The organism is Polaribacter filamentus (genome assembly GCF_002943715.1).
Classification (GTDB): Bacteria; Bacteroidota; Bacteroidia; order Flavobacteriales; family Flavobacteriaceae; genus Polaribacter; species Polaribacter filamentus.
Genome location: NZ_MQUA01000014.1, coordinates 57,672 through 115,342 on the forward strand (window position 1 = coordinate 57,672; position 57,671 = coordinate 115,342).

Here is a 57,671-nt window from a genome sequence, read left to right on the forward strand (position 1 = left end):
CCCATCCGCTTGAATAAAAGGTTTGGTAGTTTTCGGAATTACAGTTATCTTTTTTGTTTTATACGTTTCAATTTTTTTATGATGTACTATATTTCCGTCATATAATTTTTTAATGTTGTAGATTAAATCAAATAAATTAAGATTTTTAGCAATGGTAATATCAAAAAAACCATCCGAAGGATTTATATCTTTTGTAAATTGCATACCACCTCCAGAGAATTTACAAATTCCAAAAAGTGTCATTAAACAATTAGTTTCTATTGTTTTATCATCAAAAATAATTGTAAAAACAGACTTTTTATAAAATAATAAACCAGAAATTCCGGCTAATAAATAAGCAACAGCACCAAAGCGTTTTAAGGAATTTAGTTTGTGAACAATATAACCGTCGTAGCCTATACCAGCTATATTATTAAAGTAAGAAATGGTTTTAGTATCCGTTTCTAAAGCCCCAATATCTTGTAAAATTGTTTTATTTCTGTAGATGATTTCTATTGCTTTTTCTGCATTATTTGGTATGTTATAAGTCTTTATCCAATCATTTCCAGTTCCTAAAGGAATCACTGCAATAGTTATATCAGAAGTTTTTACATACCTTTGCAATATTATTCCGTTTACTACATGATGTAGTGTTCCATCTCCACCAATCGAAATAATATTTCTAAAGCCTTCTTGGATTGCAGTAGTTACCAATTCAATTTCGTGTTTAGAAAACTGTGTAAAAGCAACAGAAAAGTCTATTTTTTTGTTGGTTAATAATTGTTGAATTTCCTTCCATTGTTTAGAAAAATTCCGATTTCCAGAAGTAGGATTTGCAATTATAAACCAAGAGCCAGCCTTGTGCTTGACGAAATGAGACATAAATAATAATTTAAAAGGCCAAAATACAATAATAGTTTTGATAACTATTTTTTAATAGTCAATCACAGTAAAAAATTGTAATTTAGTATCATATAATAAGAAGTAAGAATTAAATGACAAAAAAGAAGAAAGGTATATTTAAAAAGAAAGGGAATGTTGTAAAAGACTTAACCAAAAATATATTTAAAGTTTTGAACGAAGACAGTGAAAAGTTTTATAATTATAAACAAATTGCTGCAAAATTAAAGATTTCCGATACAGATGGTAAAACCCAGTTGTTAAAGAAATTAGCAGAATTAACAGCTACAAAAAAAGTAAATGAAATAGACCGAGGTAAGTTTCAAATTAATAAAGATAGAAAATATTCTGTGGGTACCTTAGATATTACATCCAACGGAAATGGGTATTTTATTACCGATGATTATGAAGACGATATTTTTATACCAAATATAAATCTTGGTAAAGGTTTACATCAAGATACTGTAAAAGCGTATGTTTATGCAAAACGAAGCGGAAAGAAATTAGAAGCAGATGTTGTTGAAATTTTAGAACGTGCAAAAACGGAGTTTGTTGGTGTTTTACAAATGAATAAAAATTTTGGTTTTGTAGTGCCTGATAGTAATAAAATGTATGCTGATATCTTTGTATCGCAAAACAATATTAATGGTGCAAAAGATGGCGATAAAGTTCAAGCTACTATTGTAGATTGGCCAGAAAATTCTAAAAATCCGTTTGGTAAGATTACTACAGTTTTAGGTAGACCAGGAGATCATAATACAGAAATGCATTCTATTTTATTAGAATATGATTTGCCTTATGAATTTGAACCAGAAGTAGAGAAAGAAGCAGAAAGTTTATCCATAGAAATTACGAAAGCAGAAATTGCAAAACGTAGAGATATGCGTAAAGATTTAACTTTTACAATAGATCCAAAAGATGCAAAAGATTTTGATGATGCATTATCATTTACAAAATTAAAAAATGGAAATTACGAAATAGGAATTCATATTGCAGATGTTTCTCATTATTTAGAACCAAAAACTATTTTAGATGATGAAGCTTATAAACGTGCAACATCAGTTTATTTAGTGGATAGAGTAGTACCAATGTTGCCAGAAATGTTAAGTAATGGTGTTTGTTCTTTAAGACCAAATGAAGAAAAATTAACCTTTTCTGCAGTGTTTGAAATCAATAAAAAAGCACAAATTATTGGTGAGTGGTTCGGTAGAACGGTAACGTATTCTGATCAACGTTTTGCTTATGAAGAAGCACAATCTATTATAGAAAATTGTAAATTATCGGATGACATTCAGCCCTATACAATGCCTGTTGATATTTCTATTATTGATAAAGAATATACAGTAACTCCAGAAATTGTAGAAGCAACTTTAAAAATGGATGAATTGGCTAAAATTCTTCGTAAAAAAAGAATGAAAGAAGGCGCTATTTCATTTGATAGAGTAGAGGTAAAGTTTAATTTAGATGAGAACGCAAACCCAATTGGCGTTTACTTTAAAGAATCTCAAGATGCTAATAAATTAATTGAAGAATTTATGTTGTTAGCAAATAGAAAAGTTGCTGAGTTTATAGGTTTTTCTAAAGGAAAAGCAACAAATAAAACCTTTATTTATAGAGTTCATGATGAACCAGATATCGAAAAATTAACTTCTTTACAAAACATCATAAGTAAATTTGGATATAAAATAAATACAGAAACAAAAGAATCAACATCAGACTCTTTAAACAAGTTGTTAAGTGATGTTCATGGTAAAGCAGAATCTAACATGATCGAAACTTTAACTATCAGAACAATGTCTAAAGCGGTATATACAACCCAGAATATTGGTCACTACGGATTGGCTTTTGGTTATTATAGCCATTTTACGTCACCAATTAGACGTTATCCAGATGTAATAACACATAGATTGCTTCAGCATTATTTAGATGGCGGAGATTCTCCAAAAGTAGATAAGTATGAAGAAAAGTGCAAACACTCCTCTAAAAGAGAAGAATTGGCTTCTAAAGCAGAAAGAGATTCTATTAAGTACATGCAAGTAAAATACATGCAAGATCATAAAGATGAAATATTTGAGGGTGTTATTACTGGTGTTACAGAATGGGGAATTTACGTAGAAATTTCATCTAATAAATGTGAAGGAATGGTTAGAATTAGAGATATAAAAAGCGATTATTATATTTTTGATGAAAAACAATATGCTATTGTTGGGCAATCTACTAAACATATTTATCAATTAGGAAATGAAGTAAAAATTAAAGTAAAAAACACGGATTTAGAACGTAAGCATTTAGATTTTAACTTGATAGAAGATTAAAAAGAACGAGAAACAAATACATAATTTAAAAATGCACCAATTGGTGCATTTTTTTGTTTTCGATAAGATTAATTTATTCATCTTTGCTATAATAAAAGATGAATTAACTCTTTATACTAGTATATTTATTGATTTAAGTATGATAATTAAATTTTAAAATGATGAAAAAAACAATCTTTATATGTGCTTTATTAGTTAGTTTTAATTTTTTAGCACAAACTATGGTAACCAATAATTTAGGAGATTTTACAACCTTAAAAGTTTATAATGGTATAGAATTAGAGTTGATTAAATCTAACGAACAAAGGTTAGAAATTACAGGTGAAAAATCTGAAATGGTAAAAATTAAAAATGTAGATAATACTTTAAAATTATCTTTACCTTTTTCTTTAAAACCAGAAAATAATGCTGCAAACGGTCAAGTTATAATAAAACTTTATTATAATTCAATAATTGCTGTTATTGATGCTAATGAAGGTGCAACAATTACTGGAAAAGAAATAAAGCAAGACAAATTAGAGGTAAACGTTCAAGAAAGAGCGTTTATTAATTTAGTGGTAAACATAAAACATTTAAATGTTAGAGCTTCTTCTGGCGGAATTATAAAATTAACTGGAACAACAAAAAATCAAGATGTAGACGTAGATTTATATGGAATCTACAATGGGTTTACTTTAGAAGCTTCAGCAAATTCAACAGTTTATGCTGGTACGGGAGCTAAGGCAGAAGTTTTAACAGGCGAAACTTTAAATGCAAAAGTAAGTTTTGGTGGCTCTATTTTTTACAAAGGAAATCCTGAAGTTTTAAAAGATAAAAAAATAATAGGAGGTATTATTCAAAAAAGAAATTAATAAAAACCTTTTTGTATCTTTGTATTATCAAAATAATATAACACATGTATACTTTAAATATTTTTTTAGGAATTGTAGGACCTTGGCAAATAGCAATTATTGTTGTTTTAGTTTTATTAATGTTTGGTGGCAAAAAGATACCAGAATTAATGAAAGGTTTAGGTGGTGGACTTAAAGAGTTCAAAAACGCTGCTAAAGAAAGTAAAGAAGATTCTGAAGAAAATAAGTAATCTAAATTTATTTTAATAAAATAAAAAAGCTCAATTTGTTTTAAACAAATTGAGCTTTTTTAGTAACAATAATTAAAATTAATTTAAGCTTTCTTTTTAGGTTTTTGGTTTTTCATTGCCTCACCAATTTGATTACTTGCAGTAAAACTTGCAACCATATCATTTAACATCGTGCTTCCTGCTTGTGGTGTATTTGGTAGTAAAATTAAATTACTATTTGTATGTTGTCCAATAGATTGTAAAGTATCGTAATGCTGTGTTACCACAATTAAGGCAGATGCTTCTTGAGAGTTGATACCAACTTTATTTAAAACTTCTACAGATTCTTCTAAACCACGCGCAATTTCACGTCTTTGATCCGCAATACCTTGTCCTTGTAAACGTTTGCTTTCTGCTTCTGCTTTTGCACGTTCTACAATTAAAATACGTTGCGCATCACCTTCAAATTGAGCAGCAATTTTTTCACGTTCAGAAGCGTTAATTCTGTTCATTGCTATTTTTACTTGAGGGTCTGGATCAATATCGGTTACTAAGGTTCTAATAATATCAAAACCATAATCTTCCATGGCATCATTTAATTCTGTTTTTACAGCAATGGCAATGTCATTTTTTTTCACAAAAACATCATCTAATTTCATTTTAGGTACTTCTGCTCTTACAACATCAAAAACATACGAAGTAATTTGATCGTGAGGATAATCTAACTTATAAAAAGCATCATATACTTTTTCAGAAATAACTTTGTATTGCACAGAAACTTTTAACTTTACAAAAACATCATCCAACGTTTTAGTTTCAATAATTACATCTAATTGTTGAATTTTTAAACTCAATCTCCCTGCTACTTTGTCTATGATAGGAATTTTTAAACGTAAACCAGATGGACTAATAGTGTTAAATTTTCCAAAACGTTCTAAAATAGCTGCAGTTTGTTGTTTTACAGTATAGAAAGAAGCAAATAGAAAAAGGCCGATAAGAACTATAATGATTATTGCAATTGGTGACATAGTAAATTTTTTAAAAGTTAATAATAAATCTATGTAAAGATACTGAATTTTAATAGTTATCTATATGACGTATTTTGTTAAAAATGTTACATTCTTACTAAAGAAAACCCTGTATAAAGATTTTTATACAGGGTTTTCTTTATTTTTTTTGATTTAATTATTTTTCTTCTGGTTTTGTAAAATTTTTATTTAATTTTTATTATACTTAATCCACTTTCTATATTGTTTTTCAGAAATAATACTCTTCATATTTGCATCTAATTTTTTATCTTCTTCTTTAAGAGTATTACTAATTGGCTCCAAGTTATCGTTCATTTTTTTGACAACCTCTGGTTGCTGAGAAAAGTCACCACTTTTCATAGAAATTTTTTGAAAATTTTCTACCATTTCTTTGGTACTTCTTAGTAAAAAACTATTTATTCTGGTAATACCTTTAACATCTTTATTATATGCAGTTAAAGTTTTAGAAAATAATTGTCCTGCGTCGGATGTTAATTTTATACTTGATTTTTTAGCAGCTTTTTCAATATCGTACACTACAATTCCCAAGTATTTTTCAACTTCAAAATTTGGTTCTGGTGCTTTTTGTTGTGTCTGTGATATATCTCCTTGACGCTGCCCTTGCCCATTTCTTTGTCCGTTTCTAAATTGTGCTTCAGCTGCAAATGCACAACACAAAACAATAAGTAAAATAAGTTTTTTCATGATTACATGTTTTTTATTGCGTTTTCTATTCTTTTAATACTCTCTTCTTTGCCAATCATTTCTATAATATCAAACAAATGCGGTCCTTTTAAAGCGCCTACTAAACTTAAACGCAAAGGTTGCATTACTTGACCAAAACCAATTTCCTTGGTGGTAATCCATTCTTTAATTTCCTTTTCAGTATTTGCAGATGAAAAGTCTTCAATTTTAGAAATAACAGCAATTAATTGATGCATAATTTCTGATGTATTTTCTTTCCAGTTTTTCTTTGACGCTTTCTCATCAAATGTTGTTGGTGCTTCAAAAAAGAAGCTGGATAATTCCCAAAAATCAGCAACAAAAATAGCTCTTTCTTTTATGGATGCAACTACTTTTTGAACGTATAATTCGTCATAACGAGCAGTTTTCAAAGAAGTTATTTTATCATTAGAAACACTTTTCTTTGTTTCACTCTCAATGAAAAATCCTTTTTCTGATAAAATTGGTAGGTATAAATCAGTTAATTCTGCATCATTTTTTTGCTGCATATATTGTTGATTAAACCACTTTGTTTTATCTGGATTAAATTTGGCGCCAGACTTACTAACTCGTTTTAAATCGAAAGATTTTACTAATTCATCCAAAGAAAAAATTTCTTGCTCTGTTCCAGGATTCCATCCCAAGAAAGCCAACATATTTATAAACGAATCTGCAAAATATCCTTCTTCTTTATATCCTTTAGAAATTTCGTCTGTTTCTTTATTTGTATAGGATAAAGGAAACACAGGGAACCCTAATTTATCCCCATCTCTTTTACTTAATTTTCCTTTACCAACCGGTTTTAGAATCAATGGTAAATGTACAAATTTAGGAGTATTCCAGCCAAAAGCTCTGTATAACAAAACATGTAAAGGCATCGAAGGTAACCATTCTTCACCTCTAATTACATGGCTAATTTCCATTAAATGATCATCAACAATATTTGCTAAATGGTAGGTTGGCATTCCATCACTTTTAAATAAAATTTTATCATCTAAAGTATTGGTATCGATCGTAATTTTTCCACGGATTTCATCTTCCATTTCCAAAACTTCATCTTGCGGAGATTTAAAACGGATTACATAATTTTCTCCAGCATTTATTTTCGCTTTTACTTCATCAGCCGTTAAAACTAATGAATTTATAAGTTTACCTTTTGCCCGATTATGCCAATTATAAATAAAAGTTTTACCGTTTTCTTCATGGTCTTTTCTTAGAAAATCTAGGTCTTCGGATGTATCAAAAGCGTAGTATGCCCAGCTAGAATTTATTAAAATAGCTGCATATTGTTTGTATAAATCTTTGCGTTCAGATTGTTTGTAGGGACCAAATTTTTCGTTTTTATTTGGACCTTCATCAAAAGGAATATTGCACCAGTTTAATGAATCTATAATATATTTTTCTGCATTTGGTACATAACGCGTTTGATCTGTGTCTTCTATTCTTAAAATAAAAGTTCCGTTATTTTTTTTAGCAAATAAGTAATTGTATAAAGCTGTTCTTACACCACCAATGTGCAAAGGTCCTGTAGGACTTGGTGCAAAACGAACACGAACATTAGATTCCATTTTCTTTGTTTTTTTCAAGTTACAAAGATAGTTTTTCTATGAAAAATAGCCATGAATTCACAGATTAATGTGTTATACAGTCTTCGAGAAGCTCAGACAGAGATATGCTAGTTAAATTTATATAAATAATAGCTTATTAAATTTAAGGATGACGATAAAGATTTCGGTAATTTTGACAACCTTTGAGATCTAAATAATTTAGTATTAAATATTTTTTTCTCGATTAAGTTCTGCAACATCTTTTTTACTACAATAGGGACATAGTCCAAATAGAAATTGGAGATAAGCCTGAAATTAATGTAAAAGAAATTGGATTCTATATTAAGCTAAAACTTTTTATAAATTCCAAAAGATAAAGCGACTTGTTTTGCAACATTATTACCAAAAAATGCAGCTGGTAAACTAGCTGTAACTCCAAAATTATCAGAAAATTCTCCAATAGCTTTTATACCTAAAACGCCATATTCTTGATCATTTACATACAAACCCGATGCTAAATTTGAAGTAGGTAAAACTATATTGCCATTTTTAAAAGATTTTTCGATGTCTAGAAATCCAGTAAGCCAAATACTTTTAGAGATTTTACCGCCATATTCACCTCCAATTTTAAAGTTAGAACTGTAGTTATTTGTTCTCAACTTTGTGCCTATATAGGTTTGTAAATAAGATTTTCCAAAACTTTTTCCCACTAAGAAAAGCGGTGAAAAAGTAAGCGCGTCATAACCAGTTCTTATACCTGAATTTTCATCAAAAGAGGCTGTGTTTGTTTCCATAGAAAATTGACCAGAAAGGATCCAAGTTTTTTTGTAAAAATTATGTTTTAATCCTATTTCGATATTTCCTAATGAATTCTCTTTATTTGAATATTCAGGACAAGGTGCAACTAAACAGGGATTTACTAATTCTTTGTGATGAATAAGTTTATACGGGATATTTACTATTAAAGTAGAATTGTCTGATAAACCATATTCACCATAAAGTTGCATCGTATTATCAGTTATTTTTCCAGAAATTGTATAATCTGGATCTCCAAATAATTCATTATAACTTGGAATTGTTGTAAAAGAAAGTTGCGTGTAAAATTTTCCTTTTTCTTGTGTCCACGGACTTTGAGAGAATGCAGAAAAACCAATCAATAAAAAGAATAATTTGGTTATAGGTTTCATAGAGTATCATTATAATTTCGAACAAAGTCGAGCGGTTATAAACACTTAGTTGTTTCGTTTTTAAAATACTTACAAATCGTTTTAACAAATATTTTATTGCAAATCGATGCAGAAACTGTACTTTTATTGGTTAATTATGAACGGATACAAAAACATAACCCAAAAGCTACATCAATTTATACACAAATATTATACAAATGAATTGATAAAAGGAATTATTTTATTTTTTTCTTTGGGATTCTTGTATCTTTTTTTACGTTATTTTTAGAATATTTTTTATGGTTAAAACCAACTGCAAGAACTATTTTATTTTGGCTTTTTATTTTGGTTGAGGTTTTTTGTTAATTCAGTTTATTGTAATTCCTGTTTTTAAATTAATAGGTTTACGAAAGGGAATTTCTTTGCAGGATTCTTCAAAAATAATTGGAAATCATTTTCCGGAGGTCCAAGACAAGTTGTTAAATATTTTACAGTTGAAGGAAAGTTTAAATGATTCTGATTTAATTTTGGCAAGTATCAATCAAAAATCAGAAGAGTTAGCTCCAATTCCGTTTTTAAAAGCGATTGATTTTAAGCAAAATAAAAAGTATTTAAAATATGCAATTGTTCCTATTTTAATTTGGGCGATTAGTTTTTTTACAGGAACAAATAGTGGACTTAATCAAAGTCTAGAGCGCGTTGTAAATTATAAAACTTCTTATAACCCCCCAGCTCCGTTTTTATTTTCTGTATTGAATTCTGATTTGAAGGTTATCCAAGGAAAGTCAATAACAGTTTCGGTAAAAACTATTGGAACGGTTGTTCCGAGTGAAGTGAAGATTATTTTTAACAATCAAGAATATTTTCTCCGAAATAAGGGCAACTCCACATTTTCGTATACTTTTTCTGACGTACAAGAATCCATCAGTTTCTATATAGAAGCAAATAGAATTCAATCTCAGGATTACCAGATTAATGTTATTGGCACACCAACAATTGAAAATATTTCTTTGGATTTGAACTATCCTTCTTATTTGGGCAGGAGGAATGAAACTATCCAGAATTCTGTAAATTTAACAGTTCCCGAAGGAACGAATATTACTTGGAAAGTAGCAACGTCAAAAACAGATGCTGTGGCTTTTATCAGCAATCAAAAAAGAGAACTTTTTGAAAACTTGGTAAATGATAATTTTGAATACTCAAAAAGGATTCAAAATTCTTTGAGTTATCAAATTTCATCATCCAATAAAAATTTAAAAGATTTTGAGAATTTGCAATTTTCTGTTGATGTTGTAAAAGATGAGAACCCTTTGATTTCGGTGACATCAAATATTGATAGTATTTCTAGAGGAGTTTCACAATTTGCAGGTCAGATTTCTGATGATTACGGATTACGCAAATTACAATTGATGTATTATGATGAAGATAATCAGAATAAAATACAAAGTTTTGAAATTCAGATAACTAAAGAAAATATTCAAACTTTTTTTTATCAATTCCCTGATGGATTCAGTTTACAAAAAGGAGTTAATTACGAACTCTATTTTCAAGTATTTGATAATGATGCGGTTAATGGAAGTAAAAGCACAAAAAGTAAGATATTTAAGTACAGACAAAAATCCGGACAAGAAGTAGAAGAGGAGTTGCTGCAAGAACAAAAAGCAACAATTAATAATTTAGAAAATTCGCTTGAAAAACAAAAAAAGCAACAAGAACAATTAGAAACGATTCAGCAAGATTTACAAAATAAAAAAGATATAAACTGGAATGACAAAAAGAAGGTTGATAATTTTATAAAACGTCAAGAGCAATACAAGCAAATGATGGATCGTCAAACGGATAAGTTGCAAGATAATTTGGACGAAAAGCAGGAACCAAATAAAAGTTTACAAGAAAAAAAAGAAGACCTAAAACAGCGAATTGAGGAATTAAAAAAAATGGATAAACAACAGAAATTGTTGGATGAAATTAAGAAGGTTGCTGATAAATTAAACAAAGAGGATTTAGTAGAAAAGACGAAAGAATTAGCGCAGCAAAACAAACAACAACAACGTAGTTTAGAAAAAATGTTGGAGTTGGTAAAACGTTTTTATGTAGAACAGAAAACAATGCAGATTGCGAGTAAGATCGAAGAATTGTCTGAAAAGCAAGAGGAGCTAGAAAAGAAATCGGATGCCAATTTAGAAGCCCAAGAAGAAATTAAAAAGGAATTTGAGCAAATTAAAAAAGAATTAGAAGAACTTAATAAAGACAATGATAAGTTAAAAAAGCCGATGGAGTTACCAGACGTTGAAGGTGAAAAAGATGAGGTAGATAAAGAATTAAAAAAATCAGAAGAAAATTTAAAAGATAATAAACAGGAAGAAGCAAAGAAAAATCAGAAGCAATCATCTAAAAAAATGAAAGAGATGAGCGCTAAAATGCAAAAGATTATGACGGAAATGGAAGGAGAGTCTATGGAAGAAAACATGGAGGACCTTCGTAAAATTTTAGAAAACTTGGTTATTTTTTCTTATAAGCAAGAACAGCTAATGAATAAATTTAGCGAGACTTCAACTACACATCCTGATTTTGGAAAAGACTTAAAAAGGCAAAATGAAATTAAAAAATATTTTGAACATGTTGATGATAGTTTGTATGTGTTGGCAATGCGTGTTCCAAAAATATCAACTAAAATTCAGGATGATTTAGCCGCCGTTCATTATAATTTAGAACAATCTCTAGATAATTTTTCTGAGAATTTGTTTCCGCAAGGAATCTCAAATCAACGTTATGTAATGACGTCAACAAATAATTTGGCAGATTATTTAAGTAATATTTTAAGTAGTATGAAAAATAATTTGTCCATGAAAATGGGCAAAGGAAAGAAAGGTGGAGAAGGTTTTAGTTTGCCAGATTTGATTAAGAAACAAGAAGGTTTGTCTGAAAAGATGAAAGATGGAATGAAGAAAGGTGAGAAAAAGGGTGATGGAAAAGAAGGAGAAAAACCTGATGAAAATGGAAAACTTGGGGACAAAGAGGGTAAAGGGGAGAAAGGAAAAGATGGTAAATCTGGAAAAAACGGTCAAATAAAAGGTGGGGGTGAGGGAGGTTCTAATGATGATTTAGATGGTGAGCTTTATGAAATTTACAAACAACAATCTCAGTTAAGACAAGAATTAAAAGATGCAATTAAAGAAGGTGAAAATGGAGAAGCTGGTGGAAATGCAGAAGCAAAGAAAGTTTTAAAAACTATGGAGCAGCTAGAAAACGAAATACTTCAAAGAGGTTTTAATGCTGGGACACTTCGAAAAATGCAAAACCTAAATTACGAATTATTAAAATTGGACAAAGCGTCTTTAGAACAAGGAAAGGAGAAACAACGAAAATCGGCATCGAATCAAAGGGATGTTCAAAAGAATAATTTAAAACAATTGGAGTTTAAAAAGGAGTTTTATAATCAAACCGAAATATTAAATAGACAATCATTACCTTTGCAGCAAATTTATAAAAGTAAAGTTAGATACTATTTTTCTGACATCAAGAAAGAGTAATATGATAGAGTTTAATTACGAAACAACTTTTCAAGTAGAAGACGAGAATCGTCTAGAAAAATGGATTGAAAATGTAGCTTCAGAAAACGGTTTTGAGGTTGGGGAAATCAATTATATTTTTTGTGATGATGAATACCTTTTAAAGTTGAATGTGGAATTTTTGAAACACGATACTTTAACGGATGTGATCAGTTTTGATAACACCTTAGGAAAATTAATAAATGGAGATATTTTTATTTCGGTTGAAAGAGTAGTGGAAAATGCGAAAGAATATAACGATTCTTTTGAAGATGAACTTCACAGAGTCATGGTTCATGGTGTTTTGCATTACATGGGTTTTAAGGATAAGACTGATGATGAAATTAAGCAGATGAGAACTGCGGAAAATAGTTCTTTATTGCTATTAAACAATTGATATTCAAATTAATAAAAAATAAGTTTCACGTGGAACTATAAGATAATGAGTTTATTTTCAACAACATATGACGTAATTGTAATTGGCGGAGGACATGCAGGCAGTGAAGCTGCAGCAGCTTCTGCAAACATGGGTGCACACACTTTATTAATTACAATGAACTTACAAAATATTGCACAAATGAGTTGTAATCCAGCAATGGGTGGAATTGCAAAAGGGCAAATAGTAAGAGAGATTGATGCTTTAGGTGGGTATAGCGGAATTGTTACTGACAAAACGGCGATACAATTTAAAATGCTTAACAAATCTAAAGGACCTGCAATGTGGAGTCCAAGGGCGCAATCAGATAGGATGATGTTTGCAGAGTGTTGGAGAACGATGCTAGAGCAAACCGAAAATTTAGATTTTTACCAAGATTCTGTGAATGGTTTATTGTTTGACGGCGATAAAATTATTGGTGTAAAAACGGCTTTAGGTTTAGAGATTAAATCAAAAACTGTGATTATTACAGCAGGGACTTTTTTAAATGGTCTGATTCATATTGGAGACAAAACATTTGGAGGAGGAAGAGCCGGAGAAAGTGCGTCCACGGGAATTACAGAAGATTTGGTTTTAAAAGGATTTGAAGCAGGTAGAATGAAGACCGGAACTCCGCCAAGAGTTGATGGAAGATCTTTGGATTATTCTAAAATGTTGGAGCAACCAGGAGATGAAATTCCTGAGAAATTTTCATATTTACCAACAACAAGACCCTTGGTAAAACAACGTTCGTGTTATTTAACATATACAAATCCTAAAGTGCATGAATTGTTGCGAGAAGGGTTTGATAGATCTCCAATGTTTAATGGTAGAATTAAATCTACCGGACCAAGATATTGCCCTTCGGTGGAGGATAAAGTGGATCGTTTTGCTACGAAAGATAGGCATCAAATCTTTGTAGAGCCAGAAGGTTGGACAACTGTAGAAATGTATGTAAACGGATTTTCAACATCATTACCTGAGGATATTCAGGACAAAGCAATACGTGCAATTGAGGGTTTTGAGAACGTAAAGTTTTTTAGATATGGATATGCAATTGAATATGATTTCTTTCAGCCAACACAATTAAAGCATTCTTTAGAAACGAAATTAATAGAGAATTTGTTTTTTGCCGGTCAAATTAACGGTACTACAGGTTATGAAGAAGCTGCTTCGCAAGGATTAATGGCGGGTGTAAATGCTGCTTTAAAAACGCAAGGTAAAGCGCCATTTGTTCTAAAAAGAAACGAAGCTTATATAGGTGTTTTAATAGATGATTTAATTACGAAAGGCACAGATGAGCCTTATCGAATGTTTACATCGAGAGCAGAATATAGAACTTTGCTAAGGCAAGATAATGCGGATTTAAGATTAACTCCTTTAGGTTTTGAGCTGGGTTTAGCATCGAAAGAAAGAATGGATAGAGTTCTTGAAAAGCAGCGAAAAACCGATTTGCTAATTAAGTTTTTAGAAGAAACGAGTGTGACAGAGGCGGAGATTAATCCTATTTTAGAGGCTAAGAATTTAGATTTAATTAATCAATCTTTGAAGCTTTTTAAAGTTGCAGCAAGACCGCAACTAGACTTTAAAGACTTTAAAGATTTAGAGAAATTAAAAGTGTTTATTGCGGAGAATGACATTGATTGGGAGGTTGTAGAACAAGCTGAAATCCATTTAAAATATTCTGGTTATATAGAGAAAGAAAAGAACAATGCTGATAAATTAAACAGGTTAGAGAATGTAACAATTCCTGCTAATTTTAATTATCAAAAACTACAATCGATTTCTTTTGAGGCGAGGGAAAAGCTAACTAAAATTCAACCAACATCTATTTCCCAAGCAAGTAGAATTAGCGGAGTTTCACCAAGTGATATATCGGTGTTGTTAGTTTATATGGGAAGATAAAATTCGATATTTTTAAAATGTTCCTCGTGGAACAATTCAGAATACATGACAAAAGAAAAAGACTTTTATCAAAATTTACAACCTTTTTTAAGCTGTAAAGACCATGCTGTTTCTGGCGAAGTTTATAAAGTGATGATAAATAAAGAATACGATATGTTGGTAACAACTCCGGTTCCTAAAAATTTAGCTTCGTATTATAAAAGCGAAAATTATATTTCTCATACAGATTCTAAAAAATCACTGTTAGATAAAGTATATCAAAGAGTAAAAAACACCACGTTAAAAAGAAAGTTAAAACTGATCGCTTCTTTTAAAACATCATCAAAAAATATTTTAGATGTTGGGGCAGGAACAGGGGATTTTTTAAAAGTTTGTGAAAATAATTATTGGAATGTATTTGGAGTTGAACCCAATTTAGACGCAAGAAATATTGCGGCAAAAAAAGGAATTACCTTACAAGAAAATTTATCAGAAGTAAAAAAGATACAATTTGATGTAATTACACTTTGGCATGTTTTAGAACATGTAGAGGATTTATCTGCGTATATTTCTACACTTAATAAGTTGCTTTCAAAAGATGGGAAATTATTAATTGCTGTTCCTAATTTTAAAAGTGAAGACGCAAATTATTACAAAGAGTTTTGGGCGGCTTTTGATGCTCCAAGACATTTGTGGCATTTCTCACAAACATCAATTTCTAAATTGTTTTCATCAGAAAATATGATTGTAGAAAAAACAATCCCAATGAAATTTGATGCGTATTATGTTTCTCTTTTAAGTGAAAAATATAAATCAGGAAAAATGAATCCTATAAAATCATTTTATAGAGGTTTTGTATCAAATTTAAAAGCAAATAGAAGTAAAGAGTATTCTTCTTTGACTTATGTGCTTAAAAAGAGGTAAAAACGATTTTAAAAACCACTAAGAGGCTTGTCGTGGTTAAAACATATAAACACCTTATTGAAAATTAAAAACCCCTTAAAACATTCTTTTTTTGGGGTTTTTTAATCAATAAAACCAATTATTAGTGTTCTTTAAATAGTTTTTGTTGATAAAATTGCTCTTGTGATTTAAGACTTAAAATCTCTTACAAAAGAAGGATGCTTCATAATGTTTTCTTAGAAGATAAATTCCTGGTTAGAACATTTCATGAATTGATTTTTTTGAACAACAGAAATGGAATTGTTTATGAATTTTTATCTGATAAAAATAGCATTAAAAAGAAAAGGATTTCATGCGTCGTATTCTCTCTATTTACGTTGTCTGTTTTTTTTGAAGTTAGGAGATAATTTCATTTTTATATAATTATTTAAAAAAGAGAAATTGCAAAAGCAGCCTTTTTTACCCATAATGAGATTTATTTTAATCGGGATTTCATGTAGGATCTAGTTTGAACTTTTCATCAGAAAATTATTCTGATTCTGAAACAGATGAATTAAATATTTGTAAAACCCCTCTAATTGAAATATTAAAACAAGTAAATATAGCGTCTAAAGAATTAACCTAAATATTCAATTCTAGGAAAGTTATAGATACCGGTTTCGCAGTTGTTTTACTTTGATCATCAAGATAAAAACACAATAACTAATGATTCACTATGACCGAAAAATAAAACACAAACTAAATTCTTTTTTTACGGGTTTTAAGAGTGAAAAAAATCTAGGAAATAGGATTTCAGTAAATGATTGTTTTTGATTGAAGTAAAAATTTTTAAGTCAAAATGGAATTTATAAATTGAATTTTTAAAAAAAACAAAAAAACAGAAACTTATAAATTTTTAAATAATGATTGGTTTTTATTTTTATTAAAATAAATTGCTTGTAACGATTATTTTATCGAAGTTTTGGATAAACATTCAGAAAGAATAGGAGTATTTTCTATTCTTAATTTAACTACTTGCTTTGTAAAGAGCTAAAATGGATTTTAAAAACAGTTTGTTTACTTGTTATTCATAAAATACACTATTGCTCTAAATAAAAATAAAAAACCCTTAAAACGAATGTTTTAAGGGTTTTTATAATAGGTAATATTTATTGTTATTATTGATATTGATAAGTTTTAGCTATTTAACAAATATACACCCCAAAGTGCAATAATAAAATAGACAGCTAAAGACATCGCGCCTGCATAATCTTTTGCCAAACGTTGTCCTATCAGCAAGAAAATTAAAACGACCGCCGAAAGTTCTGCACCTAATAATGCAAATGCATTTGCTTCGGAAGTGTATAATTCGTAAACACCGATCAACATTAAAAGGCCTGCAACAATTTCTAAAATTAAAATAATAGCTAATAAAAGAGGCACGCTATTTTTTAAAGGGGAGTTTTTAAAATGCTCTTTAATAAAGGAAACATTTCCTTTCCAATCTAAAAGTTTGTCTGCACCAGATTGTAAAAAGGTAACAATTAAAAACAGTAATATTAAAACTTCGGTTGGATAATTTGAAAGTAGATTCATTAATTTATTTTTTAGGTTTATGTTAATTTTTTAAATAATTTTTGTAAAAACGTTTTCGATTTTTGGGTCACTTCTCTGAGATCTTCTTTTGCTTCTTTGGCAAAATTAGTTAAATTTTCTGCAGTTTCGTCCTCAAATTTAGATGCTTTCTTTTTTGCTTCTTCAATATTCTCATCAGTTAAAGTTTCGTCTATTTTCTTTTTTGCAATTTCTAAAATTTCTTTAGTATTCATAACAAATTCAGTTGTCTTTTCTTTTAGGTTTTCAACGAATTCATGCTGTTCTTTAGTTGTATTCTCTTTAGACATAATTTGTATATTTTAATTAGTAGCCTTTTTTAAAGTAGTTTCATGTAATCTAACCCATTGATTAATAGTTATTTTACTTGCTAATTCACCAGTTAAATCATAAGGAATTTCGTCCATTTTTTTAAATTGGATACAATTTTTACCAATTTCTAATTTTCGTTTACCATGACATCCATTTAGATATTTTGAATCTGGAATATAATGGCCTAACATTTTGTAATTGATGCTTCCTTTAAAACCTTTAGGAAGATCTTTCTTGAGGACTATTCGTAGTTTTTCAACCGCTATTTTTCTGTCAGCTGGCAATTGAGCAATATATTCTTCTGGTGTATTTGCTTCGTAGGGCATCTTATTGTTTTTTAGTGGATGATTTAAAGTCAGTAAGTTAACAAAATTTTACTTTAATTTTATCCACGATTGTTTGTGCTAATTTCTCATTGCTTTCTAAGGTCCAACCTGCAACATGCGGACTTAACAAAACATTTTCAGCATTTATTAAATATTGAAAAGCTTCGGGCATCTCAGCTTCGCTCGATGTGGCGTCCTTTTTAAACAGGTTTTCGAAAGACGATTTTTCGTATTCTAAAACATCCAATCCCGCGCCTAAAATTTTACCACCCTGCAAAGCTAAAACTAAATCTTTTGTTACAACAGATGTTCCACGTGCAGTATTTAGCAACCAAAAATTCTTTTTAAAACTATTGATAAAATCAGTGTTTACCATATTTTTTGTAAATTTGGTTTGTGGTGTATGTAAACTTAAAACGTCTGCTTTTTCTTGGATTTCAGCTAAAGAAACCTGTTTGCAATTTTCATCAGAAACGCCTGGTTTAATATCATAACACAATACTTTAACATCAAAACCACGTAGTTTTTTTGCGAAAGATTTCCCCATATTTCCATAACCAATTATGCCTACAGTTCTTCCGTTTAACTCAATTCCTCTGTTTTCTTCGCGCAACCATTTGCCTGTTTTAACTTCTTTATCTGCTTTATTTAATTTGTTGAAAAGAGATAAAAGCATTGCTAAAGAATGTTCACCAACTGCGTTTCTATTTCCTTCGGGAGCCGCAATTAATTCAATGTTTTTTGATGCTGCATATTCGCAATCTATATTTTCTAGGCCAGCACCAACTCTTCCAATAAATTGTAAGTTTTTTGCCTTGCTCAAAAATGCTTTATCAATAGAAAAGCGGCTTCTGATAATAAAACCATCATACAAATGAATTTTAGCTTCAATTTCCTGTTTCGAAGAAGTATAATCTTCCTCATTTTGAAAACCTAAATCGATTAGTTGATTTATTAATAATGGGTGATTTGAGTCTAAGTGTAATATTTTCATAATCAGATTATTTTCGAGTATTGTAACATAGTCAAAAGAGACTTAAAATAATTAAACTATTAATTTTTTTCACAATACATTCCTTCCCTTTGTTAAGGTTAGAAGGGGCTCTTAATATTGCTCATCTTCACTAGGGAAATCTCTACTTTTAACATCGGTAACATATTGTTCAAAAGCGTCTGTCATATCAGCATATAAATCTAAATATCTTCTTAAAAAACGCGGATTAAATTCATGCGTCATGCCTAACATATCGTGTGTAACCAAAACTTGTCCATCAACGCCGTTTCCTGCACCAATTCCGATTACCGGAATAGAGATCGCTTCTGCTACTTTTTTTGCTAAATCTGCTGGCACTTTCTCTAAAACTAAGGCAAAACAACCAATTCTTTCTAGCATTAAAGCATCTTCCATTAATTTATCTGCTTCTTCCTCTTCTTTAGCCCTAACAGTGTAGGTGCCAAATTTATAGATAGATTGTGGCGTTAGTCCTAAATGGCCCATTACAGGAATTCCTGCATTTAAAATACGTTTTATAGATTCTTTTACTTCTCTACCGCCTTCTAATTTTATAGAATGACCACCGCTTTCTTTCATAATTCTAATGGCAGAACGCAAAGCCTCTTTTGGGTCGGATTGATAACTTCCAAAAGGCAAATCAACTACAACTAAACAACGTTCAATACCTCTAACAACAGAACTTGCATGATAAATCATTTGATCTAAAGTTATTGGCAACGTAGTTTCGTGTCCCGCCATTACATTGGATGCAGAATCTCCTACTAAAAGCACGTCTAAGCCAGCACTATCAAGTATTTTTGCCATCGTATAATCGTAGGCGGTTAGCATAGAGATTTTTTCTCCGTTAGCTTTCATTTCTACCAAAGATTTTACGGTGATTCTTTTGTACTGTTTTTTTGCTACAGACATATTTTTTAGAATTTAGAATTTGGGTAAAAATAAGAAATATCGAGCGATATTTAACAAGTTAATATAGTGGTTATAATATCCGTAATAAATCGAGAATTATATAAAATACCTTCTTAATATTTTAAATTTGATTGTAATTGAAGCTTTCTTTAACCATTTTACGAGTTTTATTACAGAAAGAATATTGCACTTTCAAACACATTCTTTTTCACCTATTTGCTCTAATGGTAATTTATAAATTTTTTATTTGATGCATATGAAAAGAAGAGACAACTGAGTTGCAATAAATCATGAAAAATAGCATTACATTTGATGTTTAACTTAAAAAATGCTCGAAGAAATAATTACTTTAAACCCAGATAAGTGGATAGATAATTACGCAGATTACCTGTTTAATTATGCTGTTGTGCGCGTTAATGATAGTGATCTAGCCAAAGATTTAGTACAAGAAACATTTTTTGCAGGATTAAAATCTGCTAAGAATTTTGAAGGTAAAGCTACAGAAAGAACTTGGCTAGTGTCTATTTTAAAAAGAAAGGTAATTGATCATTATAGAAAAATAAATTCTAATAAAGGAAAAGCCGAAGTTAGAATGAATTTTTATGAAGGGGGTGAAAATGAAGGAAGTTGGATTGAAGAAAGAGTGCCGCAAAGCTGGAACAATGCATCAGAAAAAGACATAGAAAACGAAGAATTAAAATCGCAATTAGACAGTTGTATTGCTAAATTACCAGAAAAGTATGCCATCGTTTTTAGAATGAAAACGATTCAAGAATTTGAGACGGAAGAAATTTGTAAGGAGCTAGACATAACTGCGTCAAACCTATGGGTTATCATCCATAGAGCAAGAACTCAGTTACGAAAATGTATGGAAGATAATTGGTTTAATAATTAGTATTATGTTTAAGAAATTTTTCATCAATTGTGATCAAGCCACAACAATCTGCGATAAGAGCCAGTATAACGAAGCTACAATCTTAGATAAAGTAAAATTAAATATTCATTTTTTAAGATGTAGAATATGTGCTTTATATACAAAGCAAAACGTATTTTTATCGTCATTGTATAAAGGTCAGGCAAAAAGCTGTAAAGAAATTAAACAGTGCCTTACTGATTTTGAGAAAGCAGCTCTAAAAAAAAGTATAGAAAGTAAAATATAAATTTTTTTTTGGTTTTCTAAAAAACCGTCTTTTTTGATTTTTTGTTAGATTGAAACGGAATTTATAGAAATATAGGTTCCGTTTTTTTGTATTTTTGAACTCAGGTTATTAGACAAAATCTAAAAATCTGTCTATCCAAAAATTTAATAATCTAAAAAGATGCATTTTTTACCAGAAGAAATCGATAATTACGTTGTAAATCACTCACAACAAGAGCCAGAAATTTTACAGGAATTAAGTAAAGAAACTTGGCAAAAAGTTTTAAATCCTAGAATGTTAAGCGGTGCTTTTCAAGGTAGGATTTTGTCAATGATTTCTAAGTTAATAAGACCAACATCCATTTTAGAAATTGGCACGTATACTGGTTATTCTGCTTTGTGTTTAGCAGAAGGAATGTCATCCGAAGGAAAAATTATAACCATCGATAAAAACGAAGAATTAGAAACTTTACAGAACAAGTATTTCCAGAAATCTGGTTATAGAAACCAAATAGAACAACGGGTTGGAAATGCGCTAAATATTATTCCAAAAATAGACAGGAAATTTGACCTCGTTTTTATTGATGCGGATAAATCTAATTATATAAATTATTTTCATTTAATCATTGATAAAATGAATTCGGGCGGAATTATCTTATCTGATAATGTACTTTGGAGTGGCAAAATTGTGGAAGCTTTAGACCCAAAAGACACCGATACAACAGTGCTTTTAGCCTATAATAAATTGCTAAATTCTGATGACAGGATAGAAACTGTCTTGTTACCAATAAGAGACGGATTAACAATTAGTAGAGTAAAATAGTTTGGGTATAAGCTGCTTTAGGCACTGCTTATTGTTAAGTTTATAGAGATATGAAAGAATCTGAAAGCAATTCAGAAAGAAATTAGAATACTATTTATTTCGCTTTATTGGCCCCGTTATATCATCAATATTTTCTTTTACGTCTGTGATACTTTTTTTAATGTCTTTCGTAAAATCAGTATCTAAGCCTTGACTTTTTGCACTTTCACTAATATCTCTTTTAATCTCGTTTGTAGCATCTTTAACTTGACGAATTCCTTTACCCAAACCTCTTGCAATTTCAGGAATTTTATCTGCACCAAAAACCATTACAACGATTAACAGGATAATCATAATCTCTGGAGCACCAATAAATAAAAAAGTTGTATTCATAATTAGAATAAAGTTCTAACAAAGGTAAATATTATTAGTGATATAAACTTATCAAATAAAAAAATTTGTAAATTGTAGTATAGAATTTTAAAACAGCTTGCATGATTAAAAAAACACTTTGTCTTTTATGCTTTACAATGGTTTTTGTAGGATGTAAATCTTTGAGAATCAAGAATAAAATTAACAAGGAAATCGCTTCTTCTTTTTTTGAAAATCAGTTTACAGGAATTTATATTTATGATGTAAATGCTGATAAAATAGTCTACAATTACAACGGAAATAAATATTTTACGCCAGCGAGCAACACTAAAATTTTTACACTTTTTACAGGTTTAGAGTTATTATCAGATTCTATTCCTGCGTTCAAATACGCTGTTGATGCAGATACTATTACGATTCAAGGAACAGGAGACCCAACTTTTTTACACTCTTTTTTTAAAGATAGTACGGCTTTAAAAATGGCTACTAATTATAAAAAAGTAAATTTAATCGTTAATAATATTGCTGATAAAAAATTTGCTGCTGGTTGGGCTTGGGAAGATTTTGATAGTTATTTTAGTCCGGAAAGAAGTGCTTTTCCTATGTACGGAAATGTTGTTACGCTCCAAAATGAAAACGATCTAACTGTTACGCCTAATTTTTTTGAAAATAATTTAAAAATTACTACTAAAAAATATGGAAGAGATGAGTTTGAAAATCAATTTTATTTAGCAAAAGATAAAGTAGGTGAAACAGTAATACCAATACTTATAAGTTCAGATTTACTCGCAAACCTATGGAATAATCTATTGCCAAATAAGATAAAAGTAGTAACAAACTTTAAAATAAAACCAACTAAAATAGCGTATAGTATTCCTTCAGATTCTTTATATAAAAGAATGATGGAAGTAAGCGATAATTTTTTGGCAGAACAGCTTTTAATTTTAGCTTCATCAACACTTTCGGACACTTTAAATTCATCAAAAGTCAGAGATTTTATGTTAGAAAATCAGTTAAGAGATTTAAAACAAAAACCAAGATGGGTAGACGGTTCTGGATTAAGTAGGTATAATTTATTTACACCCATTTCTTTTGTGGAAGTTTTATCCAAAATGTACAAGAAAATACCTAGGGAAAGGTTGTTCTCGTTTTTTAATGTTGTAGGGGAATCAGAAACTTTAAAAACCGGGTTTTCTGGTGAAAAGGCTCCTTATATGTATGCAAAATCAGGTACTTTAGGGAACAATTATAATTTAAGTGGTTATTTAATTACAGACGTTAATAAAGTGCTTATTTTTAGTTTTATGAATAACCATTTTATGCATCCTAATTCTAAAATTAAAGAACAAATGCAGGTTATTTTTGAGTATGTAAGAGATAATTATTAAACTTCTTCATATTGTTTTATAGTAACTATTTTAGTTTTTTTTCTTTAGAAGGCTTTCTTGATATTCTAAAACATAAAATTATACTTTTTTTAAATTTCTAAAAATCAAGTATTTGTAAAATTATTCTCTCCCTTTCTGTGGGGATATCTTCCCAGAAAAGGGGAGATGAAAAAACTACCTTTTTGAGGGTTGACAATTGCTAATATTAAATAAGTTAATGTTACTTTTTCACCAACATTCTCTTTATCTCATTCAGTTTCATTAATGCCTCAATAGGCGTTAACGTATCAATATTAATTGTTAATATTTCTTCCCTAATGTTTTCTAAAAGCGGGTCATCTAACTGAAAAAAACTGAGTTGCATTTCTTCATGTTGCGTTTGTTTTAAAACGTCTTTTACATCAGAATTTTTATTGTTTTTTTCTAATTGAGTCAAAATTTTATTTGCTCTATGAATCACCATATTTGGCATTCCAGCCAACTTGGCAACATGAATACCAAAACTATGATTAGAACCACCAGAAACCAATTTACGTAGGAAAATAATAGTGTTTTCTAATTCTTTTACAGACACATTAAAGTTTTTAATACGCTCAAAAGTGGCTGTCATTTCATTTAATTCGTGATAATGCGTTGCAAATAATGTTTTTGCTCTTGAGGGATGTTCGTGCAAGAATTCTGTAATTGCCCAAGCAATTGAAATTCCGTCGTAAGTAGATGTTCCACGACCAATTTCATCTAACAATACTAAACTTCTGTCAGAAAGATTATTAAGAATTGATGCTGTTTCGTTCATTTCTACCATAAACGTAGATTCGCCCATAGAAATATTATCACTCGCACCAACTCGTGTAAAAATCTTATCTACAATTCCGATTTTTGCATTTTGAGCAGGCACATAACTTCCCATTTGCGCAAGCAAAACAATTAAAGCCGTTTGTCTTAAAATAGCCGATTTACCAGACATGTTTGGTCCGGTAATCATAATTATTTGTTGTTGATTTCTATTTAAAACAACATCGTTTGCAATATACGTTTGATCTATTGGTAATTGTTTTTCAATAACAGGATGACGCCCGTTTTTAATCTCTAAATCGGTGCTTTCATCCATTTGTGGACGTACGTAATTATTATCAATCGCTAAAACTGAAAAAGATAATAAACAGTCAATTTTTGCAATAATTTGGGCATTTTCTTGAACAATTTGCACAAACTGAATGATATATTGTAATAATTTAGAAAAAATTTCTTGTTCTATTTTAGCAATTTTCTCTTCTGCACCTAAAATTTTTGTTTCGTATTCTTTTAATTCTTCCGTAATATAGCGTTCTGCATTTACCAAGGTTTGTTTACGAATCCATTCTTTAGGCACTTTGTCTTTATGCGTATTTCTGACTTCAATATAATAGCCAAAAACATTGTTAAACGAAATCTTTAAACTGCTAATTCCGGTTCTTTCGGTTTCACGTGCCAACATAGCATCTAAATACTGTTTTCCAGTGCTAGAAATTGCGCGTAAATCGTCTAATTCTTGATGAACTCCTGTTGCAATTGCATTTCCTTTATTGATGTTTACAGGCGCATCATCAAACAACGTTTCTGTAATTTTATCAATTAAAACAGTACAAGAATGCAACTGATTGCCAAGATTCTGAACTGTTTTATTTTTACTTTTTTCTGCGGATGTTTTTATTGGTAAAATCGCCTTCAAAGAGTTTTTTAAGTTCACTATTTCTCTAGGAGAAGCTTTCCCAGTAGCCACTTTAGAAATTAACCGTTCTATATCAGAAATTTGTTTTAATTGATAGGTAACTGTTTTCGAAAAACCATCAGAATCTATAAAAAACTTTACCAATTCGTGGCGATTTTTTATGTCTTCAATGTTTTTTAAAGGCAATGCCAACCAACGTTTTAACAACCTTCCACCCATTGGCGAAATGGTTTTATCAATAATATCTAAAAGCGTAATTGCGTTTATAGAATTAGGATTGTACAATTCTAAATTCCGAACTGTAAAACGGTCCATCCAAACATAATTGTCTTCTGCAATTCGGCTAATAGTTTGTATGTGTTTTAGCTGATTGTGTTGCGTTTCCGATAAATAATACAACACGGCTCCGGCTGCGATAATTCCGTTTTTAAGATCTTCAATTCCGAATCCTTTTAAAGTTTTTACTTCAAAATGATTTTGTAAGGTTTCGTTTGCATATTCAGGTTGAAAAACCCAATCATCTAAATAAAAAGTATAATATCGGTTTTCAAACAATTCTAAAAACGGTTGCTTGTATTGCTTTTGCACTAAAACCTCACTCGGGCTAAAATTCTGCAACAATTTATCGATATACTCCGCATTGCCTTGCGCAACTAAATATTCGCCCGTAGAAACGTCTAAAAATGAAATTCCGAGTTGTTTTTTGTTAAAATGAACAGCCGCTAAAAAATTATTCGTTTTAGATTGTAAAACTTCGTCATTTAAAGAAACTCCGGGAGTAATTAATTCTGTAACACCTCGTTTTACAATGGTTTTTGTCATTTTAGGATCTTCTAACTGATCGCAAATGGCAACACGCATACCTGCTTTTACCAATTTTGGTAAATAGGTGTTTATGGAATGATGAGGAAAACCTGCCAAGGCAGTTTCAGTTTCACTTCCGGCGCCACGTTTTGTAAGCGTGATTCCTAAAACATGAGCTGCTTTTTTGGCGTCTTCACCAAAAGTTTCATAGAAATCCCCTACTCTAAACAACAACATAGCATCAGGATATTTTTTCTTGATGGCATTGTATTGTTTCATTAAAGGAGTCACCTTTTTAGCGTTTGATTTTGCCAAGTTTTTGGAAAATTAAAGTTAGTTTTGCGAAGATATAAAATATAGTTGTTAGTGGTTGTTTTTTGGTTGTTAGTTGAGTCGCCAAAAATTAAAAACCGTGAATCATCAACAAAAATAGTATGAGAAAGTTAAAAAATAACGAATTAGGTAGAATTTCTGTGGATGAATTTAAAACTACCCAGAAAACACCTTTAATAGTCGTTTTAGACAATGTTAGAAGTTTAAATAATATTGGGTCTGTTTTTAGAACTTCGGATGCTTTTTTGATTGAAAAAATCTATTTATGTGGAATTTGTGCAACACCGCCAAACAAAGATATTCATAAAACGGCTTTGGGTGCAACAGAATCTGTGGAATGGGACTATGTGGAAGATACTTTGGAGTTAGTAGAAAAATTAAAATCAGAAAATGTAAAAGTTTTAGCTATTGAACAAGCCTTAAACAGCACAAAGCTTGATAAATTTTATCCAGAGAAAAATCAGAAATACGCCATTGTAATGGGTAATGAAGTAAAAGGTGTGCAACAACAAGTTGTTAATGCTGCTGATTTTTGTATCGAAATTCCGCAATTAGGCACAAAACACTCTTTGAATATTTCTGTTACAACAGGAGTTGTAATTTGGGATTTATTTACGAAAATGACCAAATAGGTTTTAGGAATTTAGTTGTGCCTTTATGCCTAAATTTTTATTTATTGTTGGGAGACGATTTATGATTTTTTTTCTTGAGGCTTATAAAAACGAGGATTTTTTAAATTCCCAAAATAAGTTTTGCTATTGAGAAATAGATTAAAATTCCGAAAATATCATTGCTTGTTGTTATAAAAGGACCCGTTGCTAATGCAGGATCTATACCTCTTTTATCTAAAATAATTGGTACAAAAGTACCAATTAAAGAAGCGATAATAATTACCGACATTAAAGAAATAGAAATTGCCAAACTAAAGCTAATAGGAAAACCTAAAATTTTAGTAAATGCAATAATTATAATAGAAAGTAATAAACCATTTATTAAACTTATTGATATTTCTTTTAATAATCTGCTCCATAAACTGCCTTTAATTATATCGTTTGCTAAACCTTGTACAATAATTGCAGATGATTGTACACCAACATTTCCTGCAACGGCGGCAATTAATGGTGTAAAAAAGAACAAGGCTTTATACTCTGGATTGTCCATAATTGTTTGAAAATTTTGCATAATAATTACAGCTCCTAAACTACCAAATAAGCCTAAAATTAACCAAGGTAAGCGTCCTTTTACCAATTCGTAAACAGTATCATCTGCTTCTACATCCTGTGTTAAACCATTTGCTAACTGATAATCTTTGTCTGCTTCTTCTTTTAAAACATCTACAATATCGTCAATTGTAATTCTACCCAATAAAACGTTATTATCATCTACAACAGGTATAGCTTCTAAATCGTATTTAGACATAATTTTAGCAACCTCTTCATCATCTTCATTTACATTTACAGAGTCTACTTTATCAATATAAATTTCAGAAATTTTTTGATCATTTTTTGCTACAATTAAATCTTTTAAAGAAAGGCGTCCAATTAATTTATTTTGCTTGTCGACCACATAAATAGAATGCACTCTGCTTACTTCTTTGGCTTGCGCTCGTATTCTGCGCATGCAACCAGCAACAGTCCAAGTTTCATAAACTTTTACCAGTTCTTTACCCATTAAAGCACCTGCAGAATTATCGTTATAAGAAAGTAACTCTTTAATGTCTGCAGCATGTTCGTCATCTTTTAAAGCAGAGATTACACGTCTCTGTCTTTCTTCGGATAGCTCGCCAATAATATCAGCCGCATCATCGGTGTCCATTTCACCAACTTCTCTAGCAATTTCTTTTGCTGATAAATTTTTAAGAATTTTTTCACGAGTATCTCCATCTAATTCGGTAAGAATTTCTGATGTTTTTTCGCTGTCTAAAAGTTTAATTATATAAATAGATTCATCAAAATCAAGTTCGTCTAAAACCTCTGCAATATCTGCGTAATGCAAGTCTTCGAATAATTCGTTAATAGCAAGGTTATTAGTAGTAGCTATAAGCTCTGTAAGGTTTTCTAGAAAGTCATTGGTAACATCAAACGCCATGATTTGCTAATTTTTGTGTAAGTGAAATAAAGGCCTCAACAGACAGTTGTTCTGGTCTTTTGGTAAATATAGGGTCTTCTTTTAAAGAATCCGAAAGATTAAAGGATTTTAAACTAGAGCGCAACATTTTTCTTCGTTGATTAAAAGCAGTTTTTACAACTCTAAAAAATAATTTTTCATCAACAGGTAAGGTATAGTTTTCTTTTCTGATAAGTCTAATTACGCCAGAATCTACTTTTGGAGGAGGATTAAATACCGCTGGAGGCACTGTAAATAAATACTCTACATCAAAAAAAGCTTGGGTTAAAACAGATAAAATTCCGTAAACTTTACTGCCTTCTTTTTCGGCAATTCTCATTGCAACCTCTTTTTGAAACATGCCAGCAAATTCTGGAACAAATTCTCGGTGTTCAATCGCTTTAAAAACAATTTGAGTAGAAATATTATATGGAAAATTACCAATAATTGCTACTTGTTTTTTATCAAAAATTTCCTCGATATTTTGCTTTAAAAAGTCTCCTTCTAAAATAGTAAACTTGTCTTTAGATGTGTCTAATTTTATATGTTCTAACCAAAACGTATTTTTAAGGTAACTTACTGATTCTCTGTCTAATTCAAGAACGGTGATTTTTGGTTTTTTTTGTAATAAATACTTTGTTAAAACTCCCATTCCAGGACCAATTTCCAAAATGTTATCGTAGTTAGTTCCTGTTAAAGCATCGGCAATATTTTTGGCGATGGATTCATCAGTTAAAAAATGTTGACCTAAATGTTTTTTTGCTTTTACAGACAAGATGTTTGTTTTTGAGATTGAGAAAACAAATGTACTCTAAATTAGGCATAATTTTTGGTTGGTTTAACTTTAAAATCAGTCAAATGCAAAGAATTTTATTAGTTCTACTATTCCTTTTTACAGTTAATATTGCTTGTTTTTCGCAAGAAGGAAAGTTAGAAAAAGGGAAAGAAAGTTTAAATAAATCTACTTCTAAAGGTAAAATTTCAACCACTTCACCAAGCACGAAAGGAGATTCTAGAAGGTATAGAAACTCTAATGACGAATCTTATTTTAGCTCTTTTTTTGTGGGTATTTTTATAGATTTATTTGCTTACACAGTGTATGGTGTTGCGATAGAATCGCCATTTGAGTTTAACGGTAGAATGCATGATGCTGAGATTGCCAATTATCCATATGAAAAGTCATTTCATGGAAATTTTATCTACACAGATTCTATCAATTATAAAATAACAAGGCTGGATATTACCAATAGTTTTGTGATTGAAAACAGTAATTTATACGGAAATAATTTTGGTATTGATTTCCGTTTTTTAAAACGTTTTGGATTGGAATTTGACTATTTATATTTGAGAGAAAAAAGCAACACAAATAGAGATCAATTTTCTTTGTATTCTACCTTGATAAATTACCATAGAATACGAACTCAAAAATTAGATGTTTGGTTTGGACTAGGAATGATGCATGTAGGATCTGATGTAAATAAAACTGGTTTTGGGGTTGGTTTAGGTGCAGAATGGTTTGTGGTAAAACCAATAAGTGCAAAGGTTTCTCATAAGTTTACAAACATCAATAATCAAGAAGTAAACAACACAAAACTACTATTGAAATACCATTTAAAAAACTATCAAATTTCTTCTGGTTATGAGCATTTTAAAATTGGTGTTTCTAAGATTAATGCTTTTTCTATTGGTGTTGGAGCTAGTTTTTAGGACTGGTATATCTATGAACTTTGTATCTCAATACTTCTTTGTGAAACGCATTGAAAAAACGCTGTGATTCTCTCTGAAATAGCTGTAGGCTAATAAGTAACACCGCTTTATTCGAATTTACTTTGTTATCTAAAGGAGTAATCAATGGATAAACCTATGTTTTTCTTTGCGCATATGTGGTTAGATTTTTTAATTATCAATTTAAATTTTTATCTATATAAGGCAGCAACCTAATTGCTAACATTTGTAGGATAAAACTCTTTTATCAAGCGTAATTCTGTTCTAAAAGCCAACATTTTATCACCAAATTTTTTCAGACTTTCTTTGCGCAATCTATCTGCATCTTCTTTGTAATAGTCGTCTAAATCTTCTCTTGTGTTTGCAGTGTATTGAATGGAATATGTTTTACCTCCCATTTCTTCATCAACCAAAACCTGCGTAAGTTTTGCGGAAGTGAATTTACCAGTGTTTAAAACATCCAAAATATGGTTTTCCATCCAAGTTAACCATTCTTCATGAACAGCCTCATTTATATTTATTGTTACGTTGTATATGTACATTATTTTTTGGTTTTTTGTTAATGGTTAATGGTTAATTGTTTTTGGCGAGTGTTTTTTTTGATGAAGCTAAGAATCAAAAGCTATCAACTAAAAACCAACAACCATGAACTATTAATTACAAATTATCTCCTCTCAATTTTCTAAATTTATTTCTAGCTTCAACTAAATAAATGCTAGAAGGTTGTTCAAATATTATTTTTTGATAATATTCTTTTGCTTTTTCTATGTCGTTTAAATTATAATTATATATTTCTGCCATCATAAAATAAACATCATCTGTTAATAAACCTTGATTATCTGCAGCCACAATTTCTGCTAAACTTAAAATAGCATCCTCATATCTTTTTTGTTTGATGTACAATTTTGCTTGAAAAAATAGCACATCATCATAAATAACTTCACCAGGAACTAAGCCATTTACCAATATTTCTTTGGATGTAAATAAGATTTGTATTTCAGCTAAAGCTTCTAAATCTTTATTCTGATACGCCAATAGTTCTGCCCTTGCCAATTGGGTTAATCCAGACGGAATGGAATCTACAGGTTCGTTGTCTGTAATTTTTAAAAATAAATCTACGGCATCATTGGCAATTAGCTGCGTTGTAGAGCCTTTTAATACTTTTAGTTGTGCTTTTGCCCAGGTAAAATCGCCTTTAAAGTAGCTTGTTTGTGCTACTTTATAACGCGCTTCTTGCGCCAATTCATCATCCGCTAATTGCGTCTGAATTTGAGAAAAATAGATCAATGCTTTGTTAAAGTTTCCACTAAACACCAACACATCGCCTAATTTTAATTTTATTCTTGCTTCGTCAAATTTTGACCTAGAAAAGGTCAATGCTTTTTCTAAAACTGCTCTTGCTTTTTCGGGATCGTTTTTACTAAAAGTTAAAAAATCGGCATATTCAACTTGTAGTTTTAGAGTAAATTCAGTGACACCAAATTTAGTAAATAATGACTCAAATAATTTTTCGGTTGCTGGGTTTTTGTTGCCACAGCAATTTTTGCGAGGTATAAATTTGTATTAATTTTCTCGTCTATAGAAGAAGTTTTTTCGGAGATAAAATCGAAGCATAACTTAGCTGTTTCGTAATCCTTATTGTCAAAAGTTAATTTTCCTAGACTAAATATTTCAGCGAGATCAAAAGCGTTTCTATTGTACAAAGCTTTTTCTTGAATCAGCGCTTTACCATACTCTTTTTGTTGGGCAAATAACCAACTTAATAAAATATTCCATTCGTCTTTAGCATTGTTTACAGATTTTCTTAAAAGTGTTTTTTTGAATAAAATATTGGTTTCATTTTCTGAATCGTCTGTAATATATTGGCTAGCGTATCTTTGAACTAAACTGAGATAACTTTCGTTTTTATCAATCAATTCTAGATAGGATTCAAACATTCTTTGGTAATCGCCTTTTTCTCCATAAATCTGCGCAATTTGAAAATTATAATTGGCATTCGGGTTTTGTTGCATCGCTTTTTCAAAAGCTAAAATTGCATCGTCTAATAGATTGTAAAATTTAAATAGATTGCCAATTGTATTGCTATATTCAGGGTTTTTATCCAAAGAATTTATGGCTTTTTTATAATTAGAATCTGCCAATTCTTGTTGCTGTTGGCGTTCATAATTATAGCCTAAAAAAACATATAAATAAACTTTAGAAGCGTCTTGCTTAATGCGGTTTTTAAGTAAATCTTCAGCAGTTTTAAAGTTATTTGATTCTTGATAACAGGTAATTAACTTGCTTAAATAAGTGGTGTTAAACGGACTTTTATCATACAGTTTCTTAAAAATCTGAGTTGCTTTTTCAAATTCTCCTTGTCTGTAATAGGTATCCGCCAAGAAAAAATCATTTTGATCTTCTTCTTGACTAAAACTTAAACTGCTAATAGTTAATAAAATAAGAAAAAAAAAGTGTCTCATAACATTTCAAAGATAATCAACAAAAATGTTAATTTTTTATTAAAGCTATCTAACTTTCAAGTTACGCTTGTAACATTTTGGCATGAAACTTGTCTTCCTTGTAATAACGAACCAAAAACAAAATCATGAACGATTTAAACTACAAATACGAAAACGCAAAATTAAACTCAATTGAGTTTATGAAAAACGGACAAATTAGTGCTTATTTTAACGCGCTTTTAGAAATGAATAAATACAAAAGATTACTGATTGCGGTGATAGCAAATTAGTTTTTAGTTATTGGTTTTTGGTTAAAACGATTCACTAAAAACCAACAACAAAAAACTATGAACCAATCATATCAAACCCACAATATGGCACTAAAACAGCTGGTATTTTAATTCCGTCTGCCGTTTGATAATTTTCTAAAATTCCGGCTAAAACACGAGGCAAAGCTAAAGAACTTCCATTTAATGTATGCGCAAACTCACTATTGCCCTCTTTATTCTTAAAACGAAGTTTTAATCTATTTGCTTGAAAAGTTTCAAAGTTAGAAGCAGAACTAATTTCTAACCATCGGTCTTGGGCTGTAGAAAACAACTCAAAATCGAACGTTAAAGCAGAAGTAAAACCTGTATCTCCACCACACAAACGTAAAATTCTGTAAGGTAATTTTAATTCTCTTAAAATATTTTTGATGTGTTCTACCATTCCATCTAAAGCTTCATAAGATCTTTCAGGATGCTCAATTCTTACAATTTCTACTTTATCAAATTGGTGCAATCTGTTTAAACCACGAACATGCGCGCCATAACTTCCTGCTTCACGTCTAAAACAAGGAGTGTAACCTGTACAAAGAATAGGAAACTCAGATTCTTGCATTAAATTTCCACGAAACATGTTTGTAATTGGTACTTCAGCGGTTGGTATTAAGTACAAATCGTCTTCATTAGAATGATACATTTGTCCCTCTTTGTCTGGCAATTGTCCGGTTGCAGTTGCAGATTCAGCATTTACTAAATGCGGAACTTGTACTTCTGTATAACCAGCTTCTATATTTTTATCTAAAAAATAATTGATTAATGCACGTTGTAACCTTGCTCCTTTTCCTTTGTACACAGGAAAACCTGCGCCAGTAATTTTAGTTCCAAGTTCAAAATCGATGATGTCGTATTTTTTTGCCAATTCCCAGTGCGGAAGTGCATGTTCTCCTAAATCAGGAATAACTCCTTCTTTAAAAATTTCTTCATTATCATCTGCAGAGACACCTTGTTTTACAGAAGTATGGGGAATATTCGGAATTTGATATAAAAGCGTTTGAAGCTCATCAGAAAAAAGAGTTAATTTGTCTGATAATTCTTTAGAACGTTCTTTTAACTGACCCGTTTTTTCTTTTAAAATAGTGGCTTTTTGTATTTCACCAGATTTTAAAAAAGCACCTATTTCTTTGGATAGTTTATTAGATTCGGCTAAAGTAGTATCTAGTTCAACTTGTGTTGCTCTTCTATTTTCATCCGCAGTTAAAACCTGCTCAATAATAGTTGCTGCATTTGTAAAATTACGTTTTGCTAATCCTTCTAAAACAGTTTCTTTGTTTTCTCTAATAAAGTTTACTTGTAACATTTTTCTTGAAATTAAGGATTGCAAAGATATAATTTGTCATTTTGATTTAGTGCGAAATCAAAATAAAAAATTTCTCAACAAATACATATATAAACCTCAGAAAATAAGGAGAAATAGTTTGTCTAATAATGCTTTTTTTTGGGCGTTACCGCAAGGGTCAGGCTTTCACACTCGCTTACCGCAAAAAAGCGGCAGAGCTCAAGCAATTGCTCAATCCTTAACGCGAATTGGAGTTCTAAAAAGAAAGTTATTTATAAATACATGCAAGCGCTAAAGTTTCTGAAATTTAAAGCTTCATCTTTTTTTTGATATAATTTCTAGCAGTTTCTTCGTCTTTTTTAAGTTGTTGAATTAAAATTTCAACAGAATCAAATTTTTCTTCATCCCTTAAAAAATAGATTAATTCTATGGTTAAATTTCGATCATATAGATTTTGGTTAAAGTCAAAAAAATGAACCTCAATTGTTTGATGATTTCCATTTACGGTGGGTCTGTTTCCAATGTTCATCATCCCGAAAATAGTTTTTTCGTCAATGGTTGATTTTACTATATAAACGCCCGTTTTAGGGATTAATTTGTAGCTTTCTTTAATATCAATATTTGCGGTTGGATACCCAATTTTTCCACCTAATTTTTTACCATTTACAACGTTGCCATTTAGCATAAAATCATAGCCCAAAAAATTGTTGGCAGTTTTTAAATTTCCAGTAGCTAAAGCACGTCTAATTTTTGTAGAACTTACAGAAACGTCATCGATATCTTGCGCCGGAATTTCTTCGACCTTAAAATCGTATAAATGGCTATATTCTGTTAACTGAGTAATATTGCCTTCTCTATTTTTTCCGAAGTGATGGTCATATCCGATAATCAGTTTTGAGATATTTAATTGATTTACCAAGATATCTCGCACAAATTCGAGCGCTGTCATTCTAGAAAATTCTTTACTAAAAGGATGAATAATTAAATAGTCTAAACCTGTTTTTTTAAGTAAAGTGGCGCGTTCTTCAATCGTGTTAATCAGTTCTAAAGAAACATCTTTCTGTAAAACCATTCTTGGATGCGGAAAAAAAGTTAAGACCACCGATTTTTTATCAGCTTTTTTAGCTTCATCAATTAGTTTTTCAATAATTTTTTGATGCCCAAAATGCACACCATCAAAAGTGCCAATCGTAACATATGTTTTTTCTTTATCAGAAAAATTAGAAATGTTTTGTACTATTTTCAAGGAAAGAAATTTTATAAGCTGCAAATGTACAATAACTGTAATTGAAAATTGAAAGAAAAACTAGATGGCTTTAAATGGTTAATTTCATTAAAAAAAGGTATTCTAATTATTAAAATGATAATTTACCCCTTAATATATTTCTAAATAAAAAAACAGTTTGTTTGTATATTGTATATGTAAAAGATGGTAGAAAAACGATGAACTTATCTTCTGTAAGTAAAAACCTTCTTCTGGCTTATATTTAATGAAAGTTATAACTCCCACAGATACATTTACTGCTAAGTTTTTGAAACAATAATAAATTAAGCAGATAGACTAAGGAAAACAATACAAGTGAACTACAAAAAAAATAGCTAACCTCTTAAAATAGCAGTTATTTTAAAACTATATTGGTATAAATGGTCTAATCAAAAAAGAGAGCCTTGAGGCGTTAAATCGGGGTTTTCAATAAAACGTTGTTTTAAAAATTGATATAATAATCAAAACTCTATATTTGTTATAAACAACAAATTGGCAATTTAAAAATTTAAAACCCTTATATAAATACACGTTAAATGAAAAAAACCATTCTTTACATCACGTTAATAATTGTTGTAGTATTAACGTGTATTTCAATATATGTGCTAAAAAGCAATAACTATCAACGAGATGGAAAAATTACAATAGCAATAAACGACTACCCTATAAAAATCAATCGTGATGAAAATGGTATTGCTTACATTTTTGCTAAAAATAAAGCAGATGCTATACGAGGGCAAGGATTTGTATTAGCGCAAGATCGGTTATTTCAGATTGAATTTTACCGAGCATTAATTAAAGGCGAGGCTGCAAGCATCGTAGGGAGTTCAATGCTACAATCTGATATAAAAATGCGGGTTTTAGATTTGGTTGGAAACGCCAAAAGAAGTTATCAATATTTAGATACTGAAACCAAAGAAATGCTTGCTTGGTATTGCGAAGGATTCAACGAATACTTAAAAGTGGGTAAAGATGAATTCCCTGTTGAGTTGAGTTTATTAGGTATGAAGCCAACGCCTTTAACATCCCAAGAAATTATTTCTGTTACCCATTTTGTTGGCTTGTTTCATAGTCAAAATTTAGAAGACGAGGTTTTGAGTTTAAATCTTGCTGCGAGAACCGATAAAGCTGCAGCACTATTACCACTTTCTATCAATTTAGATCGAACGAAAAAATTAGAATTTAAGACAGATTCAGTTTCTTCAGCATTTTCAAATACAAATAATAAAAGTTGGCATAAATTAATAGACCCAATGTTGGTATACCCAAAATTAGGTTCTAATAATTGGGCTATTTCAGGAGAAAAATCACAATCAGGCAAACCAATTTTATCCAATGATCCGCATGTAGATGCAAGAATGTTGCCAGGTCTTTTTTATCCTATTGGTTTATTCTGCCCAGAATTTAAAGTAGTAGGTATTGCTACGCCAGGAATTCCTGGGTTAATTGCTGGACGAAATGAATACGTTTCATTCGGTGTTACCAATGCCTATGGCGATAGCCAAGATTTATTTATTGAAGAAACAGTAGGCGATTTTTATATACAAGGAGCAGATAAAATTCCCTTTAAAAAGCGAAAAGAAACGATTGTAGTTAAAGACACAACGAATGTTGAGATTGAAATTAGGCACACAAAAAGAGGGCCTATTATTTCAGATTTCCCTGTATTTAATGTTTTAACCGATGATGTTGTAAGTTTACGATGGTCGTTAGCAGAAACGAAGAGTAATTCTATTGGTTTAGAGCGTTTATTAGAAACTAAAAATGTTACTGAATTTAGAGAAGCATTAAAAGGCATGGACAATATGTTTTTTAATTACGCTATTGCAGATGTAGAAGGAAATATAGCACATCAAGCTACAGGTTTAGTTCCCATTAGACGAAATAAAACAGGTGAATTTCCATCTAAAGGAAATCAAAAAGACAATTGGTTAGGTTTTATTCCTAAAGATTCATTGCCACACATGGTAAACCCAGAAAGAGGTTGGATTGGCACCGCCAATAATGATACTCGCCCAGATGAGTATCCGTATTATTACTCCAATCATTTTTCGCCATATTATCGCTATCAAAGAATCACAGAAGTATTATCAGAAAACAAAAAATTTAACGCAGAAGAGTTGTGGACCATGATTTTTGATGTAAAAAATATGCAAGCACAAACCTTAACGCCGTTATTTATTTCGGCTTTAGAGCAAAAAGAAGTAACAAAAGACATCGCAAATATTTTAAAAGAATGGAATTATCTTGATGCTATTGATGAAGTTGGTGCTTCTATATATAATGTCTTATACAACGAGCTTTTATATTTGGTGCTAAATGATGAGTTACCCGATGATATAGAAGATATGTATTGGGAAAACGTGTATTATTGGAATCAAAAAGTAGACGGTTTTATTTTAGCTGAAAATGAGTTTGTTGATAATATAAATACATCAAAAAAAGAAACGCTAACAGATTTAATTATTCTAGCAGGTATTAAAACAAAACAACTTTTAACAGAAAGATTAGGCGATAATCAAGCAACCTGGACTTGGGGCAAGATACATACCGTACATTTTGCAAGTCCTATTCGTAAAGAAGGTTTTGGAAGTGGTTTGTTAGGCTCAGAATTGCTTCCTAAAGCAGGTTCTAATCAAACATTAAATAGGGGTGGATTTGTAAAAAATAAAGAACGAAAGTTTGATACAAGTTGGTTTAGTTCCTTTAGAATGGTAGCCGATATGAATGATCATGAAAAAATGATGGGTATATTATCTGGCGGAAGTGCTGCAAGAGTTTTTCATCCATATTATAAATCTCAATTAGAAAAATGGAAAACAGGCGAATGGATTCCTTATTGGATTTCTAAAGAAAAGGTTTTAGAACATTCAGAATTTCAAATGACTTTGGAATAAGATTTGTTAAAAGATAAATACAAGATTCCATTTCAATTAATTTTGTAAAAAGAAGTAATATTTTCGTAATAAACAACTTCAAATAATTTGAATATCATAAAATAACGGAATTTTATTACATAATTCAAAAAAATTGTATTTTCGTTTAAGTTAACAAATAATTCAAATTATGATAAAAAAGATTTTACTAGTTGCATTTATTGCTTTTGGTACTTTAGCAATGGTTGGTCAAACTACGGTTACCGGGACGGTTAAAGATGCAAAAACAGGAGATTTACTCCCTGGGGCGAATATTAAAATTTCTAGAAAGGCTGTTGGAACAAGCACAGATTTTGATGGGAATTTTGTATTAACGGTTACAGAAAAACCACCCTTTACTATTGAAGTTTCTATGATTGGTTTTCAAACCAAGAGTGCAGAAATTACAAAAAACAATCAAAAAGTGGAGATCACCTTAACAGAAAACGAAACTTCTTTAGACGAGATCGTTGTTTCTGCTTCGAGGACTCCAGAACGTATTATGGAATCTCCGGTAACTGTAGAAAGAATGGATGCTAGAGCTATTAAAAACACGTCTTCTCCATCTTTTTACGATGGTTTAGAAAACTTAAAAGGAGTTGATGTAAATACAAATAGTTTAACATTTAAATCTGTAAATACTCGTGGTTTTGCAACATTTGCAAACACGCGTTTTATGCAGCTTGTAGACGGTATGGACAATTCATCGCCAGCATTAAATTTTGCTTTAGGTAATTTATTGGGTATGTCTGAATTGGATGTGAAAACAGTAGAGTTATTACCAGGAGCGTCATCTGCATTATACGGTGCAAACGCTTTTAATGGTATAATGTTTATGACAAGTAAAAGCGCTTTTGATGATCAAGGAATAAGTATTTCTCTTAAAGGAGGGATTACGAGTCAAGAAGCTGGAGGTGACAATGGATATAAAGATTTTAATATTAGAATGGCGCATGCTTTTTCTAATAAATTTGCAGCAAAAGCAACCTTATCATATTTAGACGGTACAGAATGGTATGCTACAGATTACAGAAACACTGCAAACGGAGAGTATACCTCTGGAGACAGAAATTCTGATAGAAACTATGATGGATTAAATATTTATGGAGATGAAGTTTCTACAAATATTAGAGGTGTTGCACAAACGTTAGAGGGTTTAGGTTTGATTCCTGGAGGAGCTTCTGCACTTGTGCCGAGTGAAAACATTAGTAGAACAGGTTATGATGAAAGAGATTTAATGACGTATGAAGCTAAAAGTGTAAAATTTGGTACTTCTTTAAATTATCGTCCTTTTGGAAATGATCGTTTAGAGATTATCTGGAACTCTAAATTTGGTGTTGGTAATACAATCTACCAAGGTATTAATAGATACAATATTAAAGACTTCTTTATGGAGCAACATAAACTAGAAATTAGAGGGAAAAACTTCTTTGTTAGAGGATATATGACTAATGAAGACGCAGGTAATTCTTTTGACACACGTTTTGCAGCTATCAACATTAACAGAGCATGGAAAGGCGATACTACTTGGTTTGGACAATATACAGGTGCTTATTTACAAGGAACATTAGGAGGATTAACTTCTGATCAAGCGCACGCTCTCGCAAGACAAACGGCAGAAACTGGTAGATTTTTACCCGGAACTCCAGAGTTTCAAGCAGCTTTTGACAAAGTAACTGCAGACCCAGATTTAGTTAGTGGCTCTAAATTTCAAGACGCAACAAAATACTATCATACAGATGCAAATTATAATTTTCAAGATTATATAGACTGGGCAGAAATCCAAGTTGGTGGTTCTTACAGATTATACTCATTAAACTCTAACGGCAGTATATTTACTGATTATGACGGTCCGATTGAATATAACGAGTATGGTGTTTATACACAATTACAAAAGAAATTTTTAGAAGATGACCGTTTAAAACTTACTGCATCTATGCGTTATGATAAAGCACAAAATTTCGACGGAAACGTTTCTCCAAGAATGTCTTTAGCATATGCAGCAGGAGAAGATAAGAATCAAAATTTTAGAGCTTCTTTTCAAACAGGATTTAGAAACCCAACAACACAAGATCAATATATTGGTTTAAATGCAGGAAGAGCCTTTTTAGTAGGTGGAGCTCCTGATAATTTAGACAGGTTTACAACACCTGCTCTATCTGTTAGTGGAGCTGGTCAAGCAATTACTGGTTCTAGTTCAGTTGGTGTTTCAGGAAGACAGGCTTATGAAAATTCTTTTTCAGCAGCATCTGTTATTAATGGTACTTTTCAAAAAGCAAATATCACTTTAGTAGCACCAGAGAAAGTTGCTGCTTATGAAGTGGGGTATAGAGGCTTATTAGAGGCAGGAGAGCAAAGAGTAACTGTAGATTTAAGTGTATATTATAATAGTTATGAAGATTTTATTTCTGGAAAAAATGTAGTTGTTCCTTTTTATGGAACAGTTGGAGATAACTCTTTATCTTTATTCGCTCTTCAAAACGGAGATTATACAGCTTTTCAAACATATACAAATTCTGCAGCAGACATCAGTTCTTATGGAGCATCAATTGGTTTAAATACAACAGTTTTTGACGGTTTTAATTTAGGGTTAAATTATACATATGCTAAGTTTGATTTTGATCAAGCTTCTGATCCAGATTTTGAAGCAGGTTTTAATACACCAGAACACAAAGTTAAATTACAATTTGGAAAAACTGAATTATTCAAAAACTTTGGTTTTAATGTAAATGTAAGATGGCAAGATGAATATTTATGGGAATCTACTTTCATGGATGCAACTATAGATGCAAGAACAGTTGTTGATGCTCAGGTAAATTATAGTATCCCTAGTTTCAAATCTATAATTAAGTTAGGTGCTGCAAACTTAATGGGGCAAGAATACTTAAGTGCTCCAGGAGTTGGTGCAATAGGATCTCAATATTATCTTTCTTGGACAATTAATAACTAATAAAAAAATAAAACACTTTATGAATACATATAAATATTTAGGATTGTTTCTTTTATCATTAAGCATTGTTTCTTGTGATGTTAATAATGAGTTAGATGCAATACCAGCAGAATTAGCAGCAGAAGTTGCATTAAATACAAACGGATTAGATTTCTCTAAGTACGTTTCTATCGGTGCATCTTTTACAGCAGGTTATACAGATGGCGCAATGTTTAAAGCAGCTCAAGAAAATTCTTTCCCAAATATTTTGGCAGGAAAATTCGGAACAGAATTTAAACAGCCTTTAATGAAGGATAATATTGGAGGTTTAGTATTTGGAGGTTCAGCAGTGCAACCACCAAGATTTTATTTTAATGGTGCTGGACCTGCAAGATTACCTGCAATGCCTACTACAGAATTAACAGCTGTTCTTTCAGGGCCTTTCAATAATTTTGGCGCTCCAGGAGCAAAAAGTTTTCATTTAGGAGTTCCTGGATATGGACAATTAAATCCATATTTTGGAAGAATGGCCTCTAGCCCAACTGCAACAGTAATGGGAGACGCATTAGCACAAAATCCAACGTTTTTTACCTTATCTGAAATTGGTGGAAATGATGTTTTGGGGTATGCGCTTTCTGGAGGTTCAGGTGTAGATCAAACTGGTAATTTTGACCCATCTTCTTATGGAAGTAATGATATTACAGATCCTAATGTTTTTGCTAGTGTTTTTAGCACTATGGTTACTGCATTAACTGCAAATGGAGCAAAAGGAGTAGTTGCAAATGTACCATATATTACAAATTTAGCTAATTTTACAACAGTACCTTACAACCCTGTGCCTTTAGATGCAGCAACAGCAAGCTTCGTAAGCAATGCTTATGCAGCGTATAACGGAGGAATTCAACAAGCTTTTGCTTATTTAGTTGCGGTTTCACCGATGACACAAGAAATGGCGGATGCTGAAATAGCAAAAAGAACGATTTCTTTTGCTGCAGGACAGAATGCTGTTGTTATAATGGATGAAGATCTTACAGATTTAACAGCAATTAACTCAGGCTTAATCAGCATGAGACAAGCTACTGCAGACGATTTATTATTACTAGCGGGTTCTGCATTTATAGGAACATTAGCAAATCCTAACAATCCTGGAAGTATTAATGGAGTTGCGGTGCCTTTAGGAGATCAATGGGTTTTAACACCACAAGAACAATTGGCAATTAGAACAGCTACAGACGCTTATAATACAACTATTGCTGCGATAGCGGCTTTAAACCCAAATATTGCTTTAGTTGACTTTAAAGGTGTTTTAGCTGAAGCATCAACAGGAATCAAGTTTGACCGTTATACGCTAAATACTAAATTAGTTACAGGAGGTTTAATAAGCTTAGATGGTGTTCATTTAACCGCTAGAGGTTATGCTTTAATGGCTAACAAAATTTTAGCTGCTATGGATGCTGAATTTGGTACTAACTTTACAACTGCGACTGGTGGTTTAGCCAAAGCTGGAGATTATCCTACAAATTACTCACCAACTTTGAGATAATTTAATAGTATAAAAAAACAAAAAAGGTTGAGAATTTTCTCAACCTTTTTTTATGGTACTAACTTTTGTGCTATTTTATATAAGGCTAGCATTTCTTTTGGTGGATTTCTGTGATCAAAATCTGATGACATATAGTTTATGTCATTTTTTTGATGTAAAATCGACCAATTACTGCGCCATCATAAAAACGTTTATAAGAAGGAGCGGTTAAATTGGCGATCTTAGAGAGTTTAATTTTTGATATAACAATACATATTGCCTACCTTAATTTCGTTTAAAACTGTTGATTTATCCTTAGAAACAGATTTAAAAGCGATTGTATTCCTTTTAAAATGAATGCTTATAAAACTACCTTTTGTTTCAGCTTCATAATAAGCATCAATTTTAGAGTCATCAATCTTTTTCTGTAAAGAACAACTCGTGAACAATACTATAAACGGAAGGGCAACTTTAATCAGAATATTCATCTTAAAACATCGTTCAGAATTTTAAAGATATAAAAAACTGCCTCAGATTTTGAGACAGTTTTATTATACGATTTATAGTAAATTTAAGAAAGCATCATTTGTGCTTTTTTAACGCCTTCAATAAAAATATCTATTTCTTTCTTTGTGTTGTAAAAAGAAAAGGAAGCTCTTATAGTTCCTGGTATTTTATAGTAATCCATAATTGGTTGTGCGCAATGGTGTCCTGTTCTTACAGCAATTCCTAGTTTATCTAAAATTGCACCCATATCGTAGGGATGAATTCCATCAATATTAAAAGAAATTACGGCTGTTTTTTTAGCGGATGTTCCGTAAATTCTCAGTCCTTCAATTTTTAAAAGTTCTTGTGTTCCGTATTTTAAAAGCTCATGTTCATAAGCTGCAATAGTGTCAAAACCAACAGCATTCATGTAATCTAAAGCTACACCAAAGGCAATTCCTCCGCAAATATTTGGCGTTCCTGCTTCAAATTTATGAGGCAAACCTGCGTAGGTAGTTTTTTTAAATGATACCGTAGCAATCATCTCTCCACCACCTTGATATGGTGGTAATTTTTCTAACCACTCTTGTTTACCATATAAAAATCCAACTCCGGTTGGCCCGCACAATTTATGAGCAGAAGCCACATAAAAATCTGCATTTAATTTTTGAACATCCGGTTTTATATGAGGAGTTGCTTGAGCGCCATCGATTAAAACAGCAGCACCAATTTTATGAGCAGCTTCAATAATTTCTTCTATAGGATTTACAGTTCCTAAAGCATTGGAAACATGATTACAAAAAACTAATTTGGTTTTATTATTTAGCAATTGATGGTAGGTTTCCATATCCAAAGAACCTTCTTCGTTCATAGGAATCACTTTTAAAACCGCACCCGTTTTTTCGCATAACATCTGCCAAGGAACAATATTTGAATGATGTTCTAAAGCAGATACGATAAGTTCATCACCCTTATTTAAAAGGGATGTAAATCCAGATGCAACGATGTTAATACTGTGCGTAGTTCCGGCCGTTAAAATTATTTCGTACGCTTCTTTTGCATTAAAATGCTTCTGAATTTTAATACGTGCTTCTTCATATTTATCTGTAGCTTCTTGACTTAAAGTATGCACCCCTCTATGAATATTTGCATTGTAATTGCTGTAATAATCTACAATGGCATTAATAACAATTTGTGGTGTTTGGGAAGTAGCAGCATTATCAAAATAGACCAAAGGTTTTCCGTGAACAGTCCTTTTTAAAATAGGGAAATCTTCTCGAATTTTATCAATATTCAACATAAAAATAGTTTTGAAATACAAAGATAAACCTTGCAATTTTAAAGACGTAAAAAAGTCAATATGAATTTCTTATTTTTATATTATCAAATATTATCAATTAATAAAAAATTTAAAAAGAGTGCTTGTAATATTACTTCTAATTATTATCGTTGTTTTAGTTTATAATTATCCAAAAGTGTAGGTTATTGTGGGATATTCTTCCAAAAACATTGCGTCTTCTGTTTTTGTAGCCAATAGAACTTTGTAGGTTACAGCTAAAACTGACACTAATTTTTTCCAATAAAAATGGCGAAGGATCAGGTGTATACTTCGGATAAATATGCCTCGGCGAACGTTTTGCGGTTGGTAACTGGAAAGGCATTTTTTTTGAGAAGGTTTAGGAAGTATTTTTTTTATAAAAATAGGATTTTAATCGATAGAATTCCCAGAGGCACTGCCTCGGGCGTAGCGTAAAGATATGTATTTTTGTTTTTATGAGTGAACATATTTATAAGGGTCATAATAAAAGTTTGATATTATATCATTTTGTATGTCCTGTAAAATATAGGAGAACAGTTTTTACTTCTGATATTTCAAAGACATTTAAAGAGGTATGTTTGCAAATAGAGTTGCGTTATGATGTTCAATTTTTGATTCAGAGTGTTCCAACAAATTCACCTAAAAAAACAATTAGTGCAATAAGAAGTATAACTGCAAAAGAAATTTTCAGGTTGCATCCAGAAGTTAAAAGGTTTTTATGGGGAGGAAAATTTTGGACAAGCGGTTATTCTGTAAATACAGTAGGTCAATATGCCAATGAAGAAGTGATAAGAAAGTATCTTCAAAATCAAGGGAATTCAGATTATGAAAAGTTACATTCAGATCTACTCCGATTGTTTTGATACTTCAATGGCTCTGCCTCGAGGTCAATGTCATTAAGTTAAGGGATTTTCATATGCTATCTTTTTGATTTTTAGTAACTTTCGGTTTCTCTCTTCTAACATATTTCCTTATATTTCTTTGATAATATCTATTGGGTCTTATAGGGACTAGTTCTTGTTTGAACAGTATTTTAATTTGCTCCACAATAGCTTCCATATCTGTATTAGAGAAAAATAAGGATACTATTTTATTCTTCAAAAAGCCATAAGATAAATTGGTGTTTATTTTATAAGTTAACTTTCTGTTTTTTGTTTGCTCTATTATTTCATCTTCTAAATCGCTGACGATTAGTGTCTGTACGTTACTAATGAATATAGCTGCATTGAAGTCTTGTAAAATACTTTGGTTGGAATAGCCTGAAAAATGCGCTACTTTTAATTTGTTTTTCAATTCATCGTAAAAAATTTCTACACCCCATCTTTTAAAATATAGTTCCTTGAATATTTTATTAGGATACTTCTTGCTATCTAATAAAGAGGTGATTAATAATTCTGTTTCTCCGCTGGGTAATTTCACACGAAGTAATCTCACTTTTATCGGGGTATTTCTATCATATTGTTTATCAGATACAACAGCGTTTTTACTTGGGAAAATTTCTACAATTTGACTTGTTTTATTACTGGCTATAAAAGTTTTAGTAACGCCACTAAAACTTGTTTTAATTCGCATCAAATAATCGATGTTTTTTATGCAATGCGTATTTATAAAATCATAAGAGGGATATCCTCTGTCATAAATAATCAAGTCGCGTGCTTTAGTTTTTACCAAATGTAGCAATCCTAAGGCCCTTTCTCCCTCTTTTTTTGGTGATAATTGACTATCTAAAACATACTTATTTAAAACATCATAGAGTACAGAAACCCTTGCTTGAACGACGCCTGTATCTGTTTGATTTTTTACAAGACCGTAAATACCTTTCAACTCATCTGTAAAGGGAAGCGTAATGGAAGAACCGTCAACTGCTAAAACTCTAAATCCATTCCATAATTTTATTCCTAGTTCATTATCGGTATAAAATTCATCAATGAGCATCTCACTTAATTTTTTAAAAACTCCTGGTTGTATTTTTTTACGACATTGCACGAAAGCACTTTTTGTAAAAGATTTTAAACTTAATAGACCGCAGTCTCGTCTTAAATGATTTACAAAGTTTTCTATTTCTATAGAAAGGCTTTTTGTTAAAAAATTCATCATAAGTAATAAGGTTGTAGAAAAGGATTGTTTTCTTGTTCTTGTAAAATCTTTTTCTGAAACTCTAAAGCTTTCTTTAAGTTGACTACTAAAAATTTCTTTACCGATCTTTTTAAAAATAAAAATAGGTGTTTTTTTTCATCTTACATCTAATTGATTATCAGTTAAATATACGAAATTAATTTGAATATAACTAATTTAATTATCTGAATATCAGTTATTTAAATCGTTAACTTAATGACATTGGCCTCGAGGTAGTTAATTTTTCTAATAAATTCACAAAAAAACCACGCAATTTGCGTGGTTTAAATTTTATGAAATAAAGCTAGAATATAATTTACAAATCAAAACCAATATTTATTCCTAATTTGTCGGCAATTAACTTCGTAATTCTAGATTTTACTTCAGGTATTTTTACACTTTCTAATACGGTATTTGCAAAAGCATACATCAATAACGCTTTTCCTTCTTTCATCGGAATTCCACGTTGTTGCATGTAAAATAAAGCATCATTATCTAGTTGACCAATAGTACAACCATGAGAACATTTTACATCATCAGCAAAAATTTCTAGTTGAGGTTTTGCATTGATCGTTGCCTTATCACTTATTAAAACATTATTATTTTGTTGATAAGCGTTTGTTTTCTGAGCTTCTTTATTAACGATTACTTTTCCGTTAAAAACACCTGTAGAACGATCATTAAATATGCCTTTATAATCTTGGTGACTCTCGCAATTTGGCTCAATATGATGCACCAAAGTATGATGATCTACATGTTGTTTTCCTTCAATAATGGAAATTCCTTTTAAGATAGAATCTATATGTTCTCCATTTTGATAGAAGCTTAAATTGTTTCGTGTAATATTTCCTCCAAAAGAGAAAGTATGCATAGAAACCACACTATTTGATTTTTGATCGATAAAAGTATTATCAACCAAAGAAGCGTTTACTTCATCATTTTGAATCTTATAATAATCTATAGTAGCATTTCTACCAGCAAAAATTTCTGTAACTACGTTCGATAAAACTGCGTTTGATGTTAAACTTTGATGGCGTTCTATAATTTGAACATGCGAATTGTCTTCAACTACAATTAAATTTCTTGGCTGCACTATGCTTGCTGCTTCAGAACCAGTTGTAAAATTGATAATCTGAATAGGCTTTTCTACTTCAATATTTTTAGGGATATAAATATAAGCTCCTTCGTTTGCAAAAGCCGTATTTAAAGACGTTAAATTGTCTTGCTTTGCAACTTTATTAAAATAGTTTTCAATTACAGAACTGTATTTAGATTTTGATAAAGCGGAAGAAAGTAAACAAATATCTTTTCCATCATGCGTAACATCAGAAAGGAAAGAACTGTATTTTCCGTCAATAAAAACAACTTTAAAGGTATCTATATCATGAATAAAATAGTTCTTTACATCAGCAAATTGAACAGAATTTTCTTTATTAAGAAAAATGCTGAAATCATTCTTTAAAACAGTGTTTAAAGAGGTGTATTTCCAATCTTCTAATTTTTTAGTAGGGAAACCTAGCTTTTCAAAATTTTCTAAAGCTTCTGTTCTAATTTCATGAATGTCAGAATTGATATCAATTCCGTTTTCAAAAGCTACATATGATGATAGTATTTTTTCTTTTAATTCCATCTTTTTAGTCTTCAGTACTAAGTCTTTAGTTTTCAGTTTCACGCATGGTGATGAAACTTTTTACCAAAGCTGGTTATTTTTTTAAATTTAAGTTATTCAGTATTGAGTGAGCTACTGCTAACTGCTACCGATTACTGCTTTTATGCCATTTCTTTAATCCAATCATATCCTTTTGCTTCTAGCTCTAAAGCTAGAGAAGCGTCGCCAGTTTTCACGATTTTTCCGTCGTATAAAACATGCACAAAATCAGGAACGATATATTCTAACAAACGTTGATAATGCGTAATAATAACTACTGCATTGTCTTTCGATTTTAACTTGTTTACGCCGTTTGCAACAATACGCAAAGCATCAATATCTAAACCAGAATCCGTTTCATCTAAGATGGATAATTTTGGTTCTAACATTGCCATTTGAAAGATTTCGTTACGTTTCTTTTCTCCTCCAGAAAAACCTTCATTTAAAGAACGAGATAAAAATTTACGATCTATTTCTAATAATTCAGATTTTTCACGAATCATTTTTAACATGTCTTTTGCAGGCATGTCTTCTAAACCTTTTGCTTTACGCGTTGCGTTAATAGCGGTTTTTATAAAGTTGGTTACAGAAACTCCAGGAATTTCTACTGGATATTGAAACGATAAAAACACACCATTATGCGCTCTTTCCTCTGGGGCAAGTTCGCTGATATCTTCACCATTTAATTCTATAATTCCGTCTGTAACGTCATAGTCGTCTTTACCAGCAATAATGTTTGCTAAAGTACTTTTTCCAGCACCATTTGGACCCATAATTGCATGTACTTCGCCTGCATTTACTTCTAAATTCAATCCTTTTAAAATTGATTTTCCTTCTATTTTGGCGTGTAAGTTGTTAATTTTTAGCATGATATAAATATCTTATTTTTTTAATAATTTTTCTAATTTTTCAAAAGCTACTGGAGAATGTTGAATGATTACTTCTGCATTTTTTTCCTTGGCAAAAGCTTCAAACGAATCCATGCTTTCTATGGTTTGTTTTACATCGTAATTAAAAGAAGGCACTCCTTTATTGGCTCTATTTTCTTCAAAGTGATATAAATCACCCGTTAACAAAACAGGTTTTTCTAAGCCAGCAACTTCTACATATAAAGCTTGATGCCCAATTGTATGGCCTGGCGTGTATTTAATAACAACGGTTCCGTCACCAAAAACATCAAAATCACCCTTTATTTTTTGAACATTTTTTAGTGCTGCTACCGCAGGATTTTTCACTTTTGCGGAATCTCCGGCAACTGAATTGTATTCATTTTCTTGTACAATCCAAGTAGCATCTTTCATTAAATTTGCATGACCTGTATGGTCAAAATGTGAGTGAGACATTGCAAAGTATTTAAAATCTCCAATTTTAAAACCAATCGATTTTAATTGATTTACCAAAGAATCTGGTCTTCTAATAGCATAAACGCCACTTGGCTCGTTATAAGGTTCTGGCATTACCAATTGTTCTGGCAAACCTGCATCCCACATTAAGTTTCCTTTTGGATGAGAAATTACATAATATGCATCTGCAAATTGTTTTGTTTTACCTGTATACGCAGTGTCTTGCGAAAAAACCTCTAATTTTTTGACCAAAATAGAACCACCAACCAATTGATATAATTTAACTTTTGGCTTCGTAGCTTCTTCTTTTTTTTCTGATTTTTTACAACTTACAATACTAATTGCAAGAAGTAAGAAGAGTATATTTTTCATTTTATGTTTCGCTTTTATGTTTATTCGATTGAATGAATAAACAATTACACAAATTTCTGTTACCCTACACTTCCTTCAAGAGAGATTTCCAATAATTTTTGAGCTTCTACAGCAAATTCCATCGGCAACTTATTAAGTACCTCTTTACTAAAGCCGTTTACAATTAAAGCGATGGCTTTCTCTGTGTCAATACCACGTTGATTGCAATAAAACAATTGTTCTTCACCAATTTTACTCGTGGTTGCTTCGTGTTCAATTTGTGCCGATTTGTTTTTTACTTCAATGTATGGAAACGTGTGGGCGCCACATGCATTTCCCATCAATAAAGAATCACATTGAGAGAAATTACGAGCGTTTTCTGCTCTAGCATTTATCTGAACTAAACCTCTATATGAATTTTGTGAATTACCGGCAGAAATTCCTTTAGAAATAATGGTAGACTTGGTGTTTTTACCCAAATGAATCATTTTTGTTCCTGTATCAGCTTGCTGATAATGATTGGTTACTGCTATCGAATAAAATTCACCTACAGAATTATTTCCTTTTAAAATACAACTTGGATATTTCCAAGTTATAGCAGAACCTGTCTCTACTTGAGTCCAAGAAATTTTTGCATTTGTTTCACACAAACCTCTTTTCGTAACAAAGTTGAAAACACCACCTTTTCCGTTTTTATCTCCAGGATACCAGTTTTGTACCGTAGAATATTTAATTTCTGCATCATCCATAGCAATTAATTCTACAACTGCTGCGTGTAGTTGATTTTCATCTCTACTTGGCGCTGTACAACCCTCTAAATAAGACACGTAACTTCCTTTGTCTGCAACAACAAGTGTTCTTTCAAACTGACCTGTTCCGCCTTCATTAATTCTAAAATACGTTGATAATTCCATCGGACAACGAACTCCTTTTGGAATGTAGCAGAAAGATCCATCAGAAAAAACTGCCGAATTTAATGCTGCATAAAAGTTGTCTGAGGTTGGTACAACAGTTCCTAAATATTTTCTAACTAACTCTGGATGTTCTTGAATAGCTTCAGAAATTGGCATAAAAATAATACCTTTTTCACCTAATGATTTCTTGAAAGTTGTTGCTACAGAAACAGAATCTATAACAATATCTACGGCAACATTGGCTAGTTTTTTTTGCTCATCAATAGAGATACCTAATTTCTTAAAAGTCTCTAATAAATCGGGATCAACCTCATCTAAAGAATCTAATTTAGGTTTCTTTTTTGGCGCAGAATAGTAGGCAATTTCTTGAAAATTTGGTTTAGGGTAGGTTACGTTTGCCCATTCTGGCTCTTTCATTTTTTCCCAAACACGAAATGCCTCTAAACGCCAATCAGTCATCCATTTTGGTTCGTTTTTCTTTTTAGAAATTGCACGAACTACATCTTCATTTAACCCTTTGGCAAAGGTTTCGCTTTCCATTTCTGTATAAAAACCATACTCGTATTCTTTGGTTTTTAATTCTTCTTTTAAATCGTCTTCAGTATATTTACTCATAATTTTTTTTTTACTCCTTCCTTTTGGGAAGGCTGGGATGGTGTTTTTAGAGTGAAAATGATTCTCCACAGCCGCAAGTTCTATTTGCGTTCGGATTGTTAAAAACAAAACCTTTTCCGTTTAAACCGCCTGAATACTCTAAAACAGTTCCAACTAAATATAGAAAGCTTTTTTTGTCTACAATGATTTTTACGTCATTTTCTACAAAAACCTTATCACTTTCTAGTTGACTTTTATCGAAAGTTAAATCGTAAGATAATCCTGAACAACCACCACTTTTTACGCCAACCCTCACAAAATCTTGAGCTGCGTCATAACCGTCGTCGGTCATTAACTCTATAACTTTTTTCTTTGCGGTATCTGAAACTTTTATCATAATTTTAAATAGATTAAATCTAAATAGGCGACAAATATACAATATTACTTACATAATAGTGCAAAGTTATATTACCAAATGTGATGCAACAATTAGTTTTATTGATTACTCTTGAAAGTCTGTATTATTGACGAAATTGAAATCGGAAAGTGACAGTAAAAAGGCCTTTAAATCTGCTTTCTCTTTTGCCGTAAGCTGAACGCCTCCTTGATTTACTTTCTTCATTAAAGGATCTATAGTTGATGATCTTTTTAAACCTTCTGAATAATGATTGATTACTTCATCCAAATTTCTAAAACGGCCATCGTGCATATAAGGCGCTGTAAAAGCTAAATTTCTGATGGATGGAGATTTGAATTTACCATTATCAGCGGGATCACCTGTTACGCTTCCGAATCCTAAATCAGAAAAAGTAGCGTCTAAACCATTATTGTGGAATTTATTGTCTGTCCAAAGCGGATTATTATCACTTCCGTGGCAATGAAAACAATCTCCTTTTGCTTCGTCCATAAAAATAGCAAATCCGTTTTGTTCTTGCGATGTTAAAGCAGTTTCGCCATTTAAATATTGATCAAATTTTGAATTACCAGAAATAAGTGTTCGTTCAAATTGTGCGATGGCCTTTGTAATGGCGACAGAATCAATGTTTGAGTTACCAAATGCTTGTAAAAATAACATTGGATATTCTGGGTGCTTCTGTAATTTTTGTGCTACATTTTTCCAGTTGGCGTGCATTTCTATCGGATTTGAAACGGGTTCAAGGGCTTGTTTTTCTAAACCAAATTCTTTTCCGTCCCAAGCAAAACGTTCATCAAAATTCCATGCTAAATTAAATAGAGGCATTGAATTTCTTGTTCCTAAAAGGCCATCAATTCCGTCGCTAAATTGTTGATCATCTGTAAATGATTTCTTCGGATTGTGGCAAGAAGCGCAAGATTGCGTTTCATCGCCAGACAGTTTTTTATCAAAAAACAATTTTTTACCAAGTGCAACACCTTCTTGGGTTAAAGGATTGTTAGAAGGAATTACAGGTGCAATTAATTTGTTTGCAAAAAGAGCTGGAACTTCTAGATTGTATGGAATTGGCGTATATATCTCTTCTTCTTTTGATGCGCACTTCATCAGAAGAAAAAAAGAAAGAAGATATAGATACTTTTTTGTCATATTTATTTTAAAAGATTCTTGAAATATTACACTCAAAAAACTGATATTTGAACAGATATAATTTGTTAATTAGTTTGGAGTCACTTTTATGCAATCAATTAATAATAAATATCTTAAAAATTTTAGTTAAACGTTTTGTCGCATCGAGTAATTTCCTTTTTTTGCGAAATAGTATCTAGATGTTTTTACTGCGTTACAGTTCCTAAACTAAAAACAGATTTTCCATTTTCGCTCATCAATTTTTGAGCTTCAAAATTTGGCATTAAAACGGCGTTTAGCTCATTTAAATTCCAAATATTCGGATTTTTAAACCATTCTGCAATGTTCATTTTAATTTCAATTGTTGCATTATTCTTAATTTCTACAGTGCCTAAATTAACCTCAAAAGAAGTATCTTTAAAAATTAAATTTGTAGGGTCCTTTCTGTTTACAGCTCTAAGAGTATGGTAATTAAAGTTTGCATCTTGGTTGTTTACATCTTTGTATTTGCCATCAAATTGCATGTAATGATACCCACCGCCTAACATTCCTGGAACGTTAAAAGAAACTGAATTCAAATCCTGATATTCACCATCTTTATTATCAGCATCGGAGAAACCAAATCTAAATTTCAAGATATTTACACCTTGTTCAACTTGTTCAAAATTGAGTTGTAAACCTGAGTTTTCTCCGATATTAATTAGCTGATAATTTTTTATTTTACTACCAACTGTTATATTAGAAAGTAAGTATCTTAAATCACTAATACTAATTGTTTCCCCATGTTGATTCGTGAACTTAAAGTCATTAAAATTTGATGAAGTTACAGGAACACCATCCCAATTTTGGGTAAATTTCAGCGCAACCTGCACAGGCCTGGGATATACGCAACAATCTAATTCATCACTACAAGATGAAAAAGAAATGATGATCAATAAAAACCAAATTAATTTTTTCAATTTCTATTTTATTTTTATAATTAATGCATCCGAAAAGCCTTTGTTTTCTTTTACATCTCCATTCGCACTATTACTTTCTCCTACGGCAATTATTGTTTTATTTTGCAACTCTACAGCATCATACAAGAAGTCAATTTCAGAACCACCAACTGTTTTTTGCCATTCTATTTCACCAAACGAATTTACTTTAAGAATCCAAGCATCATTTTGCCCTTGATTTATAAAACCAAGGTTAGAACTTCTTGAGCTTCCTGCAATTACAAATCCGTTATCTTGTGTTTTAGAAATAGAACGAGCAACATCAAAACTAGTTCCTCCAATTGTTTTCTCCCAAATAAGAGTTCCGTTTGTATTTATTTTTATCATCCATAAATCTGCTGCTCCGTTGTTAAAAGAAACATCAATATCAGAACTTCTAGTATCACCAACAATTATAAAATTTCCGTCATCAGTAGCTACAATTGCTCTTGGTTCGTCAATTTCGGAACCTCCAAAATTTTTCTCCCAAATAAGGGTTCCTTCAAAAGTAATTTTTAAAACCCAAAAATCGTAACCTCCTTTGTTGTTAGAAATATTAAAGTCTTTACTGTCTGAAGAAGCGGCAATTATAAACTCGTTATTTAAGGTTTCTACAACTCCGAAAGGAGTATCAGTAAAAGAACCTCCAAAATATTTGCTCCATTGTAAATTACCGTTTGGCGCTAATTTTAAAGCCCAAATATCGCCGCCTGCATGTTTAGCTGTTTTAGAATTTCCTTGACCTCCGGAAGCAGAAACATCTAAAACGCCTGTTACAAGATATCCATTGTCTGACGTTTGGATTAAAGAAATACCTTTGTCTGAACCTAAAAAACCAAAACTTTTTTCCCACAAACGAATTCCTTCTCCTGTAATTTTAAAAATCCAGAAATCTTGTGAGCCTGCGTTTAGAGAAACGTCTTTATCTGCTTTACTTGAATATCCTAAAAGAGCAAAACCACCATCATTTGTGGCAATAATATCTGCGCTTCGATCATCTCCAGAACTACCAAACGTTTTGTTCCAAAGTAATTCATCATCCGAAGAAAACCTCATCACCCAAAAATCGAAACTTTCATCGCTTTTACTATTAGTCTCAAAGTCATTGCTTTGTGTGTAACCCAAAACAACATAACCGCCATCTGTTGTTTTAACAATAGAATTTAGTGCATCATTTTTAGAACCACCAAATGTTTTAACATTACTTATTTGCCCAGAATTTATAAAGACATCAGGGTTTGTTTCAACCTTATCTTTAGAACAGTTGCATAAAAAAAAGAGCACTATTATGTAGCATGTTTTTTTCATAAATAATTTATGAACCTGATTTTCGAATGACAAAGAACCCGCTATTAATATCGCTTATAATTATGTTTCCGCTAGGAAAATAAGGATAGACGCTCCAAACGCCCTTAAATGTGGTGTTATTATTTTCTGGATAGGTATCAAAATATCCTATTTCTGAAATGGATTTATTACGGATGTTACTAAGATCTAACATTCTAACTCCTGCTGTATAATTTGCTTGATAGTACGTATTTCCTTTAACATAACCATTATGATCGATAGCCGAAGTGTTTCCAAAATGATCAAAATAATGCAAAGGATTGTCTAAATCTGTAAAATCGAAAATAATTGTTTTTGTATTTAACCCTTTTCTTAATTCATCTAATTCATCACCTAAAATAAAATATTTAAAATCTTCGGTAAACCAACCTTGATGGGTATATTCTGCATTTGAATAGCTTATTGATGATAATTTTATTGGGTTGCTTTTATCTGTAATATCTACAATTACAACTTCTATTTCATTACTGCCAATTAGAATTTCTTTTCCTTTATGTTCTGTATCTGGACCATTGTAAGTTACTACTTGCGCGTCATGAGAATAATTAATAAACCCACCTTCAGCAATTGGATTTAAAGGGTTTTGAACATTAATAAACAAAGGCCCACCTTTATAAGTTCCACTTCTAGATGTACCCACAGGATATACATAATCTTTGGTTTCATTTATAACAATGTTGTGTGCACGTCCAAAACCTGTATAGTTAAAATCGCTTTGAAATACAACTGGAGGATTTGTAACATTTCTTAATTTTTCTAAATTAAAAACTTGCATTCCATGACCGGTAGCCTCGCTAACAATATATGCTACAGAATTATGAACTTTTACATCTCGCCAAGGACTATTTTCTGTTCTGGTGGGTAAGGTGCCAAGTATTAAAGCTTCTGTTGGGTTGGTAATATCAATAAAAGTGATGCCTTTATTGGTGCCCATTAAAGCATATTCTTTTTTGTTTAAAGGATCTGTCCAACCCCAACAATCGTTTCCTTCTGTATTTGCGCCACCAAGATCTTCAAGAGAAATATAATCTAGCAAATCATAATTATTACATGGATATTGGCCGGCAAAGCCATTTTTACATTCCTCAAGAGGAGTTATGGATACTGTTTTGTCGTTAACATTAAAAATACCATTTTCAGAGCAGCCCATTGTTGCAATAAAAAATACTAAAAACATTTTTTAAACATTCTAAATAATTATTTAATTATAAGTTTACGCGATATTTGTTTATTCACCTTAATAAAGTATACTCCTTTTTGTAGTCTTTCTGTATTTAAAACGTATTCGCTGCTGTTAATATTATACTCTTCTATTATTTTTTGGCCCAACAAAGAATGCAGCTGTACACTTTTTATAGATTGATTATTAGCCGCTTTTATAGTTGTATTTTTTGATGTTGGATTCGGATATATAGAAAAAGATTTTTTTAAATCTTGGCTTTCTAGATTTAACGTTCCACTTTTTCTAACTACAAAAAGCCCTCTTTCTATATCATTGATAATAATATTTCCACTCGCAAAATAGGGGTAAACACCCCATGCACCATTAAATGCAGTTGCATTATTTGAGGGATACGTATCGAAATAGCCAACTTCTGTCATAGAATTTGTAGCATCGCTAATATTAGTGATGTCTAGAACCCGAAGCCCAGCTCTATAATTTGCCATGTAATAGTGATTTCCTTTTACATATCCATTATGATCTATAGCTGCGGATGGCCCCGAATATGTTGATGATAGTTTAGGATTGTCCAAATCTGAAAAATCAAATACTAATGTTCTAGTATTCATTCCAAATCTTTGTTCATCCGTTTCATCACCTAAAATAAAATAACGTTGATTTTCTGTAAACCATCCCTGATGCGTGTATCCAATTTGAGAATATCCAATTTCAGCTATTTTTAGAACATTATTTTTATCGGTAACGTCTAAAATTGTAATTTTATTTACATTGCTACCGATGTAAATTTCTTTTGAAACATGTTCTATATCTGGACCACTATAAGTTACAACTTGAGCATCATGAGAATACCCTTCGTTTGCATAATGATTTATTTTTGTTGGGTTTTTGGGGTCTGAAATATCAACGAAAATGGGTCCTCCGCCAAAAAGTCTTTGTCCTCTTGGATTTGAACAACCGACCAAGTATGCAACAGCAGTTTTTTCGTTAATTACAATGTTATGGCAACTTCCTAAATCATCTGTTTTGTAAATGGCATCTTCTGTGAAATTTTGAGCAGAAGAAACTCCTCTTAATCTTGTTAAATCAAAAACCTGCATTCCGTGGTTACCAACATTATCTGCAACTATAAAGGCATGATTATTATAGACCTTTACATCACGCCAATAATTATTACCAG

The 57,671-nt window shown here is 31.1% G+C and carries 49 protein-coding genes (2 of these 49 cut by a window edge); 17 read left to right on the forward strand and 32 right to left on the reverse strand.

Annotated elements, in window-relative coordinates; genetic code table 11:
* Positions 1-861, reverse strand: the 5' portion of a protein-coding gene (locus BST83_RS16975) for a diacylglycerol/lipid kinase family protein (protein ID WP_104810956.1). 69 nt of this gene lie to the left of the window's left edge; the window shows 861 of its 930 coding nt (coding positions 1-861); its start codon is at positions 859-861; its stop codon lies off the left edge, out of view.
* 113 nt (positions 862-974) lie between these two features.
* Here BST83_RS16975 and rnr point away from each other — a divergent pair, with 113 nt between their 5' ends.
* The 3 genes from rnr (at position 975) to BST83_RS16990 (ending at position 4,275) form a co-directional block, all read left to right on the forward strand.
* Complete coding sequence (gene rnr / locus BST83_RS16980) at positions 975-3,194, forward strand: ribonuclease R (RefSeq protein WP_104810957.1); 2,220 nt, start codon at positions 975-977, stop codon at positions 3,192-3,194.
* Positions 3,195-3,352: 158 nt separating this feature from the next.
* Entirely contained in the window at positions 3,353-4,045 is a 693-nt protein-coding gene (locus tag BST83_RS16985) for a head GIN domain-containing protein (RefSeq protein WP_240614847.1), read from the forward strand.
* 44 nt (positions 4,046-4,089) lie between these two features.
* The gene (locus tag BST83_RS16990; RefSeq protein WP_104810959.1) at positions 4,090-4,275 is read left to right on the forward strand and encodes a Sec-independent protein translocase subunit TatA/TatB; all 186 of its coding nucleotides are present in this window, start codon (positions 4,090-4,092) and stop codon (positions 4,273-4,275) included.
* Between the two features lie 83 nt (positions 4,276-4,358).
* On the opposite strand, the gene BST83_RS16995 is transcribed toward BST83_RS16990, so the two are convergent.
* The 4 genes from BST83_RS16995 to BST83_RS17010 form a co-directional block, all read right to left on the reverse strand.
* Positions 4,359-5,282, reverse strand: a complete 924-nt coding sequence (locus tag BST83_RS16995) for an SPFH domain-containing protein (RefSeq protein WP_104810960.1) — start codon at positions 5,280-5,282, stop codon at positions 4,359-4,361.
* 189 nt (positions 5,283-5,471) lie between these two features.
* The gene (locus BST83_RS17000; RefSeq protein WP_104810961.1) at positions 5,472-5,987 is read right to left on the reverse strand and encodes a hypothetical protein; all 516 of its coding nucleotides are present in this window, start codon (positions 5,985-5,987) and stop codon (positions 5,472-5,474) included.
* A 2-nt stretch (positions 5,988-5,989) separates the two neighbouring features.
* Entirely contained in the window at positions 5,990-7,573 is a 1,584-nt protein-coding gene (gene gltX, locus BST83_RS17005; protein WP_104810962.1) for a glutamate--tRNA ligase, read from the reverse strand.
* Positions 7,574-7,899: 326 nt separating this feature from the next.
* The gene (locus BST83_RS17010) at positions 7,900-8,739 is read right to left on the reverse strand and encodes a hypothetical protein (RefSeq protein WP_104810963.1); all 840 of its coding nucleotides are present in this window, start codon (positions 8,737-8,739) and stop codon (positions 7,900-7,902) included.
* A gap of 338 nt (positions 8,740-9,077) precedes the next feature.
* On the opposite strand from BST83_RS17010, the gene BST83_RS17015 reads away from it, so the two are divergent.
* Genes BST83_RS17015 through BST83_RS17030 form a run of 4 tightly spaced genes read left to right on the forward strand, consistent with a single transcriptional unit; the run spans position 9,078 to position 15,492 of the window.
* Positions 9,078-12,251 (forward strand): coiled-coil domain-containing protein, encoded by a 3,174-nt coding sequence (locus BST83_RS17015; RefSeq protein ID WP_240614848.1) that lies wholly within the window; start codon positions 9,078-9,080, stop codon positions 12,249-12,251.
* Position 12,252: 1 nt separating this feature from the next.
* A complete protein-coding gene (ybeY, locus tag BST83_RS17020; protein ID WP_104810964.1) occupies positions 12,253-12,666 on the forward strand; it encodes an rRNA maturation RNase YbeY in 414 nt (137 codons plus the stop codon).
* 45 nt (positions 12,667-12,711) lie between these two features.
* Entirely contained in the window at positions 12,712-14,589 is a 1,878-nt protein-coding gene (gene mnmG, locus BST83_RS17025) for a tRNA uridine-5-carboxymethylaminomethyl(34) synthesis enzyme MnmG (protein WP_104810965.1), read from the forward strand.
* A 45-nt stretch (positions 14,590-14,634) separates the two neighbouring features.
* On the forward strand, positions 14,635-15,492 hold the full coding sequence (locus tag BST83_RS17030; RefSeq protein ID WP_104810966.1) for a class I SAM-dependent methyltransferase: 858 nt from the start codon (positions 14,635-14,637) through the stop codon (positions 15,490-15,492).
* 1,155 nt (positions 15,493-16,647) lie between these two features.
* Here BST83_RS17030 and BST83_RS17035 read toward each other — a convergent pair.
* The 5 genes from BST83_RS17035 to panB form a co-directional block, all read right to left on the reverse strand.
* Positions 16,648-17,046, reverse strand: a complete 399-nt coding sequence (locus BST83_RS17035) for a DoxX family membrane protein (RefSeq protein ID WP_104810967.1) — start codon at positions 17,044-17,046, stop codon at positions 16,648-16,650.
* A 17-nt stretch (positions 17,047-17,063) separates the two neighbouring features.
* Positions 17,064-17,354, reverse strand: a complete 291-nt coding sequence (locus tag BST83_RS17040; RefSeq protein WP_104810968.1) for a hypothetical protein — start codon at positions 17,352-17,354, stop codon at positions 17,064-17,066.
* A gap of 12 nt (positions 17,355-17,366) precedes the next feature.
* Positions 17,367-17,702 carry a hypothetical protein gene (locus BST83_RS17045; protein WP_104810969.1) on the reverse strand — a complete coding sequence of 112 codons (336 nt, stop codon included), beginning with the start codon at positions 17,700-17,702 and terminating at the stop codon, positions 17,367-17,369.
* Positions 17,703-17,739: 37 nt separating this feature from the next.
* Positions 17,740-18,696, reverse strand: coding sequence for a 2-hydroxyacid dehydrogenase (locus tag BST83_RS17050; RefSeq protein WP_104810970.1), 957 nt, complete (start codon positions 18,694-18,696; stop codon positions 17,740-17,742).
* 111 nt (positions 18,697-18,807) lie between these two features.
* Positions 18,808-19,626 (reverse strand): 3-methyl-2-oxobutanoate hydroxymethyltransferase, encoded by an 819-nt coding sequence (gene panB / locus BST83_RS17055; RefSeq protein WP_104810971.1) that lies wholly within the window; start codon positions 19,624-19,626, stop codon positions 18,808-18,810.
* Positions 19,627-19,954: 328 nt separating this feature from the next.
* Between panB and BST83_RS17060 the strand changes: the two genes are divergently transcribed.
* Together BST83_RS17060 and BST83_RS17070 are read left to right on the forward strand one after the other, a co-directional pair.
* Positions 19,955-20,521 carry a sigma-70 family RNA polymerase sigma factor gene (locus tag BST83_RS17060; RefSeq protein WP_104810972.1) on the forward strand — a complete coding sequence of 189 codons (567 nt, stop codon included), beginning with the start codon at positions 19,955-19,957 and terminating at the stop codon, positions 20,519-20,521.
* Positions 20,522-20,945: 424 nt separating this feature from the next.
* Positions 20,946-21,587, forward strand: a complete 642-nt coding sequence (locus BST83_RS17070; protein ID WP_104810974.1) for an O-methyltransferase — start codon at positions 20,946-20,948, stop codon at positions 21,585-21,587.
* Positions 21,588-21,677: 90 nt separating this feature from the next.
* Here BST83_RS17070 and BST83_RS17075 read toward each other — a convergent pair whose 3' ends face one another.
* Positions 21,678-21,959 carry a Sec-independent protein translocase subunit TatA/TatB gene (locus BST83_RS17075; RefSeq protein WP_104810975.1) on the reverse strand — a complete coding sequence of 94 codons (282 nt, stop codon included), beginning with the start codon at positions 21,957-21,959 and terminating at the stop codon, positions 21,678-21,680.
* 161 nt (positions 21,960-22,120) lie between these two features.
* On the opposite strand from BST83_RS17075, the gene BST83_RS17080 reads away from it, so the two are divergent.
* Positions 22,121-23,326, forward strand: a complete 1,206-nt coding sequence (locus BST83_RS17080) for a D-alanyl-D-alanine carboxypeptidase (RefSeq protein ID WP_240614849.1) — start codon at positions 22,121-22,123, stop codon at positions 23,324-23,326.
* 220 nt (positions 23,327-23,546) lie between these two features.
* On the opposite strand, the gene mutS is transcribed toward BST83_RS17080, so the two are convergent.
* Positions 23,547-26,156, reverse strand: coding sequence for a DNA mismatch repair protein MutS (gene mutS / locus BST83_RS17085; RefSeq protein ID WP_104810977.1), 2,610 nt, complete (start codon positions 26,154-26,156; stop codon positions 23,547-23,549).
* A gap of 119 nt (positions 26,157-26,275) precedes the next feature.
* Here mutS and BST83_RS17090 point away from each other — a divergent pair, with 119 nt between their 5' ends.
* Positions 26,276-26,806, forward strand: coding sequence for an RNA methyltransferase (locus BST83_RS17090; protein WP_104810978.1), 531 nt, complete (start codon positions 26,276-26,278; stop codon positions 26,804-26,806).
* 100 nt (positions 26,807-26,906) lie between these two features.
* Here BST83_RS17090 and mgtE read toward each other — a convergent pair whose 3' ends face one another.
* Positions 26,907-28,262 carry a magnesium transporter gene (gene mgtE / locus BST83_RS17095; RefSeq protein WP_104810979.1) on the reverse strand — a complete coding sequence of 452 codons (1,356 nt, stop codon included), beginning with the start codon at positions 28,260-28,262 and terminating at the stop codon, positions 26,907-26,909.
* On the reverse strand, positions 28,252-29,055 hold the full coding sequence (gene rsmA / locus BST83_RS17100; protein ID WP_104810980.1) for a 16S rRNA (adenine(1518)-N(6)/adenine(1519)-N(6))-dimethyltransferase RsmA: 804 nt from the start codon (positions 29,053-29,055) through the stop codon (positions 28,252-28,254). The genes mgtE and rsmA overlap by 11 nt, the downstream gene beginning before the upstream one ends.
* Before the next feature lie 83 nt (positions 29,056-29,138).
* Here rsmA and BST83_RS17105 point away from each other — a divergent pair, with 83 nt between their 5' ends.
* The gene (locus BST83_RS17105) at positions 29,139-29,987 is read left to right on the forward strand and encodes a hypothetical protein (protein WP_146092198.1); all 849 of its coding nucleotides are present in this window, start codon (positions 29,139-29,141) and stop codon (positions 29,985-29,987) included.
* Positions 29,988-30,217: 230 nt separating this feature from the next.
* Here the strand turns inward: BST83_RS17105 and BST83_RS17110 are convergent, their stop codons facing one another.
* The 3 genes from BST83_RS17110 to BST83_RS20880 all read right to left on the reverse strand — a co-directional run bounded on the left by BST83_RS17110 (position 30,218) and on the right by BST83_RS20880 (position 32,467).
* The gene (locus BST83_RS17110; protein ID WP_104810982.1) at positions 30,218-30,547 is read right to left on the reverse strand and encodes a DUF4286 family protein; all 330 of its coding nucleotides are present in this window, start codon (positions 30,545-30,547) and stop codon (positions 30,218-30,220) included.
* A gap of 115 nt (positions 30,548-30,662) precedes the next feature.
* Positions 30,663-31,382 carry a tetratricopeptide repeat protein gene (locus tag BST83_RS20875; RefSeq protein WP_240614850.1) on the reverse strand — a complete coding sequence of 240 codons (720 nt, stop codon included), beginning with the start codon at positions 31,380-31,382 and terminating at the stop codon, positions 30,663-30,665.
* An 80-nt stretch (positions 31,383-31,462) separates the two neighbouring features.
* On the reverse strand, positions 31,463-32,467 hold the full coding sequence (locus BST83_RS20880; RefSeq protein WP_240614851.1) for a tetratricopeptide repeat protein: 1,005 nt from the start codon (positions 32,465-32,467) through the stop codon (positions 31,463-31,465).
* A gap of 125 nt (positions 32,468-32,592) precedes the next feature.
* Here BST83_RS20880 and BST83_RS19970 point away from each other — a divergent pair, with 125 nt between their 5' ends.
* Positions 32,593-32,736, forward strand: coding sequence for a hypothetical protein (locus tag BST83_RS19970; RefSeq protein WP_170062813.1), 144 nt, complete (start codon positions 32,593-32,595; stop codon positions 32,734-32,736).
* A 55-nt stretch (positions 32,737-32,791) separates the two neighbouring features.
* Here the strand turns inward: BST83_RS19970 and serS are convergent, their stop codons facing one another.
* Positions 32,792-34,069, reverse strand: a complete 1,278-nt coding sequence (gene serS, locus BST83_RS17120; protein ID WP_104810983.1) for a serine--tRNA ligase — start codon at positions 34,067-34,069, stop codon at positions 32,792-32,794.
* A 286-nt stretch (positions 34,070-34,355) separates the two neighbouring features.
* Positions 34,356-35,294: a bifunctional riboflavin kinase/FAD synthetase gene (locus tag BST83_RS17130; protein ID WP_170062814.1), complete on the reverse strand. Its 939-nt coding sequence runs from the start codon at positions 35,292-35,294 to the stop codon at positions 34,356-34,358.
* Between the two features lie 554 nt (positions 35,295-35,848).
* On the opposite strand from BST83_RS17130, the gene BST83_RS17135 reads away from it, so the two are divergent.
* The 3 genes from BST83_RS17135 (at position 35,849) to BST83_RS17145 (ending at position 42,699) form a co-directional block, all read left to right on the forward strand.
* Positions 35,849-38,209 (forward strand): penicillin acylase family protein, encoded by a 2,361-nt coding sequence (locus tag BST83_RS17135; RefSeq protein ID WP_104810986.1) that lies wholly within the window; start codon positions 35,849-35,851, stop codon positions 38,207-38,209.
* A 169-nt stretch (positions 38,210-38,378) separates the two neighbouring features.
* Positions 38,379-41,177 (forward strand): TonB-dependent receptor, encoded by a 2,799-nt coding sequence (locus tag BST83_RS17140; protein WP_104810987.1) that lies wholly within the window; start codon positions 38,379-38,381, stop codon positions 41,175-41,177.
* 19 nt (positions 41,178-41,196) lie between these two features.
* Positions 41,197-42,699, forward strand: coding sequence for an SGNH/GDSL hydrolase family protein (locus BST83_RS17145; RefSeq protein WP_104810988.1), 1,503 nt, complete (start codon positions 41,197-41,199; stop codon positions 42,697-42,699).
* Positions 42,700-42,929: 230 nt separating this feature from the next.
* Here the strand turns inward: BST83_RS17145 and BST83_RS17150 are convergent, their stop codons facing one another.
* Together BST83_RS17150 and BST83_RS17155 are read right to left on the reverse strand one after the other, a co-directional pair.
* Positions 42,930-43,166 carry a hypothetical protein gene (locus tag BST83_RS17150; RefSeq protein WP_104810989.1) on the reverse strand — a complete coding sequence of 79 codons (237 nt, stop codon included), beginning with the start codon at positions 43,164-43,166 and terminating at the stop codon, positions 42,930-42,932.
* 83 nt (positions 43,167-43,249) lie between these two features.
* Positions 43,250-44,464: an aminotransferase class V-fold PLP-dependent enzyme gene (locus BST83_RS17155; protein ID WP_104810990.1), complete on the reverse strand. Its 1,215-nt coding sequence runs from the start codon at positions 44,462-44,464 to the stop codon at positions 43,250-43,252.
* Positions 44,465-44,937: 473 nt separating this feature from the next.
* Here BST83_RS17155 and tnpA point away from each other — a divergent pair, with 473 nt between their 5' ends.
* The gene (gene tnpA / locus BST83_RS17160) at positions 44,938-45,345 is read left to right on the forward strand and encodes an IS200/IS605 family transposase (RefSeq protein ID WP_104810991.1); all 408 of its coding nucleotides are present in this window, start codon (positions 44,938-44,940) and stop codon (positions 45,343-45,345) included.
* A 49-nt stretch (positions 45,346-45,394) separates the two neighbouring features.
* Here tnpA and BST83_RS17165 read toward each other — a convergent pair whose 3' ends face one another.
* From BST83_RS17165 to BST83_RS17215, 11 genes are all read right to left on the reverse strand, one after another.
* A complete protein-coding gene (locus BST83_RS17165) occupies positions 45,395-46,702 on the reverse strand; it encodes an IS4 family transposase (protein ID WP_146092176.1) in 1,308 nt (435 codons plus the stop codon).
* Between the two features lie 211 nt (positions 46,703-46,913).
* Positions 46,914-48,227, reverse strand: coding sequence for a Fe-S cluster assembly protein SufD (gene sufD, locus BST83_RS17170; protein ID WP_104810992.1), 1,314 nt, complete (start codon positions 48,225-48,227; stop codon positions 46,914-46,916).
* A gap of 140 nt (positions 48,228-48,367) precedes the next feature.
* Positions 48,368-49,114 (reverse strand): Fe-S cluster assembly ATPase SufC, encoded by a 747-nt coding sequence (gene sufC / locus BST83_RS17175; protein ID WP_104810993.1) that lies wholly within the window; start codon positions 49,112-49,114, stop codon positions 48,368-48,370.
* 12 nt (positions 49,115-49,126) lie between these two features.
* Positions 49,127-49,960, reverse strand: a complete 834-nt coding sequence (locus tag BST83_RS17180) for an N-acyl homoserine lactonase family protein (protein WP_104810994.1) — start codon at positions 49,958-49,960, stop codon at positions 49,127-49,129.
* 59 nt (positions 49,961-50,019) lie between these two features.
* A complete protein-coding gene (gene sufB / locus BST83_RS17185) occupies positions 50,020-51,468 on the reverse strand; it encodes a Fe-S cluster assembly protein SufB (protein ID WP_104811350.1) in 1,449 nt (482 codons plus the stop codon).
* A gap of 46 nt (positions 51,469-51,514) precedes the next feature.
* Entirely contained in the window at positions 51,515-51,844 is a 330-nt protein-coding gene (locus BST83_RS17190) for a HesB/IscA family protein (RefSeq protein ID WP_104810995.1), read from the reverse strand.
* A 105-nt stretch (positions 51,845-51,949) separates the two neighbouring features.
* Entirely contained in the window at positions 51,950-53,044 is a 1,095-nt protein-coding gene (locus BST83_RS17195) for a cytochrome-c peroxidase (protein WP_367889204.1), read from the reverse strand.
* A 149-nt stretch (positions 53,045-53,193) separates the two neighbouring features.
* A complete protein-coding gene (locus BST83_RS17200) occupies positions 53,194-53,946 on the reverse strand; it encodes an MbnP family protein (protein ID WP_104810997.1) in 753 nt (250 codons plus the stop codon).
* A gap of 3 nt (positions 53,947-53,949) precedes the next feature.
* Complete coding sequence (locus BST83_RS17205; RefSeq protein ID WP_104810998.1) at positions 53,950-55,272, reverse strand: hypothetical protein; 1,323 nt, start codon at positions 55,270-55,272, stop codon at positions 53,950-53,952.
* A 7-nt stretch (positions 55,273-55,279) separates the two neighbouring features.
* Positions 55,280-56,488 (reverse strand): choice-of-anchor B family protein, encoded by a 1,209-nt coding sequence (locus tag BST83_RS17210; protein ID WP_104810999.1) that lies wholly within the window; start codon positions 56,486-56,488, stop codon positions 55,280-55,282.
* 20 nt (positions 56,489-56,508) lie between these two features.
* Positions 56,509-57,671, reverse strand: the 3' portion of a protein-coding gene (locus BST83_RS17215) for a choice-of-anchor B family protein (protein WP_104811000.1). The gene runs 370 nt beyond the window's last position; 1,163 of the gene's 1,533 nt are visible here — the last part of the coding sequence; its start codon lies beyond the right edge, outside the window — the gene reads right to left on this strand; its stop codon occupies positions 56,509-56,511.

What these genes read in the sequence shown, in the direction of transcription:
- rnr (WP_104810957.1), top strand. Translation starts at nt 975, where the DNA reads ATGACAAAAAAGAAGAAAGGTATATTTAAAAAGAAAGGGAATGTTGTA.
- BST83_RS16985 (WP_240614847.1), top strand. Translation starts at nt 3,353, where the DNA reads ATGATGAAAAAAACAATCTTTATATGTGCTTTATTAGTTAGTTTTAAT.
- BST83_RS16990 (WP_104810959.1), top strand. Translation starts at nt 4,090, where the DNA reads ATGTATACTTTAAATATTTTTTTAGGAATTGTAGGACCTTGGCAAATA.
- BST83_RS16995 (WP_104810960.1), bottom strand. Translation starts at nt 5,282, where the DNA reads ATGTCACCAATTGCAATAATCATTATAGTTCTTATCGGCCTTTTTCTA.
- BST83_RS17000 (WP_104810961.1), bottom strand. Translation starts at nt 5,987, where the DNA reads ATGAAAAAACTTATTTTACTTATTGTTTTGTGTTGTGCATTTGCAGCT.
- gltX (WP_104810962.1), bottom strand. Translation starts at nt 7,573, where the DNA reads ATGGAATCTAATGTTCGTGTTCGTTTTGCACCAAGTCCTACAGGACCT.
- BST83_RS17010 (WP_104810963.1), bottom strand. Translation starts at nt 8,739, where the DNA reads ATGAAACCTATAACCAAATTATTCTTTTTATTGATTGGTTTTTCTGCA.
- ybeY (WP_104810964.1), top strand. Translation starts at nt 12,253, where the DNA reads ATGATAGAGTTTAATTACGAAACAACTTTTCAAGTAGAAGACGAGAAT.
- mnmG (WP_104810965.1), top strand. Translation starts at nt 12,712, where the DNA reads ATGAGTTTATTTTCAACAACATATGACGTAATTGTAATTGGCGGAGGA.
- BST83_RS17030 (WP_104810966.1), top strand. Translation starts at nt 14,635, where the DNA reads ATGACAAAAGAAAAAGACTTTTATCAAAATTTACAACCTTTTTTAAGC.
- BST83_RS17035 (WP_104810967.1), bottom strand. Translation starts at nt 17,046, where the DNA reads ATGAATCTACTTTCAAATTATCCAACCGAAGTTTTAATATTACTGTTT.
- BST83_RS17040 (WP_104810968.1), bottom strand. Translation starts at nt 17,354, where the DNA reads ATGTCTAAAGAGAATACAACTAAAGAACAGCATGAATTCGTTGAAAAC.
- BST83_RS17045 (WP_104810969.1), bottom strand. Translation starts at nt 17,702, where the DNA reads ATGCCCTACGAAGCAAATACACCAGAAGAATATATTGCTCAATTGCCA.
- BST83_RS17050 (WP_104810970.1), bottom strand. Translation starts at nt 18,696, where the DNA reads ATGAAAATATTACACTTAGACTCAAATCACCCATTATTAATAAATCAA.
- panB (WP_104810971.1), bottom strand. Translation starts at nt 19,626, where the DNA reads ATGTCTGTAGCAAAAAAACAGTACAAAAGAATCACCGTAAAATCTTTG.
- BST83_RS17060 (WP_104810972.1), top strand. Translation starts at nt 19,955, where the DNA reads ATGCTCGAAGAAATAATTACTTTAAACCCAGATAAGTGGATAGATAAT.
- BST83_RS17070 (WP_104810974.1), top strand. Translation starts at nt 20,946, where the DNA reads ATGCATTTTTTACCAGAAGAAATCGATAATTACGTTGTAAATCACTCA.
- BST83_RS17075 (WP_104810975.1), bottom strand. Translation starts at nt 21,959, where the DNA reads ATGAATACAACTTTTTTATTTATTGGTGCTCCAGAGATTATGATTATC.
- BST83_RS17090 (WP_104810978.1), top strand. Translation starts at nt 26,276, where the DNA reads ATGAGAAAGTTAAAAAATAACGAATTAGGTAGAATTTCTGTGGATGAA.
- mgtE (WP_104810979.1), bottom strand. Translation starts at nt 28,262, where the DNA reads ATGGCGTTTGATGTTACCAATGACTTTCTAGAAAACCTTACAGAGCTT.
- BST83_RS17105 (WP_146092198.1), top strand. Translation starts at nt 29,139, where the DNA reads ATGCAAAGAATTTTATTAGTTCTACTATTCCTTTTTACAGTTAATATT.
- BST83_RS17110 (WP_104810982.1), bottom strand. Translation starts at nt 30,547, where the DNA reads ATGTACATATACAACGTAACAATAAATATAAATGAGGCTGTTCATGAA.
- BST83_RS20880 (WP_240614851.1), bottom strand. Translation starts at nt 32,467, where the DNA reads ATGAGACACTTTTTTTTTCTTATTTTATTAACTATTAGCAGTTTAAGT.
- BST83_RS19970 (WP_170062813.1), top strand. Translation starts at nt 32,593, where the DNA reads ATGAACGATTTAAACTACAAATACGAAAACGCAAAATTAAACTCAATT.
- serS (WP_104810983.1), bottom strand. Translation starts at nt 34,069, where the DNA reads ATGTTACAAGTAAACTTTATTAGAGAAAACAAAGAAACTGTTTTAGAA.
- BST83_RS17135 (WP_104810986.1), top strand. Translation starts at nt 35,849, where the DNA reads ATGAAAAAAACCATTCTTTACATCACGTTAATAATTGTTGTAGTATTA.
- BST83_RS17140 (WP_104810987.1), top strand. Translation starts at nt 38,379, where the DNA reads ATGATAAAAAAGATTTTACTAGTTGCATTTATTGCTTTTGGTACTTTA.
- BST83_RS17145 (WP_104810988.1), top strand. Translation starts at nt 41,197, where the DNA reads ATGAATACATATAAATATTTAGGATTGTTTCTTTTATCATTAAGCATT.
- BST83_RS17150 (WP_104810989.1), bottom strand. Translation starts at nt 43,166, where the DNA reads ATGAATATTCTGATTAAAGTTGCCCTTCCGTTTATAGTATTGTTCACG.
- BST83_RS17155 (WP_104810990.1), bottom strand. Translation starts at nt 44,464, where the DNA reads ATGTTGAATATTGATAAAATTCGAGAAGATTTCCCTATTTTAAAAAGG.
- tnpA (WP_104810991.1), top strand. Translation starts at nt 44,938, where the DNA reads ATGAGTGAACATATTTATAAGGGTCATAATAAAAGTTTGATATTATAT.
- sufD (WP_104810992.1), bottom strand. Translation starts at nt 48,227, where the DNA reads ATGGAATTAAAAGAAAAAATACTATCATCATATGTAGCTTTTGAAAAC.
- sufC (WP_104810993.1), bottom strand. Translation starts at nt 49,114, where the DNA reads ATGCTAAAAATTAACAACTTACACGCCAAAATAGAAGGAAAATCAATT.
- BST83_RS17180 (WP_104810994.1), bottom strand. Translation starts at nt 49,960, where the DNA reads ATGAAAAATATACTCTTCTTACTTCTTGCAATTAGTATTGTAAGTTGT.
- sufB (WP_104811350.1), bottom strand. Translation starts at nt 51,468, where the DNA reads ATGAGTAAATATACTGAAGACGATTTAAAAGAAGAATTAAAAACCAAA.
- BST83_RS17190 (WP_104810995.1), bottom strand. Translation starts at nt 51,844, where the DNA reads ATGATAAAAGTTTCAGATACCGCAAAGAAAAAAGTTATAGAGTTAATG.
- BST83_RS17205 (WP_104810998.1), bottom strand. Translation starts at nt 55,272, where the DNA reads ATGAAAAAAACATGCTACATAATAGTGCTCTTTTTTTTATGCAACTGT.
- BST83_RS17210 (WP_104810999.1), bottom strand. Translation starts at nt 56,488, where the DNA reads ATGTTTTTAGTATTTTTTATTGCAACAATGGGCTGCTCTGAAAATGGT.